Source organism: Streptomyces sp. B93, from assembly GCF_018070565.1.
Lineage (GTDB): Bacteria > Actinomycetota > Actinomycetes > Streptomycetales > Streptomycetaceae > Streptomyces.
Window position 1 is genome coordinate 1 of sequence record NZ_JAGPXL010000055.1, and the last position, 41,895, is coordinate 41,895.

The 41,895-nt window shown below is 73.0% G+C and carries 39 protein-coding genes, 1 other RNA gene, 1 pseudogene and 1 riboswitch; of the genes and pseudogenes, 19 read left to right on the forward strand and 22 right to left on the reverse strand.

From position 1 onward, the window contains the following. Positions 1-28 precede the first annotated feature (28 nt). Positions 29-700: an O-methyltransferase gene (locus KBY47_RS32010; RefSeq protein WP_210927403.1), complete on the reverse strand. Its 672-nt coding sequence runs from the start codon at positions 698-700 to the stop codon at positions 29-31. A 274-nt stretch (positions 701-974) separates the two neighbouring features. Between KBY47_RS32010 and KBY47_RS32015 the strand changes: the two genes are divergently transcribed. Beyond that, positions 975-3,038 (forward strand): bifunctional glycosyltransferase 87/phosphatase PAP2 family protein, encoded by a 2,064-nt coding sequence (locus KBY47_RS32015; RefSeq protein ID WP_210927405.1) that lies wholly within the window; start codon positions 975-977, stop codon positions 3,036-3,038. 222 nt (positions 3,039-3,260) lie between these two features. Continuing rightward, positions 3,261-3,431 carry a hypothetical protein gene (locus KBY47_RS32020; protein ID WP_247695559.1) on the forward strand — a complete coding sequence of 57 codons (171 nt, stop codon included), beginning with the start codon at positions 3,261-3,263 and terminating at the stop codon, positions 3,429-3,431. A 51-nt stretch (positions 3,432-3,482) separates the two neighbouring features. On the opposite strand, the gene KBY47_RS32025 is transcribed toward KBY47_RS32020, so the two are convergent. Further along, the gene (locus KBY47_RS32025) at positions 3,483-4,652 is read right to left on the reverse strand and encodes a steroid 3-ketoacyl-CoA thiolase (RefSeq protein ID WP_210927408.1); all 1,170 of its coding nucleotides are present in this window, start codon (positions 4,650-4,652) and stop codon (positions 3,483-3,485) included. 186 nt (positions 4,653-4,838) lie between these two features. Here KBY47_RS32025 and KBY47_RS32030 point away from each other — a divergent pair, with 186 nt between their 5' ends. After that, the gene (locus KBY47_RS32030) at positions 4,839-6,071 is read left to right on the forward strand and encodes a cytochrome P450 (protein WP_210927410.1); all 1,233 of its coding nucleotides are present in this window, start codon (positions 4,839-4,841) and stop codon (positions 6,069-6,071) included. A gap of 87 nt (positions 6,072-6,158) precedes the next feature. On the opposite strand, the gene KBY47_RS32035 is transcribed toward KBY47_RS32030, so the two are convergent. The 7 genes from KBY47_RS32035 to KBY47_RS32065 form a co-directional block, all read right to left on the reverse strand. Then, the gene (locus KBY47_RS32035; RefSeq protein ID WP_210927411.1) at positions 6,159-6,575 is read right to left on the reverse strand and encodes a transglycosylase SLT domain-containing protein; all 417 of its coding nucleotides are present in this window, start codon (positions 6,573-6,575) and stop codon (positions 6,159-6,161) included. Between the two features lie 338 nt (positions 6,576-6,913). After that, positions 6,914-7,774, reverse strand: coding sequence for an ECF transporter S component (locus tag KBY47_RS32040; RefSeq protein WP_210927412.1), 861 nt, complete (start codon positions 7,772-7,774; stop codon positions 6,914-6,916). Beyond that, on the reverse strand, positions 7,771-9,651 hold the full coding sequence (locus KBY47_RS32045; RefSeq protein WP_210927413.1) for an ABC transporter ATP-binding protein: 1,881 nt from the start codon (positions 9,649-9,651) through the stop codon (positions 7,771-7,773). Before KBY47_RS32045 ends, KBY47_RS32040 begins: the two co-directional genes overlap by 4 nt. Next, entirely contained in the window at positions 9,648-10,739 is a 1,092-nt protein-coding gene (locus KBY47_RS32050) for a CbiQ family ECF transporter T component (protein ID WP_308405368.1), read from the reverse strand. The genes KBY47_RS32045 and KBY47_RS32050 overlap by 4 nt, the downstream gene beginning before the upstream one ends. After that, complete coding sequence (locus KBY47_RS32055) at positions 10,732-11,382, reverse strand: SCO2322 family protein (RefSeq protein WP_210927416.1); 651 nt, start codon at positions 11,380-11,382, stop codon at positions 10,732-10,734. The genes KBY47_RS32050 and KBY47_RS32055 overlap by 8 nt, the downstream gene beginning before the upstream one ends. Further along, complete coding sequence (locus KBY47_RS32060; RefSeq protein ID WP_210927417.1) at positions 11,379-12,611, reverse strand: prenyltransferase/squalene oxidase repeat-containing protein; 1,233 nt, start codon at positions 12,609-12,611, stop codon at positions 11,379-11,381. The genes KBY47_RS32055 and KBY47_RS32060 overlap by 4 nt, the downstream gene beginning before the upstream one ends. A 137-nt stretch (positions 12,612-12,748) precedes the next feature. After that, positions 12,749-12,820: riboswitch (cobalamin riboswitch) on the reverse strand. A 69-nt stretch (positions 12,821-12,889) separates the two neighbouring features. Then, positions 12,890-13,918 (reverse strand): MBL fold metallo-hydrolase, encoded by a 1,029-nt coding sequence (locus KBY47_RS32065; RefSeq protein WP_210927418.1) that lies wholly within the window; start codon positions 13,916-13,918, stop codon positions 12,890-12,892. A 182-nt stretch (positions 13,919-14,100) separates the two neighbouring features. Between KBY47_RS32065 and KBY47_RS32070 the strand changes: the two genes are divergently transcribed. Both KBY47_RS32070 and KBY47_RS32075 read left to right on the forward strand, forming a co-directional pair. After that, positions 14,101-15,567 carry an aldehyde dehydrogenase gene (locus tag KBY47_RS32070; RefSeq protein ID WP_210927419.1) on the forward strand — a complete coding sequence of 489 codons (1,467 nt, stop codon included), beginning with the start codon at positions 14,101-14,103 and terminating at the stop codon, positions 15,565-15,567. Further along, positions 15,567-15,800 (forward strand): ferredoxin, encoded by a 234-nt coding sequence (locus KBY47_RS32075; protein WP_210927420.1) that lies wholly within the window; start codon positions 15,567-15,569, stop codon positions 15,798-15,800. Before KBY47_RS32070 ends, KBY47_RS32075 begins: the two co-directional genes overlap by 1 nt. Before the next feature lie 262 nt (positions 15,801-16,062). Here the strand turns inward: KBY47_RS32075 and KBY47_RS32080 are convergent, their stop codons facing one another. Continuing rightward, positions 16,063-16,680 carry a TetR family transcriptional regulator gene (locus KBY47_RS32080; RefSeq protein ID WP_308405370.1) on the reverse strand — a complete coding sequence of 206 codons (618 nt, stop codon included), beginning with the start codon at positions 16,678-16,680 and terminating at the stop codon, positions 16,063-16,065. A gap of 209 nt (positions 16,681-16,889) precedes the next feature. On the opposite strand from KBY47_RS32080, the gene KBY47_RS32085 reads away from it, so the two are divergent. The 3 genes from KBY47_RS32085 to KBY47_RS32095 are packed head-to-tail and all read left to right on the forward strand — an operon-like array spanning position 16,890 to position 20,178. Continuing rightward, positions 16,890-18,368 (forward strand): glycosyltransferase family 4 protein, encoded by a 1,479-nt coding sequence (locus KBY47_RS32085; RefSeq protein ID WP_210927427.1) that lies wholly within the window; start codon positions 16,890-16,892, stop codon positions 18,366-18,368. Next, entirely contained in the window at positions 18,362-19,105 is a 744-nt protein-coding gene (locus KBY47_RS32090) for a class I SAM-dependent methyltransferase (RefSeq protein ID WP_210927429.1), read from the forward strand. The genes KBY47_RS32085 and KBY47_RS32090 overlap by 7 nt, the downstream gene beginning before the upstream one ends. Then, positions 19,102-20,178: a prenyltransferase/squalene oxidase repeat-containing protein gene (locus tag KBY47_RS32095; protein ID WP_210927431.1), complete on the forward strand. Its 1,077-nt coding sequence runs from the start codon at positions 19,102-19,104 to the stop codon at positions 20,176-20,178. Before KBY47_RS32090 ends, KBY47_RS32095 begins: the two co-directional genes overlap by 4 nt. A 22-nt stretch (positions 20,179-20,200) precedes the next feature. Here KBY47_RS32095 and KBY47_RS32100 read toward each other — a convergent pair whose 3' ends face one another. The 8 genes from KBY47_RS32100 to KBY47_RS32135 form a co-directional block, all read right to left on the reverse strand. After that, a complete protein-coding gene (locus KBY47_RS32100) occupies positions 20,201-20,494 on the reverse strand; it encodes a hypothetical protein (protein WP_210927433.1) in 294 nt (97 codons plus the stop codon). Positions 20,495-20,638: 144 nt separating this feature from the next. After that, the gene (locus KBY47_RS32105; protein ID WP_210927435.1) at positions 20,639-21,649 is read right to left on the reverse strand and encodes an LLM class F420-dependent oxidoreductase; all 1,011 of its coding nucleotides are present in this window, start codon (positions 21,647-21,649) and stop codon (positions 20,639-20,641) included. A gap of 106 nt (positions 21,650-21,755) precedes the next feature. Next, positions 21,756-22,604, reverse strand: a complete 849-nt coding sequence (locus KBY47_RS32110; protein ID WP_210927437.1) for a DUF5336 domain-containing protein — start codon at positions 22,602-22,604, stop codon at positions 21,756-21,758. A 159-nt stretch (positions 22,605-22,763) separates the two neighbouring features. Continuing rightward, positions 22,764-23,741, reverse strand: coding sequence for an N-acetylmuramoyl-L-alanine amidase (locus KBY47_RS32115; RefSeq protein WP_210927439.1), 978 nt, complete (start codon positions 23,739-23,741; stop codon positions 22,764-22,766). A 70-nt stretch (positions 23,742-23,811) separates the two neighbouring features. After that, a complete protein-coding gene (locus KBY47_RS32120; protein WP_210927442.1) occupies positions 23,812-24,462 on the reverse strand; it encodes a class I SAM-dependent methyltransferase in 651 nt (216 codons plus the stop codon). Positions 24,463-24,582: 120 nt separating this feature from the next. Next, positions 24,583-26,076: an MFS transporter gene (locus KBY47_RS32125; RefSeq protein WP_247695561.1), complete on the reverse strand. Its 1,494-nt coding sequence runs from the start codon at positions 26,074-26,076 to the stop codon at positions 24,583-24,585. 136 nt (positions 26,077-26,212) lie between these two features. Next, positions 26,213-26,845 carry a response regulator transcription factor gene (locus KBY47_RS32130; RefSeq protein WP_210927464.1) on the reverse strand — a complete coding sequence of 211 codons (633 nt, stop codon included), beginning with the start codon at positions 26,843-26,845 and terminating at the stop codon, positions 26,213-26,215. Between the two features lie 5 nt (positions 26,846-26,850). After that, a complete protein-coding gene (locus KBY47_RS32135) occupies positions 26,851-28,131 on the reverse strand; it encodes a sensor histidine kinase (protein WP_247695562.1) in 1,281 nt (426 codons plus the stop codon). A 274-nt stretch (positions 28,132-28,405) separates the two neighbouring features. On the opposite strand from KBY47_RS32135, the gene KBY47_RS32140 reads away from it, so the two are divergent. The 3 genes from KBY47_RS32140 to KBY47_RS32150 are packed head-to-tail and all read left to right on the forward strand — an operon-like array spanning position 28,406 to position 31,335. Then, positions 28,406-29,266, forward strand: a complete 861-nt coding sequence (locus KBY47_RS32140) for a MaoC/PaaZ C-terminal domain-containing protein (protein ID WP_210927443.1) — start codon at positions 28,406-28,408, stop codon at positions 29,264-29,266. A gap of 32 nt (positions 29,267-29,298) precedes the next feature. Continuing rightward, a complete protein-coding gene (locus tag KBY47_RS32145; protein WP_210927444.1) occupies positions 29,299-30,375 on the forward strand; it encodes a Zn-dependent alcohol dehydrogenase in 1,077 nt (358 codons plus the stop codon). A 21-nt stretch (positions 30,376-30,396) separates the two neighbouring features. Continuing rightward, positions 30,397-31,335: a 3-oxoacyl-ACP reductase gene (locus tag KBY47_RS32150; protein ID WP_210927447.1), complete on the forward strand. Its 939-nt coding sequence runs from the start codon at positions 30,397-30,399 to the stop codon at positions 31,333-31,335. A gap of 168 nt (positions 31,336-31,503) precedes the next feature. Here KBY47_RS32150 and KBY47_RS32155 read toward each other — a convergent pair whose 3' ends face one another. Beyond that, positions 31,504-31,662 (reverse strand): hypothetical protein, encoded by a 159-nt coding sequence (locus KBY47_RS32155; RefSeq protein WP_210927449.1) that lies wholly within the window; start codon positions 31,660-31,662, stop codon positions 31,504-31,506. A gap of 97 nt (positions 31,663-31,759) precedes the next feature. Then, on the reverse strand, positions 31,760-32,935 hold the full coding sequence (locus KBY47_RS32160; RefSeq protein ID WP_210927450.1) for a hypothetical protein: 1,176 nt from the start codon (positions 32,933-32,935) through the stop codon (positions 31,760-31,762). A 198-nt stretch (positions 32,936-33,133) separates the two neighbouring features. Here KBY47_RS32160 and KBY47_RS32165 point away from each other — a divergent pair, with 198 nt between their 5' ends. From KBY47_RS32165 to KBY47_RS32175, 3 genes are read left to right on the forward strand one after another with little or no spacing between them, the layout of a single operon-like run. Further along, positions 33,134-33,988, forward strand: a complete 855-nt coding sequence (locus KBY47_RS32165) for a Nif3-like dinuclear metal center hexameric protein (protein ID WP_210927453.1) — start codon at positions 33,134-33,136, stop codon at positions 33,986-33,988. After that, on the forward strand, positions 33,985-34,728 hold the full coding sequence (locus tag KBY47_RS32170) for a zinc ribbon domain-containing protein (RefSeq protein WP_210927468.1): 744 nt from the start codon (positions 33,985-33,987) through the stop codon (positions 34,726-34,728). Before KBY47_RS32165 ends, KBY47_RS32170 begins: the two co-directional genes overlap by 4 nt. Before the next feature lie 12 nt (positions 34,729-34,740). Further along, complete coding sequence (locus KBY47_RS32175; RefSeq protein ID WP_210927455.1) at positions 34,741-35,901, forward strand: bifunctional RNase H/acid phosphatase; 1,161 nt, start codon at positions 34,741-34,743, stop codon at positions 35,899-35,901. On the opposite strand, the gene eda is transcribed toward KBY47_RS32175, so the two are convergent. Then, positions 35,873-36,508 carry a bifunctional 4-hydroxy-2-oxoglutarate aldolase/2-dehydro-3-deoxy-phosphogluconate aldolase gene (eda, locus tag KBY47_RS32180; protein ID WP_210927456.1) on the reverse strand — a complete coding sequence of 212 codons (636 nt, stop codon included), beginning with the start codon at positions 36,506-36,508 and terminating at the stop codon, positions 35,873-35,875. The genes KBY47_RS32175 and eda overlap by 29 nt on opposite strands. 61 nt (positions 36,509-36,569) lie before the next feature. Continuing rightward, entirely contained in the window at positions 36,570-37,355 is a 786-nt protein-coding gene (gene yaaA / locus KBY47_RS32185) for a peroxide stress protein YaaA (protein WP_210927457.1), read from the reverse strand. 168 nt (positions 37,356-37,523) lie between these two features. Here yaaA and KBY47_RS32190 point away from each other — a divergent pair, with 168 nt between their 5' ends. From KBY47_RS32190 to KBY47_RS32215, 5 genes and pseudogenes are all read left to right on the forward strand, one after another. Continuing rightward, entirely contained in the window at positions 37,524-38,084 is a 561-nt protein-coding gene (locus tag KBY47_RS32190) for a Uma2 family endonuclease (RefSeq protein WP_210927471.1), read from the forward strand. A gap of 33 nt (positions 38,085-38,117) precedes the next feature. Further along, positions 38,118-38,954 (forward strand): AraC family transcriptional regulator, encoded by an 837-nt coding sequence (locus tag KBY47_RS32195; protein ID WP_210927460.1) that lies wholly within the window; start codon positions 38,118-38,120, stop codon positions 38,952-38,954. Positions 38,955-39,006: 52 nt separating this feature from the next. Then, a pseudogene (locus KBY47_RS37440) lies at positions 39,007-39,753 on the forward strand (DMT family transporter); the annotation flags it as partial. A 115-nt stretch (positions 39,754-39,868) separates the two neighbouring features. After that, positions 39,869-40,272, forward strand: an RNA gene (gene rnpB, locus KBY47_RS32210) — RNase P RNA component class A. A 24-nt stretch (positions 40,273-40,296) separates the two neighbouring features. Next, positions 40,297-41,082 carry a DUF2637 domain-containing protein gene (locus tag KBY47_RS32215; RefSeq protein ID WP_247695564.1) on the forward strand — a complete coding sequence of 262 codons (786 nt, stop codon included), beginning with the start codon at positions 40,297-40,299 and terminating at the stop codon, positions 41,080-41,082. Positions 41,083-41,895 lie beyond the last annotated feature (813 nt).

Sequence of the window (41,895 nt, forward strand, 5' to 3'; positions counted from 1 at the left end):
CCCGCCCCCTCCGCCCCGCCCCCTCCGCTCACGCCAGCACCCGAGCCAGCGCGAACCCGTCGTACCCCTTGGCCCCCACCGTCTGGATCGCCGTACCGTCCAGCCGCGGATGCGCGCCGATGAGTTCGATGGCGGCGCGGCTGCCGCGGACGTCGGGTTCGCCGCTGTCGCCGTCGGCGACGCGGCCGCCGCGGACGACGTTGTCGATGACGATCAGGCTGCCCGCGCTGGTCAGCTTGAGGGCCCACTCCACGTAGTGCGCGTTGTTGGCCTTGTCGGCGTCGACGAACACCAGGTCGAAGGGGGGCGGGTTCTCGTCGGCGAGCTGGGGCAGCGACTCCAGCGCGGGGCCGACGCGCACCTCCACGATCCTGTCGAGGCCCGCGCGGGCGATGTTGCGGGTGGCGACCTCGGCGTGCCGGGCGCTGTACTCCAGCGAGATCAGCCGGCCGTCGGAGGGCAGGGCGCGGGCCAGCCAGATGGTGCTGTAGCCGCCGAGGGTGCCGATCTCGAGGACGGTCCGGGCGCCCTGGACGCGGGCCAGCAGGTGCAGGAGCTTGCCCTGGGTGGGGGTGACGCTGACGGGCGGCAGTCCGGCGGCCTCGCTGTCGCGCAGGGCCGCCTGGAGCGCCTCGTCGTCGGGGGAGAGGTGGCCGGTGAAGTACGCGTCGACGGCGTCCCAGGTCTGCGACTCGTTCATACGGTGTGTCTCCAGTATGCCTAATTAGAAATGCTAACTAGTCCCTCTAACGAGTGTAGGGGCAGGTGATCCGGAACGCTTCGAGTGGAAGCAACCCGGTCCCGGCCGCACTATCGTCTTCGGGACGAAGGAAGGTCGGACGTCAGGTGAAACGGGGATGGCCTGCGTCTCCCTCCGGGGGTGGTGCGAGCCTCATAGAGTTCGGGGGTTCGTGAAGGGATCGATCCCGTGCGCCGCGCGTGCGGGACGGACGGGGTGGGAGGGCCGACGAGGCGTGGCGAACGTGGAACACAGCGGGAGACCGCCGGAGCCGCTCGGAGCGACGGCTGTGGGCGCTGCCGGGGCACGGCTGCGGCTGGCCCGCGCGGGTCTGTGGCTGGTCGCCGCGGTCCTGGCCGTGCGGCAGATCGCCGTCGTCCTCAGCACGCCCCGTGGTGAGCGGCTGACCGATCTGGAGACCTGGGTCGGCCCCCATGGCGTCCTGCACGTCACCGGCTCGCTGTACGACTCCACCCGCTTCACCGGCACGCCCTTCGCGGGGCTCGTGCTCAAACCCCTCACCCGTTCGGCGGAACAGGCCCTCGGCTGGGGCTGGACCTTCGGCACGCTGCTGCTGGTCGCCGCGCTCGGCCTGGTCGCCGCCCGCGCGCTGCCGCAGCCGGTGAGCCGTCGCACCTCGCTGTTCGCGGCGCCCGTGGCGATCTGTCTGCTGATGCTGTCGCTGCCCGTGCGCAACGCGTTCTGGCTCGGCCAGACCAGCATCATCCCGGTGCTGCTCGTCCTCCTGGGCTGCTTCGCCGTGCGCGGTCAGCGGGCCAGCGGCGCGCTGATCGGGGTGGCCGCCGCGCTCCAGCCGACCGTGCTGCTCTTCGCGGCCCTGCTGTGGTTCACCGGACGGCGCCGGGCGGCCGCCTCGCTCGGTGCGACCTTCGCCGCCTGTACGGCGCTGGCGTGGGCGGTGCTCCCGCAGGACTCGTACACCTACTGGGTCCACCACCTGGCGGGTGTCGGTCTCGGCGGCCGGGCCGACGCGCTCGCCAACCAGTCCCTGCACGGGGCGCTGCTGCGGCTCGGGCTGTCGGGGCCGCTGGAGATCGCGCTCTTCCTGGTCCTCGGGGCGGGCGTCGCGGCGCTCGCGCTGCGCCGGGCCGTCCGCTACGCCCATGACGGCCAGCTCCTCCTCGCGGTCGCCGTCACCGGCTGTGCCGCGATCCTCGTCGCGCCCACGGCGTGGCAGCACCAGCTGCTGTGGGTGCTGCTCGCGGTGGTCGGCCGGGTCGGCAGACGGGCCGCCGACCGGCTCGTCTGGCCGGTCGCGGTCGTCCTGGTGATGACGCTGCCGGCGAAGATGCTGCTGCCGAACATGGCGGCGCTGTACCCGCTGCGCGACAACATCGTGCTGCTCGCCGCGCTGCTGGCCGCCACCACCGTGCCCTTCCTGCTGCGCACCTCCCCGTACTACCGCGACCCGATCCCCACCGAGTACGCCCCGCCGGTCCCCACCCGCTGGCGGCACATTCCCCTGCTGCCCTTCCTGCACCGCGTCCTGGCCCGTCCGAACCTCCTCCTGGAAGCGCTGCTCATACGGGTCACGTACGCCGCCTACTCCCAGGTCCGCCTCGCGGCCACGGGCGGCACCATCTCCGGGGGCCGGGAGCGGGCCGAGGCGCACGGTGAGCAGATCCTCGGCTGGGAACGCGCGATCGGCCTCGACATCGAGCACGCGGTCAACCACGCCGTGGTGAAGGTGGACTGGCTGCGCTCCTTCTTCGACTTCTACTACACGTCGTTCCACTTCGTGGTCCCGCTGACGGTCCTCGGCGTCCTGTACTGGCGGCGCCCCGTCGACTACCGCTGGGCCCGCTCGACGCTCGGCCTGACCACCCTGCTGGCCCTGATCGGCTTCTGGCTCTACCCGCTCGCCCCGCCCCGCCTGATGCCGAACCTCGGCATCATCGACACCGTCCACGGCGTGCAGGACTTCAGCAAGCCCGACTACGGCACCCTGACCGCCCTCACCAACCAGTACGCGGCGATGCCGTCGCTCCACTTCGGCTGGTCCCTGTGGTGCGGGGTGATCATCGCGGTCGTCGCCCCGAAGCTGTGGATGAAGGCCCTCGGCTTCCTCCATCCCTTCTTCACCTGCGCCGCGATCGTCGCCACCGGCAACCACTGGGTCCTCGACGCGGTGGGCGGCGCCCTGGCGGTCGGCGCGGGCTTCGCCCTGGCCTACGCCCTCCAGGGCCCCCGCGCCCGCCCCGCCCCCCGGGGCGGCGACGGCAGGAACGACGGCCCGGCATCGGCGTCGACGGAGGGCCGGTACGTGGCGGCGGAGTGAGGGGTGTGGGCGGAGGCGGCTCGTCCGGTTCGCTCCAGGTCGAGGTAAACGTGACCGATCGGTGACCGATCATGGCCGAGCCTGGGGTAAGCCCTTTCGTGTACGGCGCACTTTCGACGTCCGACGGGCCACCACAGGCCCTGACCTTCCTTGTCGTAAGGACGTCCCGCGACGCCCGCCCGCCGCGCGGGCCGGCTGCTGTGCTGGAGCCTGACCGCAGGCATGCTCACCGCCGCAGCCGACCTCCTGCTGACGCCGACCCCGTCCTGGTGGTCGAAGACCTGGCTTCTGCCCTGGTACGCCGCCTGCCTCGCGGCCCTCGGCTGGGCCTTGGCGCGGGCCCGTGAGAAGCGTGCGGCGCCGGGCGTGGTGGAGTGGGACCGGGCCGCCTGACCGGGAACCGCCGCGCACGCCAGTGGGCCGCGGCTCCCGTGTCGGTGAAGGCTAGAGCCGCTGGATGATCGTGCCGGTGGCCAGGCCGCCGCCCGCGCACATCGTGATCAGGGCGAACTCCTTGTCGGTGCGTTCCAGTTCGTGGAGGGCGGTGGTGACCAGGCGGGCTCCGGTGGCGCCCACCGGGTGGCCGAGGGCGATCGCGCCGCCGTTGACGTTGACCTTCTCCAGGTCCTGGTCGAAGACGCGGGCCCAGCTCAGTACGACGGAGGCGAAGGCCTCGTTGATCTCGACGAGGTCGATGTCCCGCAGGGACATGCCCGCCTTGCCGAGGACCGCGCGGGTGGCGTCGACGGGCCCGTCGAGGTGGAAGTGCGGGTCGGCGCCGACCAGGGCCTGGGCGACGATCCGTGCCCTGGGCCGCAGTTTGAGGGCGCGGGTCATGCGCTTGGAGGCCCACAGCAGCGCGGCGGAGCCGTCGGAGATCTGGGAGGAGTTGCCCGCGGTGTGGACCGCCGTCGGCATGATGGGCTTCAGGCCGGCCAGCGCCTCCGGTGAGGTGTCGCGCAGGCCCTCGTCGCGGTCGACCAGGCGCCACATGCCCTGACCCGCGTACTGCTCCTCCTCGGTGGTGGGGACCTGCACGGCGAAGGTCTCCCGTTTGAAGCGCTCCTCGGACCAGGCGTGCGCGGCGCGCCGCTGGGAGAGCAGTCCGAGGGCGTCGACGTTCTCCCGGGTGAGGCCGCGGTGCCGGGCGATGCGCTCGGCGGCCTGGAACTGGTTGGGCAGGTCGACGTTCCACTCGTCGGGGAAGGGCTTGCCGGGGCCGTGCTTGGAGCCGGAGCCCAGCGGGACCCGGGACATGGACTCCACGCCGCACGAGATGCCGACGTCGATGACGCCCGCCGCGATCATGTTGGCCACCATGTGGCCGGCCTGCTGGGAGGACCCGCACTGGCAGTCGACCGTCGTCGCGGCGGTCTCGTAGGGCAGGCCCATGGCGAGCCAGGCCGTGCGGGCGGGGTTCATGGACTGTTCGCCCGCGTGGGTCACGGTGCCGCCGACGATCTGCTCGACGCAGTCGGCGGGGATGCCGGTGCGGCCGAGGAGTTCGCGGTAGGTCTCGCCCAGGAGGTAGGCGGGGTGGAGGTTGGCGAGCGCGCCACCGCGCTTGCCGATGGGGGTGCGGACGGCTTCGACGATGACGGGTTCGGCGGCCATGGGGATGGTCCTCTCGTCAGAACCAGCGACTAGCGGTAACCGGCAGTAACTAGTACGTGTTCTAGTTCTGCCCTGCAGTCTGCTGACGCCGTGTCCGTTACCGCAAGGGTCTTGCAGTCTGCGGTGTCCCTCACTACCTTCACGGCAACTTCTGATGGACCGTCAGATGGCTGGAGTGAGCTGCCCATGCCCTGCCCGGCGCTGCCCGACGGATTCGACTTCACCGACCCCGACCTGCTCCACCACCGTGTGCCGCTGCCGGAGTTCGCGGAGCTGCGCCGGGCGGAACCGGTCCACTGGGTCCCGCAGCGCGCGGGCCTGGCCGGGTTCCAGGACGAGGGCTACTGGGCCGTCACCCGGCACGCCGACGTCCGGCACGTGTCCACCCACCCGGAGATCTTCTCCTCCACCCTCAACACCGCGATCATCCGCTTCAACGAGCACATCGAGCGCGACGCCATCGACGCCCAGCGGCTGATCCTGCTCAACATGGACCCGCCCGAGCACACCCGGGTGCGGCAGATCGTGCAACGGGTGTTCACCCCGCGCTCCATCCGGGCGCTGGAGGACCGGCTGCGCACGCGGGCGCACGCCATCGTGGAACGGGCCCGTGCCCAGGCCCGCCCGTTCGACTTCGTCACCGAGGTCGCCTGCGAACTGCCGCTCCAGGCCATCGCCGAGCTGATCGGGATACCGCAGGACGACCGGGCGAAGATCTTCGAGTGGTCGAACCGGATGATCGCCTACGACGATCCCGAGTACGCCATCACCGAGGAGGTCGGCCAGGAGTCCGCCACCGAACTGATCGCCTACGCCATGAACATGGCCGCCGACCGCAAGCGGTGCCCGGCGCGGGACATCGTGACCACGCTGGTGGCGGCGGAGGACGAGGGCAGCCTCGGCTCCGACGAGTTCGGGTTCTTCGTGCTGATGCTGGCCGTGGCGGGGAACGAGACCACCCGCAACGCCATCACCCACGGCATGCACGCCTTCCTCACCCACCCCGGACAGTGGGACCTCTACCGCAGGGAGCGCCCGGCGACCACGGCGGAGGAGATCGTGCGGTGGGCCACCCCCGTGGTCTCCTTCCAGCGCACCGCCACCCAGGACACCGAACTCGGCGGCAAGCGCATCGCCGAGGGCGACCGGGTCGGCCTCTTCTACGCCTCCGCCAACCACGACCCCGAGGTCTTCGACGACCCCGGCGCCTTCGACATCACCCGCGATCCCAACCCGCACCTCGGCTTCGGCGGCGGCGGACCGCACTACTGCCTCGGCAAGTCCCTGGCGGTGCTGGAGATCGACCTCATCTTCAACGCCCTCGCCGACGCGATGCCGGGCCTGGCCCTCGCCGGGGAGCCGCGGCGGCTGCGGTCGGCCTGGATCAACGGGGTGAAGGAGCTGCGGGTCAGTGCGTGACGCGTACGGGCAAGGGTGAAGGCGGCGGCCCGGGGATCGGGGGCCGCCGCCTTCGTATCAAGGGGTCGCGCGGTGCGCGGGTGCCGGTCAGTACCAGCCGTTGGCCTGCCAGAAGTCCCAGGCGCCGGCCGGGCTGCCGTAGCGGTCGTTCATGTAGTTCAGACCCCACTTGATCTGGGTCTTGGCGTTGGTCTTCCAGTCGGACCCGGCCGAGGCCATCTTCGAGCCCGGCAGGGCCTGGACCAGACCGTAGGCGCCGGACGACGGGTTGGTGGCGTCGACGTCCCAGCCGCTCTCGTGCTGGACGATCTTGCTGAACGCGTTGTACTGCGCGGAGTCCGGGATCATCTGCTTCGCGATCGCCTTGGCGTCGGCGGCCGAGGAGGTGGTCGCAGCGTGGGCCGGAGCCGCGGTCAGCGCCATACCGGCGGTGGCGGCGGCGACGGCGAGACCGGTGACGGCCTTCTTCGGGCTGGCGATGCGACGGATGAAGGTGGCGGGCACAGTGAACCTTTTCTTCGGGGACGTGGGAGTCGCGGGGCGTGCCGTGACCACGCGGTGCGTGGCGGGGACATGCGTCGGCGCCGGGTCCGTGTGGGCACCTCGGCGCCGTGCGACGTCATCCAGAGAAGCAGGCCGGACCGGGGTCCGCAATGACCCCTTTTACTAGTTGTGGTCGCATTCAAGCGAATCGCCCCGTGTGTGACGTGGCTCTCAAACCCCAGGTCAGCGCGAGTAATGTCGGGAGCATGCCGCTCCGGATCGGCTACTAGGGCCGATCGTTGGTGATCTGGGTCATGTGGGGTGGTTCACGCGGTGACTAACCGGCCGCGTACGAGTCCTCACCCAGCGGGTGCGTCGAATGTGACCGGGGTCTCGAAAGCGGCCCGCCGCGTCGCCCGGCGCAGCGCGCGCAGCACCGCCGGGCCGAGCGTGAGCGTCAGTACGACGGTGACGCAGGCGCGTCCCAGGTCCCAGCCCAGCGAGGTCGCCAGGCAGTAGGCGACGAAGCGGGCCAGGTTGGTGGCCACCCCGGCCTCGGCGTCGAAGGCGATGCTGGAGGCGTTGGTGTCCATGAAGGTCCAGCCCGCCAGGTTCATCACCGTGCCGTAGGCGAACGCGGCCAGGAAGCCGTAGGCCGCGAGCAGCGCCAGCTCCGCCCGGCCGCGCAGCCGGTCGGGGCCCGGCAGCAGACCCGCGCCCATCGTGAACCAGCCCATCGACAGCATCTGGAACGGCAGCCACGGCCCCACCCCGCCGGTGAGCAGCGCCGACGCGAACATCGTCACCGCGCCCAGCACGAAGCCGAAGCCGGGCCCCAGCACCCGGCCGCTCAGCACCATCAGGAAGAACATCGGCTCGATGCCCGCCGTCCCGGCGCCGATCGGCCGCAGCGCCGCCCCCGTCGCGGCCAGCACGCCGAGCATGGCGACCGCCTTGGGGCCGAGCCCCGACTCGGCGATGGTGGCCGCCACCACGGCGACCAGCAGCACCAGCAGGCCCGCGAAGAACCACGGCGCGTCCTTGGCGTGCGCCGCGACCTGGGACTCCGGCGGCACCAGGAACGGCCAGCCCACCGCCGCCACCCCGACCGCGCTGACCAGCACCAGCGCGGCCAGCGAACGCGGCCCCAGCCGCACGGCACGCGCCTGCCGCGCCGACGTGACCGGTGTGACCGGTGTGACCGGTGTCGCCCGTGTCATCGCAGCGCCTCCCTGACCTGCCCGACCGTGAGCCACCGCAGCGGCGCCAGGATCTTGGTGACCTGCGGGGCGAAGGACGGTGAGGAGACCACCACCTCCGCGGTCGGCCCGTCGGCGATCACCTCGCCCTCGGCGAGCAGCACCACCCGGTGCGCGATCTCCGCCGCCAGCTCCACGTCGTGCGTGGCCAGCACCAGCGCGTGCCCCTCGGCCGCCAGCTCGCGCACCACCTCGACCAGGCGGGCCTTCGCCGCGTAGTCCAGGCCCCGGGTCGGCTCGTCGAGGAGCAGCAGCGGCGGCCGGGCGGTGAGGACGACGGCCAGCGCGAGGGCGAGCCGCTGCCCCTCCGACAGGTCACGCGGGTGCGTGCCGTCGGTCACCCCGGGCAGCAGCCGCGTCACCAGCGCCCGGCAGGTCCCCGGCGCGGCGCCCGCGTCCTCGTCGGCCGCCCGGCACTCGGCGGCGACGGTGTCGGCGTACAGCAGATCGCGCGGCTCCTGCGGCACCAGGCCGACCCGGCGTACGAGGTCGGGGGGCGGCGTCCGGTGCGGGGTGACCCCGCCGACGCGCACCGTGCCGGAGGCCGGTTCGACCAGCCCCACCAGGGCGGACAGCAAGGTCGACTTGCCCGCGCCGTTGCGGCCCATCAGGGCGATCGTCTCCCCGGGCGCGACCTTCAGCCCGACCCCGCGCAGGGCGTCGATCCGTTCCCGGCGGACGGCGAGACCACGGACCTCCGCGATGGGCGCGCCGCCTTGGGCCGGGACGGCGCCGCCCGGGGTGCGCCTGCGCAGGGCACGGCGCAGGACGGAGGGGCGGCGGGCGGCGCGGGCGGCTACGGCGCCGCTGGGTCCGCCGCTGGGCACGCCCTCGCGGGGCGGGGTGTTTCCGCTGCGGTCCGGGCGGTCGTCGTGGCCGTGGGCGGGGCGCGCGTCCGCCGGGCGGGTGCCCTGGCCGGGACCGCCGGAGTTCCGGGGCGCGTCGTGGGTGTGGGCGGGGCGCTGCCCGGTGAGGCCGGGTGCGAAGCCTTCGGTGTTCGGGCGGTCGTAGCCCGGCTCCCTGCCCGCCAGCCGGTCGCGCAGCCCCGTCGCGCGGCGGCGGGCGTCGCGGACCGTCAGGGGGAGCGGGGACCAGCCCGCCAGGCGGCCCAGGTCCACCACCGGGGGGAAGACGGGGGAGACGGCCATCACGTCGGCCGGGGTGCCGAGGACCGGCGCGGCGCCCGGCGCGGGGAGCAGGACGACGTGGTCCGCGTACTGGACGACGCGTTCCAGCCGGTGCTCGGCCATCAGGACCGTCGTACCGAGGTCGTGGACGAGCCGCTGGAGCACGGCGAGGACCTCCTCGGCGGCGGCCGGGTCGAGGGCCGAGGTCGGCTCGTCGAGGACCAGCACCCGTGGGTGCGGGGTGAGCACCGAGCCGATGGCCACCCGCTGCCGCTGCCCCCCGGACAGCGTGGCGATCGGCCGGTCCCGCAGGTCGGCCAGGCCCAGCAGGTCGAGGGTCTCCTCCACCCGGCGCCGCATCACGTCCGGGGCGAGACCCAGCGACTCCATGCCGTAGGCGAGTTCCTCCTCCACGGTGTCCGTCACGAAGTGGGCCAGCGGATCCTGCCCGACCGTGCCGACCACGTCGGCGAGTTCGCGCGGCTTGTGGGTGCGGGTGTCGCGGCCCGCGACGGTGACCCGGCCGCGCAGGGTGCCGCCGGTGAAGTGCGGGACGAGACCGCTGACCGCGCCCAGCACGGTCGACTTGCCGACCCCGGAAGGGCCCACCAGCAGGACGAGTTCACCCTCGGGGACCGCGAAGTCGACGCCGCGGACGGTGGGTTCGGCGGCACCGTCGTAGGTGACGGTCACGTCCTCGAAGCGGATCACGACGGCTCCTTGCTGGCGGGCACCGCGTCCGGTGCGGGGGTGACGAAGGCCGGGAGCAGACCGAGCAGGACGGCCGCGGCGGGCCACAGCGGCAGTTCGGGGGTGACCAGCGGGACCACCCCGGGCCGCAGCGCCGCCGGGTCCCGGCTCACGGCCAGCGCCAGCAGCGCGGCGACGGCGGCGCCGGAACCGGCGACCAGCCACGCCCGCGCGCCCCACGGGTCCGGCCGGTACCGGGTGCGCGGGGTGCGCCTGCCGCCGAGCCACAGCCCGGCGAGCGCGGCGGCGACCCCGGCCAGCAGCACCGGCAGCCCGTAGCCGCCGCCCGCCGCGGTCAGTACGCCGTACAGTCCCGCGCACACCCCGAGCAGCCCGGTGAGCGTCAGCGCCGCCGTCGTACGGCGGACCGCGTCGGGGACGGCGGCGGTACGGCCGTATCCGCGGGCGTCCATCGCGGCGGCCAGGGCGACCGAGCGTTCCAGGGCGCCCTCCAGCACCGGCAGTCCGACCTGGAGCAGCCCCCGCACCCCGCGGTCCGGGCGGCCCCGCAGCCGCCGTGCCGCCCGCAGCCGCTGGACGTCCGCGATCAGGTTCGGCGCGAAGGTGAGGGCGACGACCACCGCGACGCCCGTCTCGTACAGCGCGCCCGGCAGTGACTTCAGCAGCCGGGTCGGGCTGGCCAGCGCGTTCGCGGCGCCGACGCAGATCAGCAGGGTGGCCAGGCTCAGCCCGTCGTACAGGGCGAACAGCACGCCCTCCGCGGTCACCCGGCCGCCCAGCCGGATGCCCTGCGCCCAGTCGGGGAGGGGGACTTCGGGGAGGGTGACCAGGACGTGCGTGCCGGGGATGGGGGAGCCGAGGACCACCGCGAACATCAGCCGGATCAGCAGCACCGCGAGCGCCAGCTTGACGAAGGCGCCGTAGGAGCGGGCCCACGGGGTGTGCGGGCGGCGGGCCGCGACGACGTACGCGGAGACGGCGACGAGCAGGGTGAGCAGCAGCGGGTTGGTGGTGCGGGTGGCCGCGGTGCCGAGGGAGAGGGACCACAGCCACCACGCGCCGGGGTGGACGGAGGTGCGGTCACGCACGGCGGCGGGCCTGCCATACGGCCGCCGCCGCGAGCACGGCCACGACACCCGCACCCGCGAGGAGGCCCAGCGACGGGCCGCCGCTCCCGCCGTCCTCGTCCCCCTCGCCGGAGTCCTGGGCCTCCGCCACCGCTACCTGCTCCCCACAGCCCCGCTCCGGATACCCCGCGATCGCGCACAGCAGCGCGTTGGTGTCGTACCGCAGCGGTTTCGCCACCACGGCGAGGGCCTCGGCGGTGCTGGCGTCCGGGGGGACGCTCGCGCAGGCGGTGCGCGCGGCGGGCGGGGTCTCGCCGGAAGGGGCGTCGGCGCGGGTGCCGAAGTCCAGCACGAGGGCGATCCGCTTGCGGCCGTCCCGCTGGGGCGTCGCGGCGCAGATCGTCGCGAAGTCCGCCGTGCCGCGCGGCCGGGTCGCGTCCGCGGAGTCCTCGCTCACGGCGAACCGGAACCCCTGGACGTCACCGTCGGACGGGCGGGCGGTGGACGGCCCCTGGGTGGCGTACGTCCACCGGTCGCCCTCGCGCTCCCAGAACGACCAGTAGCGGTAGCCCGCGGCGCCCGCCGGACCCGCCGCCGTCAGGGCGGCCAGCAGCGCGGCGAGCAGGAGCGCGGGCAGGGCGGCGGCACGGCGGCGGGACCTCACGGCTGCGACTGGCCCTTCTTGCGGCCGCTGAGCAGGAAGCCGATGCCGATACCGGCGACCAGGAAGACACCGACCGTCCACAGCACGCCGAAGCCGGAGTCGTCGTCCTTGTCGGTTTCCCCAGTCTCTTCGGCAGCCACGTCCTCCGCGTCCGACTCGGGCGCCGGACCGGTCGCGTTGAGACGCTTCACCAGGTCGTCGCCGCTGCCGTCGAAGTCCCGTACGTCGAACCCGGCCGCGTCGGCGGCGAGGATCAGCTGCGCGTAGGCGGCGGGGCCGGACTGCTTGGCCCAGCCCTGGTAGTGCTCGCCGAGCCAGCGCATCGCGTCGGCGGCCTCGGCGCCGTGCCCGGCGGTGGCGAGGGCGAGGACGGCGTCGGCGGTGTTGCCGTAGTCGGGCTGGTCCTCGGCGCCCGGCAGGGCGGACATCAGGTGGCCGTCCTTCGCGAGGGCGTCGGCGAGGTGGGCGGCGCCGTTGTGGGCGGCCTGCTCGGGGCCGGTGGCCTTCGCGCAGGCGAGGTCGGCGTCGGTGGCCTTCGGGGAGGCGCCGGTCAGGCCCTTGCCGAGGGCGCCGATGACGGCCGCGGCGGTGGCGTCGTCGTTGGCGGCGAGCTTGCCCTTCTCGTCGGGCTGGTAGGCGAAGGCACCGCCGCCGTCCTGCCCGCAGGGTATGGAGAGGTCCAGCAGGGCGTCGTACGGCGACTTGCCGCCCTTGCGCACCTCGCCGGGCTTCTCGCCCACGGCGGCGAGCGCGCCGATGACGACGGAGGTGGAGTTGGCGTCGCTGGGGCCGCCGGGGGTGTAGCCCCAGCCGCCGTCCTCGTTCTGGGCGGACTTCAGCCAGTCGACGGCCTTGGCTGTCACGGCGTCGTGCCCGCCGAGCGCCGCGAGGGCCTGGACGGCGGCGGCCGTGTTGTTGGTGTCGACGGCGGTCTTGGCGTCGCAGGCGGCGCCCGGGTCGGCGCGGAAGGGCGCGAACGCGCCGCTGTCGCACTGCTGCCCCGTCAGCCAGTCGACGGCCGCCGCGGCGGGGGTGACGCCCACGGTGTCCTGGGCGAGCAGCGCCAGCGACTGCCGCCAGACGCCGTCGTAGGCGGGGTCGTTGGTGCCGTAGAGGGCGGCGGGCAGGGAGGCGGACGGCGACGGGTCGGCGGCGTGGGCGGCCGGGGTCGCGGCGGCGCCGATCACGGCGACGGCGGCCAGGGCCGCTGCGCTGCGGCGGATGTTCATGATCGGCGGGGGCCTCTCTGTGCTGCTCGGGCAGCCGGGCAGCAGGGGGCACCCCCGGCGGCTCGGCTCCGTATGCCTCGACGGTGCCGCGCACCGGCGGGCTGCCGGTGCGCCTGAGCCGGTCACGTTGCCGTACGGGGCATTCCGGCTCACCACCGGTGCGGTGGTTCACGGTTGCGGGTCAGCGCCGGAATTGCACCGGCTTCCCCCCGTACGGTGTGATGACGACCGGCCCATGCTACCGGGCCGTAAGCCCGCCTCCGAGGGCGAGGGGCCGCCTATACGGCGACGTACGTCACCGGCTCGCTCCCCGCGACCGCCTCGGCGCGCCCCCGCTTCACCAGGTGCCGCAGATGGGCCTCGGCCTCCGCGACGGCGATCGTGCGGGAGGGGTGGGGGAGTTGGGGCCAGGGACGGTTCCAGGTCATGCGGGTGGCGAGCTGCCAGGGGGTGAGCGGGGTGGTGAGCAGCGCGAGCAGGTCGGTGAGGCGGTGCTCGTGGTGGTCGAGGAGGTCCCGGACGCGTTCCGGGGCGCCGGTGAAGGGGCGCTGGTGGGCGGGGAGGATCTCGGCGGGGGCGAGGCGGGCGACGCGTTCGAGGGAGCCGAGGTAGTCGCCGAGGGGGTCGGTGACGGTGGTGTCGTCGGGGTCCTCGTAGAGGCCGATGTGCGGGGTGATCTCCGGCAGCAGGTGGTCGCCGGAGAAGAGGCGCCCGTGGCCGGGGAGCCGTCCCGGGTGCTCCTCCTCCAGGTGCAGACAGACGTGGCCGGGGGTGTGTCCCGGCGTCCAGACGGCGCGCAGGCGGCGGCCGGGGAGGGGCAGGAGTTCGCCGGGGGTGATGTCCCGGTCGGGCAGCGCGGGGGCGAGGCCGGGGAGGGTGCGCGGGGTGCGGGCGGTGCGCAGGGGGGTGACGTGGTCGTCCGGGGCTCCGGCGGCGGTGAGCTTGGCGGCCATGTAGGAGAGCCAGCGTTCGGGGCGGGCGGCACGGGTGCGGCGTACGACGGCGGCGTCCGCCTCGTGCATGGCGAGCCACGCCCCCGACGCCTCCCGCACCCGGCCGGACAGCCCGTGGTGGTCGGGGTGGTGGTGGGTGATGACCACGCCGTGGATCTCGTCCGGCGCGGTGCCGCAGGCGGCCAGGCCTTCGGTGAGGGCGTCCCAGGAGGCGGGGTCGTCCCAGCCGGTGTCGATCAGGACGGGGCCGCGGTCGGTGTCGACGACGTGGACGAGGGTGTGGCCGAGGGGGTTGTCCGGGATGGGGACCTTCAGGGACCGTACGCCGCCGCCGTGGTCGTGCGCTTGCGCCATGGGCTCCCCAATCGCCGTGTCGCGTGGGCGTGACCGCCCCTGTCGCGTGGGCGGGTCCGTCCGGTCACTATAACTAGAACACGTTCCCGCCGGGGGTGCGCGAGCCGTGGACTGTGCCGGGCGGAGCTGCTATCAGTGCCAGTGACCGATAAATCTGATGGGCCGTCAGGGGTGGGCTGCGCATGACCCAGGTCACGGAGCACGGACAGCTGTTCATCGGCGGGGAGTTGACCGACCCCCTGGGCGAGGACGTCATCGAGGTGGTCTCCCCGCACACCGAGGAGGTCATCGGCCGGGTCCCGCACGCGTCGGCGGCGGACGTGGACCGGGCGGTCGCGGCGGCGCGCCGGGCGTTCGACGAGGGACCGTGGCCGCGGCTGCGCCTCGAGGAGCGGATCGCGGTCGTCACCCGGATCAAGGACGGCATCGCCGCCCGGCACGAGGAGATCGCCCGCGTGATCTCGTCCGAGAACGGGTCGCCGTACTCCTGGAGCGTCCTCGCGCAGGCGCTGGGCGCGATGATGGTGTGGGACGCGGCGATCACGGTCGCCCGTGACTACGTGTACGAGGAGGGACGGGACGGAGTCCTCGGCCGCATCCTCGTCCGCCGTGAACCGGTCGGGGTGGTCGCGGCGGTCGTCCCCTGGAACGTGCCGCAGTTCGTGGCGGCGGCCAAGCTCGCCCCGGCGCTGCTCACCGGCTGCACGGTCGTGCTGAAGCCGTCCCCCGAGTCACCCCTGGACGCCTACCTCCTCGGCGAGATCGCGCGGGAGGCGGGGCTGCCCGAGGGCGTGCTGTCCATCCTCCCGGCGGACCGCGAGGTCAGCGAGTACCTGGTCGGGCACCCCGGCGTCGACAAGGTCTCCTTCACCGGCTCGGTGGCGGCCGGGAAGCGGGTCATGGAGGTGGCCGCGCGGAACCTGACCCGGGTGACGCTGGAACTGGGCGGCAAGTCGGCGGCGGTGGTGCTGCCGGACGCGGACGTCGAGGCGACGGTGGCGGGCGTGGTCCCGGCGGCGTGGATGAACAACGGCCAGGCGTGCGTCGCGCAGACGCGCATCCTGCTCCCGCGCTCCCGCTACGACGAGTTCGCCGACGCCTTCGTCGCGGCGGCGGGTGCGCTGGTCGTGGGCGACCCGCTGGACCCGGCGACACAGGTGGGCCCGCTGGTCGCGCGGCGCCAGCAGCAGCGCAGCCTCGACTACATCCGCATCGGCCAGGAGGAGGGCGCCAAGATCCTCACCGGCGGCGGGCGCCCGCCGGGCCTGGAGCGGGGCTGGTACGTGGAGCCCACCCTCTTCGGCGGCGTCGACAACGCCATGCGGATCGCCCGCGAGGAGATCTTCGGCCCGGTGATCTGCCTGCTGCCCTACGGCGACGAGGCCGAGGCCGTGCGGATCGCCAACGACTCCGAGTACGGGCTGAGCGGCAGCGTGTGGACGGCCGACACCGGGCGCGGCATCGAGGTCGCCCGGCGGGTCCGCACCGGCACCTACTCCGTCAACACCTTCAGCCTCGACATGCTCGGCCCGTTCGGCGGCTACAAGAACAGCGGCCTCGGCCGGGAGTTCGGGCCCGAGGGGTACGGCGCCTACGTCGAGCACAAGATGATCCACCTGCCCGCCGGGTACACCGGGGCGGCCGGGTGATGGGCGACCGCTGGCGGGTGGCGGTCGACCGCTCCCTGTGCATCGGCTCCGCCCAGTGCGTCCACCACGCCCCGCGCGCCTTCCGCCTCGACACCGGCCGCCAGTCCCGACCCGTCGACCCGGTCGCCGACGCGGCCGAGGAGATCCTCACGGCGGCGGAGAACTGTCCGGTGGAGGCCATCACCATCGAACTGCTGGGCAGCGGGGAGGCGGTTTTCCCGCCGGAGGACTAGCGAACGGCAGGCCGACCGATTTATCCTATTTACCAGGTCTACGAGACGAGTGAGGGAGTTCGACCGGAGTAGCCGACTCTGGCGTGAGACCAAAGCAGTACGGGTTTCCGCTGGTGCCGACGTCGACGGTCGGGCTGAGAGGCCGGAAGGACGTACGACCGAGAGGTGTACGCCCGGAAGGCGACCCCCAGCAACCTGATCCGGACAATACCGGCGAAGGGAACCCGCCTCGTAGGCCGTTCACGTGTGTGCGAGGGCTCCGTCAGGTCGATGCGGGCGGCTCCGTCAGGTCGATCAGCCGGCACACCATCTCGATGTCGATCCTGACCTGCGCGATCGAGGCGCGGCCGGAGAGCCAGGTGGTCAGCGCCGAGTGCCAGGTGTGCTCGATGACGCGGACGGCGGAGAGCTGCTCGGGGGTGGGCGGGGCGGTCAGGCCCATCGCCTCCAGGATGATCGCCGTGGTCTGGCGGGAGACCTGGTCGACCTCCGGGCTCACACTGCGGTCGGCGAAGGTCAGCGCCCTGACCATCGCGTCGGCCAGGTGCGGCTCGCGCTGGAGGGCGCGGAAGGCGCGCATCAGGGTCTCCGCGACCCGCTCGGCCGCCGTCTCGCCCGCCGGGGGCTTCTTGCGCAGGGTGCCGTGCATGTGGTCGAGCTGGTCCTGCATGGTCGCGACCAGCAGGTGGATCTTGGAGGGGAAGTAGCGGTACAGCGTGCCCAGCGCCACCTGGGAGGACTCCGCGACCTCCCGCATCTGCACCGCGTCGAACCCGCCCCGGCTGGCCAGCTGCGCGCACGCGCGCAGGATGCGGCGCCGCCGGGCCGCCTGCCGCTCGGTGAGCGGCGGCCCGTCCAGGCGCGCGCCGCCCGCATCCACCTTGGCCACCTTCTCCACCTTGCCCACTCTGTCCGCCTTGCCGGGTGCGTCAGGGGTCGCGGCCGTGGCGCGAATCACCTGATCCACTGGTTACAGCACCCCTACCTGCCGGTAGATTCGGAGGCTCCGAACGATCAAGTCTGAAACTTGTTCTAGGTTAGCGTCCCGGCGTAGTCTCGCGGGACAGTGCAGGCAGAAGGGGGCCCAGAGTGACCGCTGAGGCCAGTCAGGCGGGTCCCCGTCAGGATCTCGCCGCCGACGGCTTGCGACCGCTCCGCATCGCACTCCTCACCTACAAGGGAAACCCGTTCTGCGGCGGCCAGGGCGTCTACGTCCGCCATCTCTCCCGCGAACTGGTCCGCCTCGGCCACCAGGTCGAGGTCATCGGCGCCCAGCCGTACCCCGTCCTCGACGAGGGCCACGACGGACTGAGCCTCACCGAACTCCCCAGCCTCGACCTCTACCGCCAGCCCGACCCGTTCCGCACCCCGGGCCGCGGCGAGTACCGCGACTGGATCGACGCGCTGGAAGTCGGCACGATGTGGACCGGGGGCTTCCCCGAGCCCCTCACCTTCTCGCTGCGCGCCCGCCGCCATCTGCGGGCCCGCCGCGGCGACTTCGACGTCGTCCACGACAACCAGACCCTCGGCTACGGCCTGCTGGGCGACATCGGCGCCCCGCTGGTCACCACCGTCCACCACCCCATCACCGTGGACCGGCAGTTGGAACTGGACGCCGCCACGAGCCGCAGACGGCGGTGGTCGGTGCGGCGCTGGTACGCCTTCACCCGGATGCAGAAGCGCGTCGCCCGTCGGCTGCCCTCCGTGCTCACCGTCTCCGGCACCTCCCGCACCGAGATCGTCGAACACCTCGGCGTCCGTGAGGACCGCGTCCACGTCGTCCACATCGGCGCCGACACCGACCTGTTCTCGCCCGACCCTTCGGTGCCGCAGGTGCCCGGCCGGATCGTCACCACCTCCAGCGCCGACGTACCGCTCAAGGGCCTGGTCTTCCTCGTCGAGGCGCTGGCGAAGGTCCGCACCGAGCACCCCGAAGCCCACCTCGTCGTCGTCGGCAAGAAGCCCGAGAAGGGCCCGGTCGCCAGGACCATCGAGCGCTACGGCCTCGAAGGCGCCGTCGACTTCGTCAAGGGCATCTCCGACGCCGAACTCGTCGACCTGGTGCGCTCCGCGCAGATCGCCTGCGTGCCGTCCCTGTACGAGGGCTTCTCCCTCCCCGCCGCCGAGGCCATGGCCACCGGCACACCGCTGCTCGCCACGACCGGCGGCGCCATCCCGGAGGTCGCCGGACCCGACGGCGAGACCTGCCTCGCGGCGCCCCCCGGCGACGCGGGCGCCCTGGCCGCCGGGCTGAGCCGCCTCCTCGGCGACCCCGGCCTGCGCACCCGCCTCGGTGCGGCGGGCCGTGCCCGCGTGCTGCGCCACTTCACCTGGGCCCGCGCGGCGGAGGGCACGGTCGCCCACTACCGCGAGGCCATCGCCCGGGCAACGGCCACCCCGACCGCTCCTGCCGGAGCGACGTCCACCGGGACCCTCACCTCCGCGGGCGCGACCCACGCGGAGGCGACGGCCGCCCCCGGCGAGGCCACCGCCCCCGCCGTGTCGTCCACCCCCACCGCTTCCCCCCGTGTCACCGGCGTCTATCCCGAAAGCAGGGCCTCGTGCTGACCGTCGACTTCTCCCGGTTCCCGCTTGCCCCGGGGGACCGTGTCCTGGACCTCGGCTGTGGAGCGGGGCGGCACGCGTTCGAGTGCTACCGGCGCGGCGCGCACGTCGTGGCGCTGGACCAGAACGGCGAGGAGATCCGCGAGGTCGCCAAGTGGTTCGCGGCGATGAAGGAGGCCGGTGAGGCGCCCGCCGGGGCCACCGCCACCGCCATGGAGGGCGACGCGCTCGCGCTGCCCTTCCCCGACGAGTCCTTCGACGTCGTCATCATCTCCGAGGTGATGGAGCACATCCCCGACGACAAGGGCGTCCTCGCCGAGATGGTCCGGGTGCTCAAGCCGGGCGGCCGCATCGCCGTCACCGTGCCCCGGTACGGCCCCGAGAAGGTCTGCTGGACCCTCTCCGACGCCTACCACGAGGTCGAGGGCGGGCACATCCGCATCTACCGGGCCGACGAGCTGCTGGCGAAGATGCGCGAGGCGGGCCTCAGGCCCTACGGCACCCACCACGCCCACGCCCTGCACTCCCCGTACTGGTGGCTCAAGTGCGCGTTCGGCGTCGACAACGACAAGGCGCTGCCGGTGCGGGCGTACCACAAGCTGCTGGTCTGGGACATCATGAAGAAGCCCCTGGCCACCCGGGTCGCCGAGCAGGCGCTCAACCCGCTGATCGGCAAGAGCTTCGTCGCCTACGCGACCAAGCCGCACCTGCCGCGGGTGCCCGAGGCGGACGCCAAGTGACCACCCCCCGCACCGACCACCTCGTCCTGCCCGGCGTGCTCACCGCCGACGAGGCCGCCGCGACCGTACGCGGACTGCTCGCGGTGCAGCGCGCGGACGGCGCCATACCGTGGTTCCGGGGGCACCACCTCGACCCCTGGGACCACACCGAGGCCGCCATGGCCCTGGACGCGGCCGGTGAGCACGAGGCCGCCGAGCGGGCCTACGAGTGGCTGCGCCGCCACCAGAACGCCGACGGCTCCTGGTACGCCGCCTACGCCGACGGGGACCCGGACGCCGTCACCGACCGGGGGCGCGAGACCAACTTCGTCGCCTATGTCGCCGTGGGCGTCTGGCACCACTACCTCGCCACCGGCGACGACGCCTTCCTGGACCGCATGTGGCCCACCGTCCACGCGGCCGTCGAGTTCGTGCTCGCCCTCCAGCAGCCGGACGGCCGGATCGGCTGGCGGCGCGAGGACGACGGCACCGCGACCGCCGACGCCCTGCTGACCGGCTGCTCCTCCGTCCACCACGCCCTGCGCTGCGCCCTCGCCATCGCCGAGCAGCGTGAAGAGGCCCAGCCCGACTGGGAGTTGGCGCTCGGCACGCTGCGGCACGCGATCCGGCGGCACCCGGAGCGGTTCCTCGACAAGTCCCGCTACTCCATGGACTGGTACTACCCCGTCCTCGGCGGCGCGCTGACGGGCGCCGAGGCGAAGGCGCGGCTCGAGGAGGGCTGGGACCGTTTCGTCGTGCCCGGCGCCGGGGTGCGCTGCGTGGTCCCCAACCCGTGGGTGACCGGCGGCGAGTCGGCCGAACTCGCCCTCACCCTGTGGGCGGTGGGCGAGTCCGACCGCGCGCTGGAGATCCTCCAGTCCATCCAGCACCTGCGGGACGCGGAGTCCGGCCTGTACTGGACGGGCCTCGTCTTCGACGACCGGGTGATCTGGCCCGAGGAGCTGACGTCCTGGACGGCGGGGTCGCTGCTGCTCGCCGTGGCCGCGCTCGGCGGCGACGAGGCCACCTGCGCGGTCTTCGGCGGCGACCACCTGCCGCGCGGACTGGACGACGTGGAGACGGACTGCTGCTGACCGCCGCGGGGCGGCGGCCCGGTCAGTGCCTGCGGTACATCCGGCCCGCGACCGCGTGGCCGATGAACAGGTAGACCACCGCTGCCAGGCCGTAGCCGCACACCACCCGCGCCCACTCCTCGTCGAAGGTGAACAGGTCGTGCGACCAGCCCGCGAGCCAGCGGGCGGCGTCGTGGACGAACTGCACGAAGCCGTTCGCGCGGTTGGCGTCCAGCAGGTACATCAGGATCCACAGGCCGAGAATCAGGGCCATGACATCGGCCACGATCGCGATGACCCGGCCTGCCTGCGGTGAACCGGTGCGATAAGGGGACATGCCCTCCGGGTAGCCCACGGCCGCCCGACGAAACCCGGCGGCCCGGCCGTCCGCCGTTCTCCCGCGCTCCGAACGGGGCCAACTCCTCCGTCAGTTGGCGTTCGGCGTGGTCGCCGCTGATCCTGCCCTGCGCCGGGTCCCGGCTCAGAGGGCGAGTTCGGCGAGCACCCGCAGGGAGTGCGGGTCGGGCGACACGGCCAGCAGGTCCGTCACCGGTCCCGCCCGCCACTCCGCCAGCCGCTCCGCGACACGCTCGCGCGGCCCGACGAGGGAGATCTCGTCCGCGAAGGCGTCCGGCACGGCACGCACCGCGTCCTCCCGCCGTCCCGCGAGGAACAGCTCCCGCACCCGCCCGGCCTCCTCCTCGTACCCCATCCGGGCCATGAGGTCGGCGTGGAAGTTCCGCCTGGCGTGCCCCATGCCGCCGATGTAGAAGCCGAGCATCGCCTTCACCGGCCACAGCCCCTCGGCGACGTCGGCGCACACCTTCACCCGGGCCATGGGCGCGACGAGGAACCCCTCGGGCGCCTCCGCGAGCGCCTTCGCGTACATCCCGGACCGCCGCGGCGACCAGTACAGCGGCAGCCACCCGTCGGCGATCCGGGCGGTCTGCGCGATGTTCTTCGGCCCCTCGGCGCCGAGCAGCACGGGCAGTTCGGACCGGAGGGGATGGGTGATGGGCTTCAGCGCCTTCCCGAGCCCGGAGGCGTCGTCGTTCCGGTACGGCAGTGCGTGGTACCGCCCGTCGAGCGTGACCGGCGCCGCACGCCGCAGCACCTGCCGTACGACGTCGACGTACTCCCGGGTCGCGGTCAGCGGCGACTTGGGGAACGGCCGCCCGTACCAGCCCTCCACCACCTGCGGCCCCGACAGTCCGAGGCCGAGCAGCATCCGCCCGCCGGAGAGGTGGTCGAGGGTGAGGGCGTGCATGGCGGTGGTGGTCGGTGACCGGGCCGCCATCTGCGCCACCGCAGTCCCCAGTCTGATCGTGGAGGTGTGGGCGGCGATCCAGGTGAGCGGTGTGAACGCGTCGGAGCCCCAGGACTCGGCCGTCCACACGGAGTCGTAGCCGAGCCGCTCGGCCTCCCGCGCCAGCGCGAGGTGACCGGGATCGGGGCCACGGCCCCAGTAACCGAGCGCGAGCCCCAGCCGCATGGCGCCTCCTGACGGTCCGTCAATCATGGTGGGCCGGGCGACTGTACGCCAACGGCCCCCCACCCGGAAGGGCGAGGGGCCGTACGTCCGTCGGCGACCGCTGGGGTCAGCCGCGCTGGATACCGCTGGTGTCCTGGAGGACACCCCGGCGGCCGTCCTGCGTCTGGGCGACCAGGGCCGGACCGCGCTGCTCGACGGCCAGGTACCAGGTGCCCGGCGCCAGTTCGGCGATGGTGGTCTGGGAACCGTCCTCCGCGAACAGCGGACGCGGCACCGGCACGGCGAACCAGAACGGCGAGAAGTCGCTCGCGGGCGCCTGCGGCGCGGGAGCCCCCGGCTGGCCGCCGAACGGCTGCCCGGGCTGACCCGGCTGACCCGGACCCGGCTGGCCGGGGCCCGGCTGGCCGCCGTACGGCTGCTGCGGCTGCTGGGCGCCCGGGTAGCCGTAACCACCGGACGGCTGACCGCCGTAGGGCTGCGGGGTGGCCGGACGCGGGGCGCCGAGGAGGGCGGCCTTCAGCGCCGGGACCAGCGGGGTGGCGACCGCCACCACGGCCATGACCAGGGTGGCGATCAGCGCCAGGATCAGGCCGGTGCCCGCGTCGGGGCCGTCCCCGCCGCCCTCGAAGTTGTCGGCGCCACCCGCCGGGTCGAAGATGTTGCCGAGCGCGCTCCACGCGGCGAACACCGTGAGGGCGATGCCGAACTGCGCCATGTCGAGCCCCGCGACCTTCGGCGCCTGCGGCAGTCCCCGGGCGACGACGATGAGCGCGGCGCCGATGATCCCCGCGAGCACGACCCCGAGCAGGACCGGCCCGCTGCTCCAGAGGCTGGGAACGTCCAGGCTGTCGGGGGCCCCGTCGATCGAGTAGAGATCGAGGAACGACGCGATGAACAGCAATACCGCTGCTCCGATCACCACGCCGTCGCCTCTAGTGAGGGAGCGGATATTCACTTCAGGTCCTTCGTCAGTCGTCTCGTCGTCAGGTGGAGGCGTCGCTGACACCATGTCGCCGTGCGGCCGTGGTGTGAAGCGCGGGGGTGGCCCCACATCGTAGGGCCGACACTATCGTCCGCCCCTGGAGCCTGTCCGCCGGGATCAGCGCGCTGATCATCACCCGCGCAGGAAACTCACGATTCCCTCAGAGATCCCTTGCGCCGCCTTCTGCCGCCAGGCCCCGCTGGTCAGCAGCGCCGCGTCCTTGGTATCGCGCATGTTGCCGCACTCGATGAACACCTTGGGAACCGTTGACAGATTGAGACCGCCGAGATCGCCGCGCGTGACCAGACCGGTGCCGTTCCCGACGTAGTTGGAGGGCGCGCTGCCGGTGACGCGCACGAAGCTGCCCGCGATGCGCTCACCCAGCTCCCGGGACGGCGCGACGATGTCCCGGGTGTCCGCGGCGCCCTGGCTCACCGCCGCCGGGAGGATCACATGGAACCCGCGGTTCCCGGCCCCCGACCCGTCCGCGTGCACCGACACCACCGCGTCCGCCTTCGCCGCGTTCCCGATCCGCGCCCGCTCGTCGATGCACGGCCCGAACGCCCGGTCCTCGTCCTGCGTCAACTCGACGGTGGCGCCCTGCGCCTGGAGCAGCTCCCGCAACCGCCGGGAGACGTCCAGCGTGAACCGTGCCTCGATGTAACCGTCGTTGGTGGACGTCCCGGTGGTGTCGCACTCCTTGCGCCCGGTGCCGATGTCCACCGTGCGGTTGATCTCGGAGGTGTGCTGGAAGTTGCCGGGGTTGTGGCCCGGGTCGATGACGACGACCTTGCCGCTGAGGGGACCGGAGGCGGGAGAGGTGGCGGACGCCTCGGGGCCCGGGACCTTCCGGTCGTCGGAGGGCGAGGGAGCGGAGGGCGAGGGAGCGGCGGGGGAGGAGGCGGCACGCGAGGTCGCCTCCGCGGGCGTCCGCACGGCCGACGACGACACCGCCGCACCGCCCGCACCCCCGGACCCGCCCACCGCCTCGTACACCACCCACCCGAGCAGCGCCCCCGGCACCAGCGCCGCGACCGCCACGGTCAGCGGTCGGCGCAGCCGGGAGCGGCGGGTGTGGGGCGGTTCGAAGCCGGGGCCGGTGTAGGACACGGCGAACACCTTACGGGCCCGCAGGGCCGGGAGGGCTCAGCGGGCAGGTGAGCGCGCACCCGCCCCCCGTTCAGATCCCGGCCCCCGTCCGCTGCAGCACCCGCAGGGACCCCGTCGCCGAGACCTCGGTGAAGGCGCCGGAGGCCAGGGCGCGGAGGTAGACGCGGTACGGGGCCTGGCCGGTGAACTCGTCGGCGGGGTGGGGGAAGACGTCGTGGATGACGAGGAGGCCGCCGTCGGCGATGTGCGGGGCCCAGCCCTCGTAGTCGGCGGTGGCGTGTTCGTCGGTGTGGCCGCCGTCGATGAAGACGAGGGCGAGGGGGCTGCCCCAGATCCGCGCCACCTGGGGGGAGCGGCCGACCAGGGCGACGACGTGCTCCTCCAGGCCCGCCCGGTGCAGGGTGCGGCGGAAGGTGGGCAGGGTGTCCATCAGGCCGGTCTCGGGGTCAACGGTGGAGGGGTCGTGGTACTCCCAGCCGGGCTGCTGCTCCTCGCTGCCGCGGTGGTGGTCGACCGTGAGCGCGGTCACGTCGGCGGCGCGGGCCGCGTCCGCGAGCAGGACGGTGGAGCGGCCGCAGTAGGTGCCGACCTCCAGCAGCGGCAGCCCGAGCCGTGCCGCCTCCCCGGCCGCCGCGTACAGCGCGAGTCCCTCGTCCACGGGCATGAAGCCCTTCGCCGCCTCGAACGCGGCGAGGATCTCGGGCTTGGGTGCCGCGGTCATGGGGCCCCTTTCGGTCGTACGGGTGCTCGTGCGTGTGCGCCGGTCGACGTGCCCGGGCGCCCCACATGCTGCCGTACCCCCTGCCGGGCGGGCGACAGGGGGTACGGGCGGGCGGGGACGTCAGCGCACCGGTGCCGTGGCCCCGGCCTCGGTGGCGCGGGCCAGGTTGGCGTCCTCCTCGCTGCTCGCGCGGAGCTGGAGGCCGGTGGCCGGGCGGGTGCGGGGCAGGAACAGGGCGAGCACGATGCCGACGACGACCGCGGCGGTGGCGATCAGGAAGGAGACACGGAAGCCGTGCATGGTCGGGACGGCGACACCGCCGACGTCGTTGGCGGTGCTGGCCAGCACCATGCCGATGACGGCGCTGGACACCGACGTACCGATGGACCGCATGAGGGCGTTGAGGCCGTTGGCCGCGCCGGTCTCGGAGGGCGGTACGGCGGACATGATCAGGGCGGGGAGGGAGGAGTAGGCGAGGCCGATGCCCGCGCCGACGACGACCGAGGTGACGACGGTCTGCCAGGCGGCGCTCATCAGGCCGAGGCCGCCCGCGTAGCCGAGGCCGATGACCAGCAGGCCGGTGATGAGGGTGGCGCGGGGGCCGTAGCGGGCGGACATCCGGGCGTAGACCGGCGCGGTGAACATCATGGTCAGGCCCAGCGGGGCCACGCTCAGGCCCGCGACGACCATCGACTGGCCGAGGCCGTAGCCGGTGGCGGTGGGCAGCTGGAGGAGCTGCGGCAGGACCAGGGAGATGACGTAGAAGGAGACCCCGACCATGATCGACGCGAGGTTGGTGAGGAGGACCTCGCGGCGGGCGGTGGTGCGCAGGTCGACCAGGGGGGCCTTGCGGCGCAGTTCCATCAGGCCCCACAGGACGAGGACGACCACGGCCGCGCCGAACATGCCGAGCGTGACGGGGGACGACCAGCCCCAGTCGCTGCCCTTGGTGACGGGGAGCAGCAGCAGGACCAGGCCCGCGGAGAGGCCGAGGGCGCCGGGGAGGTCGAAGCCGCCCGGTGCGCGGACCGGGGACTCCGGTACGACGAGGAGGGTGAGGGCGATGGAGAGGACGCCGAGGCCGGCGGCGCCGTAGAAGAGGGCGTGCCAGTCGGCGTGCTGGGCGACGAGCGCGGCGCCGGGGAGGGCGAGTCCGCCGCCGACGCCGATGGAGGAACTCATCAGGCCCATCGCGGAGCCGAGGCGTTCGGCGGGCAGCGTGTCGCGCATCAGGCCGATGCCGAGCGGGATGGCGCCCATGGCGAAGCCCTGGAGGGTACGCCCGACGATCATGGTCAGCAGGTCGCTGGTGACCGCGCTGACCAGGGCGCCCACCACCATCACCGCGAGGCTGGCGACGAGCATGCGCCGCTTGCCGTAGAGGTCGCCGAGGCGGCCCATGATCGGGGTGGCGACGGCGCCGGACAGGAGAGTGGACGTCAGCACCCAGGTGGCGTTGCTGGGGGCGGTGTCGAGAAGCTGCGGCAGGTCCTTGATGACCGGCACGAGCAGGGTCTGCATCACCGCGACGGCGATGCCCGCGAACGCGAGCACCGGGACGACGGCCGGGTTCGCTCTCGGGGCGGGCCGGTCGTCTTTCGTCGTACGGGGCATTGAGGATGACCTTCCACGTCGGATACGTGGAATCTGAACTCCGTGTGCCGGGGCAACTATTCCGTTCCGGGGTAAAGCGGAGGTAAGAACCTCCCCCGGGCACCGCCGTACTCAGCCCCCTCGGCGGCACCCTCCGTTACAGCCACCCCTGGCTGCGGGCCTCCCTCAGCGCCTCCGCCCGGTTGCGGGTGCCCGTCTTGCCGATCGCGGCGGAGAGGTAGTTGCGGACCGTGGACTCCGACAGGTGGAGGCGGGTCGCGATGTCGGCGACGGTCGCGCCGTCGGCGGACGCCGTCAGGACGTCGCGCTCGCGTGCCGTGAGCGGGCTGGGCCCGGCGCTGAGCGCGGCCGCGGCGAGCGCCGGGTCGACCACCGTCTCGCCGGTCAGCACCCGGCGGATCGCGGCGGCCAGTTCCTCCACCGGACCGTCCTTGACGAGGAAGCCCGCGGCTCCGGCCTCCATGGCCCGGCGCAGATAGCCCGGGCGGCCGAAGGTGGTGAGGATCAGCACCCGGCAGTCCGGTACCTGCTCGCCCAGTTCTGCGGCGGCGTCCAGGCCGCTGCCGCCCGGCAGTTCGATGTCGAGGAGGGCGACGTCGGGGCGGTGCAGCAGGGCGGCGTCCACGATCGTGTCCCCGGCCGCCACCTGCGCCACCACCTCGATGTCCGGTTCCATCCCGAGCAGCAGGGCCAGCGCCCCGCGCAGCATCTGCTGGTCCTCGGCGAGCAGCACCCGGATGGATCTGGCGGGGCGGTGGTCGCGGGGCATCTCGTTCACGGCCCAAGCGTAGGCGTGGCGCACCCCGACGGCAGGCCGGAGACGGTGGGCGCCGTGCAGGGGGCCGGTGCGTCGGTGGGCGCCGTGCGGGAGTCCGGTGCGTCGGTGGGCGCCGCGCAGGGGTCCCGTACGCCCGTGTGCGCCGTGCGGGCGCCCAGTACGTCGGTGGGCGTCGGCAGTTCCGCGGTCACGGTGAAGCCGCCGTGGGCGCCGGGGCGGGCGGTGAGGCTTCCGCCCGCCGCCGTGAGGCGTTCCGTCAGGCCGGTCAGGCCGTTGCCCGTGCGGCCGCCGCCCGGCGGGGAGGTCCCGGGGCCGTCGTCGGTGACCGTCAGCCGTGCTCGCTCCGGCCCGCCGTGCACCGCGATCTCGCAGCGCGTCGCGCCACCGCCGTGCCGTACGACATTGGTGACCGCCTCGCGCACCACCCAGCCGAGCAGGGCCTCCGTCGGGGGCGGCAGGGGCTGGCCCGAGCGGTGGACGACGGGTTCGACGTCCGCCGCGGTCAGGGCGGAGCGGGCGCGGGTCAGCTCGGTGTCGAGGCTGCCCCGCCGGTAGCCGGTGACGGCCTCGCGGATCTCGGTCAGGGCCTGGCGGCCGACGGACTCGATGTCGTTGATCTGGCCGAGGGCCGCCTCGGGGGCCGAGGGCGCGAGCCGCCGGGCGGCCTCCGCCTTCACGACGATCACGGAGAGGGTGTGGCCGAGGAGGTCGTGCAGATCGCGGGAGAAGCGCAGGCGCTCCTTCTCCACCGCGCGCCGGGCGAGTTCCTCGCGGGCGGCGCGGAGTTCGCCGACCGTCTCGGCGAGGGAGAGGATCGCCGCCGTCACCATGGTGGACAGGAAGGTGCCGTAGGCGATTCCTATGGCGTCCCAGCCGCTCCGGAACGCGGCGACGGTCGCGGCGACGGCGGTCAGGCCGAGGCCCGCGGGTGCGAGTCCCGGGCCCCGCAGGACGGCGCCGACGGCGAGCCCGAGCAGCGGGAAGAAGGTCAGCCAGCTGCCGCCGTAGCCGAGCGCCAGCCCACAGGTGACCAGGCCCATCACCGCCAGCGCCAGCCGGGTCGGCAGCGACTGGCGCAGCTCCTTCACGAACGCCCGCCACACGACGTAGATGTAGAGGGAGTTGAAGATCAGCAGGCCGGTGATGCCGACCCAGGGGTTGGGTGTCCGCCCCTGCACGAGGTTGGCGACGGCCCCCATGCCCATCAGCAGCCACGGGAGGAGGGAGAAGGCGGTGGGCGGCGGGACCGTGGTGCCCGCGGGCGGTGTCCTGGTCATGGATCGACGGTACGGAGCGGGGGCGGGGGTCCGGCAGAGGCGGTTGTACGGAGCTGGGCGGGACAAATGTCCCGGTCCCGTCGGGTAACGGCGGCGCACCTGACATACCGTCAGGAGACTTCCCAAGTCCCGCTGGCTGGGCTATACAGAGGATCGCTGGACTGGAACGCGTTCTAGAACCGGGCGGGTTCCGCGGTCCCGAAGACGACCTCGGCGCGGCCGACGGTGCGGACGGCCGCGCCGGGGTCTTCGCCACCGTCATGTCAGGAGCCCCATGCCCATCGACGCAGCCAAGGCCCTCGCCGCCGGGCCCCGGACCGGCGAGATCTCCTGGACCCCCAAGGACGTCCTGCTCTACCACCTCGGCATCGGCGCGGGCCTGCCCGCCACCGACCCCGACGAGCTGCGCTACACCCTGGAGTCCCGGCTGCACGTCCTGCCGAGCTTCGCCACCGTCGCGGGCTCCGGCGCCCCCGGCGTGATCAGCGGACTGTCCATGCCCGGCATCGAGGTCGACCTCGCCCGCGTCCTGCACGGCGGCCAGGTCCTGACCCTGCACCGCCCGATCCCGGCCACCGGCACGGCCACCGCCACCTCGCGCGTCGCCGCCGTGTACGACAAGGTCAAGGCCGCCGTGCTGGTGCTGCGCACCGAGGCCGCCGACGCCGACGGGCCGCTGTGGACCAACGACGCCGAGATCTTCCTCCGGGGCGAGGGCGGCTTCGGCGGCGACCGCGGACCGTCCGCCCGCGCCGAGGCCCCGGCCGGACCCCCGGAGCGCACCGTCGAACGGACCGTCCGCGAGGACCAGGCCCTCCTCTACCGCCTCTCCGGCGACTGGAACCCGCTGCACGCCGACCCGGAGTTCGCCAAGGTCGCCGGGTTCGAACGGCCCATTCTGCACGGACTGTGCACGTACGGCATGACCCTGAAGACGGTCGTCGACACCCTGCTCGGCGGCGATGTGACCCGGGTGACGGCGTACCGGACACGGTTCGCCGGGGTGGTGTACCCGGGCGAGACCCTGCGCCTCCGGATGTGGCGGCCGTCCGGCGGCACGGTCCGGGTCGCCGTGAGTGCCGTCGACCGGGACGACGCGCCCGTCCTCGCCGACACCGTCGTGGAGCACGTCTGATCACCCGTCCGACCCTTGAGGGGAGCCGCACCATGCGCGCAGCCGTACTGCACGAGACCGGTCAGGAGAAGCTGGAGGTCCTCGACGACGTCGAGGCGGCGGGCTTCGGCCCCGGACGGGTGCGGATCCGGGTGCGGGCGACCGGCCTGTGCCACTCGGACCTGTCGGCGATGAGCGGCGTACTGCCGCAGCCCGCGCCGTTCGTACCCGGCCACGAGGGCGCCGGTGACGTCGTAGAGGTCGGGGAGGGGGTCGGGAACCTGAAGCCCGGCGACCGGGTCGTGGTGTGCTGGCTCCCCGCCTGCGGCGCCTGCCCCGCCTGCAAGCGCGGCCAGACCCAGCTCTGCCTCGCCGGGTTCATGAACGCGGGCACCCCCAACTTCCGGCGCCCCACCGGCGACGTGTTCGGCTTCGCCGGGACCGGCACCTTCGCCGAGGAGGTCGTCGTGGACGCCGGATGCGCGGTGCCCGTACCCGACGACGTGCCCTACGACATCGCCGCGCTGATCGGCTGTGGGGTGACGACCGGGCTCGGCGCCGCCCTCAACACCGCCGACGTGGAGGCCGGTTCGTCCGTCGCCGTCATCGGCTGCGGGGGCGTCGGCATCTCCGTCGTCCAGGGGGCGCGGCTCAAGGGCGCCGCCGAGATCGTCGCCGTGGACCCGGTCGCCTCCCGCCGCGAGGCCGCCCTCCGCTTCGGCGCGACACGGGCCGTGGCCCCCGACGAACTGCCCGACACCAGGCAGCGGCTCACCGCGGGCGAGGGCTTCGACTACGTCTTCGAGGTCGTCGGCCGCTCCACCACCGCCCGCACCGCCTACGAGAACACCCGGCGCGGCGGCACCCTGGTCGTCGTCGGCGCGGGCGCCATGGACGACTTCCTCCAGCTGAACATGTTCGAGCTGTTCTTCGACGAGAAGCGCATCCTGCCGTCCCTGTACGGCGGCGGCGACGTCCTGCGCTCCTACGAGCGGACCATCGCGCTGTGGCGCGCCGGACGCGTCGACCTCGCCGGACTGATCACCCACCGGGTGCCGCTCGCCGACGTCAACGAGGCCCTCGACCAGATGCGCACGGGGACCGCGCTGCGCACGTCGATCGAGATCTGAGGAGACGGGGACACGGTTGTCATGACGCTGCCACTTCAAGGGCGCACCGCGATCGTCACCGGCGCCGGGCGCGGGCTCGGCCGGGCCGAGGCCCTCGAACTCGCCCGGCTCGGCGCCGCCGTCGTCGTCAACGACCTCGGGCAGCCCGGCCGCGACGGCACCGGCACGTCCTCCGCCCGCCCGGCCGAGGAGGTCGCCGCCGAGATCCGCGCCACGGGCGGCACGGCGCTCGCCCACAGCGGCGACGTCGCCGACTTCCGGCAGGCCGCCGAACTCGTCGGCCTCGCGGTACGGGAGTTCGGCGGGCTCGACGTCCTCGTCAACAGCGCGGGCATCCTGCGCGACCGCATGGTCTTCTCCATGACCGAGGACGAGTGGGACGCGGTGATACGGGTCCACCTCAAGGGACATTTCAACACCACCCGTTTCGCCGCCGCGCACTGGCGGGAGCGCGCCAAGGCGGGTGGGGGAGCGACGTACGGGAGGATCGTGAACACCTCCTCGGAGGCGTTCCTCGCCGGTTCGGCCGGGCAGCCCAACTACGCCGCCGCCAAGGGCGGGATCATCGGGCTGACCACCTCCACCGCGCACGCCCTCGCCAAGTACGGGGTCACGGCCAACGCCATCTGCCCGCGCGCCCGGACGCGGATGACGGCGGACGTCTTCCCGGGCGCCGCCGACCCGGGCGACGGCCTCGATCCGCTCGCCCCCGAGCATGTCGCCCCGCTGGTCGGCTATCTGGCCTCGCCCGCCGCCGGACGCGTCAACGGGCAGGTGCTGGTGGTGCACGGCGGCATGGTCGCCGTCGTCGAACGGCCCCGGGTGCGGGCCCGGTTCGACAGCAAGCAGGACACCTTCACCTACGGGGAACTGGACGCCGTACTCACTCCGCACTTCGCGGAACGGGCGGACGGGGAGGGCTTCGCGGCGGTGGAGGTGCTGGGGCTGCGGAGGGAGTGAAGGGGGTGAAGGGGAGGGACGGGGGGCGACAGGGGCGCCAAGTGCTCCATGGGGCGCCAGGGAGCGCCAGGAGGCACCAGGGAGCGACACGAACGAGGCGGCCCCGCTCACCCACGAGGGGCGAGCGGGGCCGCGACTCCGTTCCGGGAAGGCGTACCTGACGTGCCGTCAGGCAGCCGCCGACTCGGTCTGCTGCTCCACCGGCTTGCGGTGCCGACCGCGCGGAGCCGCCTCGGCGTCGTGCGTCGAAAGCGGGCCCCGGTGCTTGCCGTGGCCGTTGGGCTCCTGGCTGTCGGGCAGCGGCTGGGACGTGCTGGCGTCGCTCATCGGAAGAAATTCACCCCGTCAACATGATCTTTCCTACAGCCGGGCGAGTTTAACCGGCGCACCACGGGCCATATCCAGGCGGCCACGCCAACCGCCACTACTTCGTTACAAGACGGGCGAGGGGCGCTTCGCCGAGGGGGACGGGGCGGGCCGCGACCGGTTCCGGAGAGTCCGGTTCCGACGGCTGCGCGTCCCCGCCCGACCCCTCCGGGACGGGTGCGGAAACAGGCGGGGACACCGGCGGACAGACGCTCGCCGTCACCACCCCGCACGGCACCTCGTCCGTGGCGTACGGCAGCCGCAGCACCCCGTCCGCCGTCCACAGTCCGGCCCCCGCAAGCCACCCTTCGGGCGCGCCCACATGCCGCATCCGCCGGTCGGCGGGCCGCCACACCACCACCCAGCTGCCCTCCGGACCGTCCACCCGCAGCGCCACCGCACAGCTCTCCGGCGTCAGCACCTGCCCCGGCTGGATCGCGAACGGCGTCACCGCGCGGTCCGGCAGCCGCAGACACTCCGGGAACCGCACCGGCAGCGTGCTCCCCAGCACCCCCCAGCCCAGCCGGGCATGCCCGGGGGAGGGCGCGTCGGAGCGGATCAGCAGCAGTCCGCTGTCGGCGTCGGCGAGCAGCAGCCGGTCGTCGCTGTCGTCGGCGATCTGGAGCAGCGGTGACATCTCGCCCCCGCGCTCCAGGTCCACCACGACCGTCTTGGTCCGCCCGTCCGCCTCCCGGTCCAGGGCCAGCATCCGCCCCGTACGGTCCAGCCACACCCCGCCCGAACAGCGCCCCGGCACCTCGGCGACGTGCTCCGGCCCGAACGTGCCCCCCGCCACCAGCCACACCGCGCTGGAGTGCGGCCCCACCGCGAGGGCGTACGCCCGTTCGCCGCCCGGCGCCGGGGGCAGCAGCCGCAGCCGGGTGCCGGGGTCCGGGCACTCGATGGCGCCGAGCGGCAGCTCACCGGTGCCGGGGCCGGTCGGGTACAGCAGGGAGAAATGATTCCGTCCGTCCGCGAAGCGCCGGATGAGCACCCGTCCGTCGCCCATCGGCTGCACCTCGGTACCGGGCTCCTCCGGCTGGTTGCCGGGCAGCGGTACGGCGTACGGCTCGGGCCCGTCCAGCGTCCAGCGCTCCGGGAACCAGGAGTCGCCGCTGCGGGCGAGACGGGCGGCGTAGCAGCCGTCCACCGTGAGCACCCACCCGGCGCGCGGAACCGACGCGTCCGCGTCCTCGTCCCCCGCCTCGGTGGCTTCGATCGCACAGGCCGTCATCGTTCGGTCACCTCCGGCCACGAAGCTAGTTTTCGTACGCACAGGCGGGGAACCAGCAGGCACCGGCTTCACACATAAGGGTGGCCGCGCAACGATTCGCCTGAGGGAACAGGGGCGAATGTGCTGAGTGGGGACGGGCGGCCGGTGCGCGTCCCGTCGGCGGTTCAGCCCCCGGGAGCGGGCAGGTAGCCTTTCCCCGTGCCCCGTCTGTCAGAAGTCATCGCCGCGCTGGAGAGCCTGTGGCCCGCCGAGCGGGCCGAGTCCTGGGACGCGGTCGGCACCGTCGTGGGCGACCCCGACCAGGAGGTCGGCCGGGTCCTGTTCGCCGTCGACCCGGTCCAGGAGATCGTCGACGAGGCGGTGAAGCTGGACGCCGGCCTGCTGGTCACCCACCACCCCCTCTACCTCCGCGGTACGACGACGGTGGCGGCCTCGCACTTCAAGGGCCGGGTCGTGCACACCCTGATCAAGAACGACATCGCCCTGCACGTCGCCCACACCAACGCCGACACCGCCGACCCCGGAGTCAGCGACGCGCTCGCCGGAGCCCTCGACCTGAGGGTCGTACGGCCCCTGGTGCCGGACGCCACGGACCCCGAGGGCCGCCGCGGCCTCGGCCGGATCTGCGAACTCGACCACCCGATGACCGTCCGCGAGTTCGCCGCCCGCGCCGCCGAACGGCTGCCCGCCACCGCGCAGGGCATCCGCGTCGCGGGCGACGCCGAGGCGCTCGTCCGCACGGTCGCCGTGAGCGGCGGCTCCGGCGACAGCCTCTTCGACGCCGTACGCGCCGCCGGGGTCGACGCCTTCCTCACCGCGGACCTGCGCCACCACCCGGTGTCGGAGTTCATCGCGGACCGCGCCCACAGCCCCCTCGCGCTGCTCGACGCGGCGCACTGGGCCACCGAATGGCCCTGGTGCGAGCAGGCCGCCGCCCAGCTCGACGAGATCTCCGACCGCCACGGCTGGGACCTGCGCGTCCATGTCTCCAAGACGGTGACCGACCCCTGGACCAGCCACTCCCCTTCACTTTCACCTGGAGCCCCCAACTGAACGCCGCGCCCGCCGACCAGATCCGACTCCTCGACGTCCAGGCCCTCGACGTCCGCCTCCAGCAGCTGGCGCACAAGCGGAAGTCCCTGCCCGAGCACGCCGAGATCGAGTCGCTGACCAAGGACCAGACCCAGCTGCGCGACCTGCTCGTGGCCGCGCAGACCGAGGAGAGCGACTGCGCCCGCGAGCAGACCAAGGCCGAGCAGGACGTCGACCAGGTCCGCCAGCGCGCCGCCCGCGACCAGCAGCGCCTCGACTCCGGAGCCGTCTCCTCACCGAAGGACCTGGAGAACCTCCAGCGCGAGATCGCCTCGCTCGCCAAGCGCCAGGGCGACCTGGAGGACGTGGTCCTGGAGGTCATGGAGCGCCGGGAGTCCGCGCAGGAGCGGGTGGAGGAACTGACCGAGCGGGTCTCCTCCGTCCAGTCGAAGATCGACGACGCGACCGCGCGCCGCGACGCCGCGGTCGAGGAGATCGACGGTGAGGTGGCGACGGTGACGAAGGAGCGCGAGGTCATCGCGGGCGCCGTCCCGGCCGATCTGCTCAAGCTCTACGACAAGCTGCGCGAGCAGCAGGGCGGCATCGGCGCGGCCCGCCTCTACCAGCGCACCTGCCAGGGCTGCCGCCAGGAGCTGGCCATCACCGACATCAACGAGATCCGCGCCGCGGCCCCCGACAAGGTGGTTCGCTGCGAGAACTGCCGCCGGATCCTGGTGCGTACGGCGGATTCGGGTCTGTAGGGAGCTTCGGAGGTGCGGGAGTTCATCGTCGAGGCGGACGGCGGGTCACGGGGCAACCCCGGACCCGCGGGCTACGGCGCGCTGGTGATCGACGCGGCGACGGGTGAGACCCTGGCGGAGGCCGCCGAGTACCTCGGCACGGTCACCAACAACGTCGCGGAGTACCGCGGTCTGCTGGCGGGCCTGCTCGCGGCGCGGGAAGCGGACCCGGCCGCGAGCGTCCACGTCCGGATGGACTCCAAGCTGGTCGTCGAGCAGATGTCGGGCCGCTGGAAGATCAAACACGCCGACCTGAAGCCGCTGGCGGCTCAGGCGGCGCGGGTGTTCCCGCCGGGGCGGGTGACGTACGAGTGGATCCCGCGGGAGCAGAACAAGCGGGCGGACCGGCTGGCGAACGGGGCGATGGACGCGGGGGCCGGCGGCAAGGCCGCGGCCGATACGCGGGCGGCGCGGGCGGTGGCGGGAGCCGAGACGGCGACCGATGAGACGACTGCCGCTCGGACGGTTACGGCCGCCACCGTCGGCTGGGGAGCGGCCGCCGACATGGGCGCCCCGGCCACCTTCGTCCTCCTCCGCCACGGCGAGACCCCCCTCACCCCCCAGAAGCGGTTCTCCGGAAGCGGCGGCACGGACCCGTCCCTGTCGGACGTGGGCCGTGACCAGGCCGAACGGGCGGCGGCCCTGCTGGCCCGGCGCGGCACGATCCAGGCGGTCGTCTCCTCCCCGCTGGCCCGCACCCGCGAGACGGCCGCGATCGTCGCCGCCCGCCTGAACCTGGACGTCACGGTGGAGGACGGCCTGCGCGAGACCGACTTCGGCGCCTGGGAGGGCCTGACCTTCGCCGAGGTCCGCGACCGCCACCCGGACGACCTGAACGCGTGGCTGGCCTCACCGGACGTGGCCCCCACGGGCGGCGGCGAGAGCTTCACCGCCACGGCCGCCCGTATCGCGGCCACCCGCGACAAGCTGATCGCGGCGTACGCGGGCCGCACGGCCTTGCTGGTCACCCATGTGACCCCGATCAAGACCCTGATCCGCCTGGCCCTGAACGCCCCGCCCGAATCCCTCTTCCGCATGGAACTGTCAGCGGCATCCCTGTCGGCGGTGGCGTACTACGCGGACGGCAACGCGAGCGTCCGCCTCCTCAACGACACCTCGCACCTACGGCCCTGAGCCCGGCCGCCGCACGGGCCAACGCCTCGACCCGCCCCCAGTCCCGCGCCGCCACGGCATCGGCCGGAAGCATCCAGCTGCCGCCGACGCAGGCGACATTGGGCAGCGCGAGATACGCGGACGCGGAGTCGGCGCCGATCCCCCCGGTGGGACAGAAACGAACCTGCGGCAAGGGCCCGTAGAGCGACCGCAGATAAGCGGTCCCACCCGCCGCCTCCGCCGGAAAGAACTTCATCTCCCGCACCCCGCGCTCCAGCAGCCCGACGACCTCCGACGCGGTGGAAACCCCGGGCAGGAACGGCACCCCGGCCCCCCGCATGGCATCGACCAGCACATCCGTCCACCCCGGACTGACGAGAAACCGCGCCCCGGCACCGACGGCGAGGTCGACCTGCCCGGGGGTGAGCAGGGTCCCTGCCCCCACGACGGCACCCGGCACGCCGTCGGCGATGGCCCGTATCGCCTCCGGCGCGGCCGGTGTCCGCAGGGTCACCTCGATCGCGGGCAGCCCCCCGGCGACCAGCGCCCGCGCCAGGGGCACGGCATCGGCGGGATCGTCCAGGACGACGACGGGGAGGACGGGGGCGAGGTCAAGGACGGAGGCCATGGGGTCATGCTGTCGAGGGGTGGCAGCAAGCGCAACGAGCGTTGCGGAGGATGCAACGACCTCAGTGAACCTCGTCCACGAGCACGTCCACCCGCCAGGCGGTCCCACCCTTCGCGGGCTCGGCGACCTCGACCTGATACCCGAGATCACGCAACGCGTCGACAAGCTCGGCGGGCCCACCCGGCTCAGCCCCCGCCGCCACCAGACTCCGCACGATCCGCCCCTTGGTCGCCTTGTTGAAGTGGCTGACGACCTTCCGGGTCGGCGCGTGCAGCACCCGCACGGTCGCCGTCCGCGCGGCGACCTCACCCTTCGGCTTCCAGGCGGCGGCGTAGGCGGCGGACCGCAGATCGAGCACGAGCCCGTCCCCCGCGGCGTCCGGCAGAACGTCGGCCATGGCCGCCCGCCAGTGCGAGGCGAGCGCCCCCAGCCCCGGCAGTTTGACCCCCATGGAACACCGGTACGACGGAATCCGGTCCCCGACCCGCACGGCACCCCAGAGCCCGGAGAAGATCAACAGCTCCCGCGCGGCCCGCTGCGCGGCAGCGGCATCGAGCGTGCCGAGGTCGAGGGCGTCGTAGAGGACGCCGGTGTAGATCTCACCGGCGGGCCGGGCGGGGGCGTCGTACAGCCGGCCGTTCTTGGCGACTTCCGCCCGCAGCCCCACGCTCAGCCCGAGCACGTCACGGGCCTTCTCCTCATCCCCCCGGCACAGCTCCACCAACTCCCCGAGCACCGCCTCCCGAGCCGCCCCCAGCTCCGGCAACGACAGCGACTCCAACTTCAGCGGCGCGCCGGGCCCACCAGCGGGAGCCTTGCCTTCGGACGGGGGGAGCAGGACGAGCACGGGGTCTCCTTGTCCAGGGGTTTCGGATGTCGGGGGACCCGGCCAGGGTACGGCGTGGCACTCCCACGTCCCACGATCGAGGGAACGGTTGCCGAACGGGCCGGGGGTGATCCACTGGACGGCCAGTCTGGCGAGCATCCGAGGAGAGAGGGCGCCGTGGCGAGGACGATGGACGGGTACTCACAGAAGTTGCTGCGGGACTGGTTCGTGGAACTGGAGACCCCGCCGGGCTTCCGGGCGGAACTCATTGAGGGGGAACTTCTCCTGAACCCGCTGCCGATCGGAAAGCACGAGCACTGCATCAGCGGGACCCTGAGCCAGATCTACCGGAACTCCCGCGCCGACATGATGTTCTCCGGCAGCAAGGGCCTGACCCTGGGGAACGCGGACGGCCTCCCGCAGGACCACGTCATCCCGGACGGCACGTTCGTCACCAGGGCTGACCGGCTCTTCCGGGGAGCGCCCCCCTGGATGCCCTGCGAGGGCGTCCACATGGTGATGGAGGTGACGGGGTTCAGACCCTCGGCCGACCGCGAGATCAAACGCCGCTGCTATGCCCGCGGCGGCATCCCCCTCTACCTCCTGATCGACCGGGAGACGAGGCAGAGCACCCTCTTCCGCGATCCGCAGAACGACGACTACCGCGACCACGACACCCGCCCCTTCGGCACACCGCTCCCGCTCCCCACCCCCTTCGAATTCGAACTGGACACATCGGACTTCCTCTGATGCCCTGATCCCTGTGACCAGGGGGTGGGCGCGGTGAGCGGGCGAGAGAAGGCACTGTGGACGAGGGCCCGCCTGGGCCACGACGGCCCACCCCTGGACCTTCTGACCGCCCGCTTCGACCGCCACGTCTACGCCCCGCACGCGCACGACGAGTTCACGGTCGGCGTGACGGTCGGCGGCCTGGAGGTCATCGCCTACCGGGGCGGACGCATCCAGTCGGGCCCGGGCTCCATCGTCGTACTGGAACCGGGAGAGACCCACACGGGCGGCCCCGCGGCCCCCGAGGGCTACTCCTACCGAGCCCTGTACGCGGCCCCGGCCCTCCTCACGGAAGGCACCCTGGACGGCGACACCCTCCCGCACTTCCGCGACCCGGTCCTGACCGACCCGGAACTGGCCACGGCACTCCGTCTCACGCACACCGAACTCAGCGCCTGCCCCGACCCCCTGGAAGCGGAATCCCGCCTCCCCTGGCTGCTCACGGCACTGGCCCGCCGCCACTCCACGGCCCGCGCGACGGACGACAGGATCCCCGGCGCGAAGGCCATAGCCCACGCGGTACGCGACCGCCTGGCGGACGACGTCACGTCCCCACCCTCCCTGTCAGCCCTGGCGGCAGACCTCGGCCTCTCCTCCCGCTACCAACTGCTCCGCGCCTTCCGTACGACGATGGGGCTGCCGCCGTACGCCTGGCTGGCCCAGCACCGGGTGCACCGGGCACGCGCCCTGCTGGAGGGCGGCCTGCGCCCGGCTGAAGCGGCGACCCTGGTGGGCTTCGCGGACCAGGCGCACCTCACACGCTGGTTCCGGAGGGTGCTGGGGGTCACCCCGGCGGCGTACCGCAACAGCGTTCAAGACAGCGGGGGCTGAGGCGGCCGACACTCACCGCATGACTGCACGCGGCTGGTTCCTCTTCTCCCTGATGGGAGTGATCTGGGGCATCCCCTATCTGTTGATCAAGGTGGCGGTGGACGAGGTGTCCCCGTCGACGGTGGTGTTCACGCGCTGCGCGCTGGGCGCGGCACTGCTCCTCCCCTTCGCGCTGAGGCAGGGGGGACTGGGCGGCACCGTCCGCTCCCACTGGAAACCGATGCTGGCCTTCGCGGTGATCGAGATCATCGGCCCTTGGTGGACCCTGACGGACGCGGAACGCCACCTCTCCAGCTCGACGGCCGGACTGCTGATCGCGGGCGTCCCGATCGTCGGCGTGGTCCTGGCCCGCTTCTTCGGCGAGACGGAACGCCTGGGCCCCCGCCGCGTGACCGGCCTTGCCCTGGGCCTGTCGGGCGTCGCGTTCCTCACGGTCCCGCACCTCACCGGCGGCGACGCCCGCTCCCTCGCGGAGGTCCTGCTGACGGTGGTGGGCTACGCCACGGCACCCTTGATCGCGGCCCGCCACCTCCGAGACGTCCCGTCCCTCCACCTGACGGCCCCCTGCCTGGCACTGGCGGCGCTGGTGTACGCCCCGGCGGCGGCGCTGACGGCCCCGTCCACCCTCCCCTCCACGGAGGTCCTGCTGTCGCTGCTCGCCCTGGGGGTGGTCTGCACGGCGGTGGCGTTCGTCGCCTTCCTGGAGCTGATCAAGGAGGCGGGCCCGACGCGGGCGACGGTCATCACGTACGTGAACCCGGCGGTGGCGGTGGCGGCGGGGGCCGTCTTCCTGGACGAGCACCTCACGACCACGATCGCCGTGGCCTTCGCCCTGATTCTTGCGGGCTCGGTCCTCGCCACGGCCGCGGCGCCGCGCCGCCCCACCCGCCCGGTACCATGGTCGACACGGCAGACGAGCCGGGCGGACGGCCGCGTGGAATCCCCCTGACGGGGACTCCCCGAGGAACGTCCGGGCTCCACAGGGCAGGGTGGTGGCTAACGGCCACCCGGGGTGACCCGCGGGACAGTGCCACAGAAAGCAAACCGCCGGGGACCTCGGTCCTCGGTAAGGGTGAAACGGTGGTGTAAGAGACCACCAGTGCCCAGGGCGACCTGGGCAGCTAGGTAAACCCCACCCGGAGCAAGGTCAAGAGGAAACACTCCGGTGTTTCTGCGCGGACGCTCGAGGGCTGCCCGCCCGAGTCCGCGGGTAGACCGCACGAGGCCGGTGGCAACACCGGCCCTAGATGGATGGCCGTCACCCCGACGACCGCGAGGTCCCGGGGCACAGAACCCGGCGTACAGCCCGACTCGTCTGCCAGCAAGGCTCTGACCTGGTCTTATGGCCTGGTCGGGGCCTTTTGCCGTGCCTCGGCACATCCCGCTCCTACCTGCGAGTTCCCTGGAGTTCCCGCGCAAGTGTGCACGCGTTGTGCACTGGGGCCGGGTGTCGGGCGGTGGGTTCGATGAGCGAGTTCACCGAGTCGCCGGAGGGAGCTGGCGGCAGCCGGGCCTCGACCTTGATGCGTGGATCCGGCCCCTGTGCGCCCTGGTTGTTGCCGGGGTCGCCGCGTATGCCTCATACGTTCACCAGCGGGAGTTCGCGCTGCAGGGCGGAGCGGATGAAGTGAGTGCCTCACTGTGGCCGCTGTCCGTGGATGGCCTCTTGCTCCTGGCCACGGTCGGCCTGCTGAAGCCCTCGGCGGGCCGCACCCGCCGGGCCCGAGGCGCGATGTGGTCGGCCTTCCTGCTGGGGATCGCAGTCTCGCTCGCTGCGAATATCGCGGCGGCACCGGCATTGGCGTGGCAGCCGGTACTGGTCGCCGGGTGGCCTCCGGTGGCGTTGCTGCTGTCGGTGGAACTTCTGATGCACCGGCCGGTTGATCGGACGGATGACCCGGTGGGCCAGGAGGGAGAGGTCCGCAGACGGGTGAAGGGCAAGCGACGGCAGCGGGGCGAGGACCCGTTGCTAGTCCGAGCCCAGATGATTGACGCCCGGCATCGGGAACTGCACCAGCGGCCGGTCTCTGCTGAGTCGATACGCAAGGAACTGCGGATTGGCGCCAAACGATCGAGACAGCTGGTGACGGCCGTGCGCGCCAGGCACAAGGGCAATGCTGGAGGTTGAGTGCCCGCCTGTGGCGGGCCTGCCGCTCGTCGGCCTGGCATGCCCGTGGACAGAGGCTTCTGCGGAGCCGGCGCTCTTCCAGCCTGGGGCAGTCGTGGGGCGGAGCTTCTCGTGCCTGGCCGGTACGGGCCGCCAGGTAGGTCTCGCTTCCCAGGCGCGACCCTTGGCCCCTCACGGGACCACCACTCAGTGCAATTGATCACCGCTCAGGCAAAAAGTTGCCCAAGTCGACGTTTGCCCCTTGGAGTTGGAGCGTCTCGAGCGGCGTCTGCTCCTTGCAGTAGGAACGGGACGAAGAGGTAGAGGTGGTCATGGCTTGGGTGACTAGTCACCTGTAGTTGCTCGTGTGGTGCTTGAGGACCGCCCTCTCGAGCAACGCCAGGTAGCCGGGAACGGTCGCCTCCATTAACCGACCCATTCCTCATTCTGAGAGTAGGTGGACACGTAGTGAGGACCCGTGCAATGGCATCAGTTGAGGTGCGTCTGGCTTCACTGTTGATCACGGCAGCGCTGACTCTGGTAACCGTGTCGTGCACGAGCGATGACTCTGGCGGCGGCTCGGTTCCGATTGGATCTCAGACGAGTGGGCCTGCTGAGCATCAGCGGCAGGGAGGAGTGGCCGCACCACTGGCTGTTCTCACTGGACAGGCGGGTCTGACTCTGGCCATCACTTCGGCCGAGAGAGAGGGCCTTGACCCTTGATCCTGGACACACGAGACACTGGATCCTGAGGATCTGAGAACGGACATCTCGTGGTCATGAAGAACTATCCGCCACAGTTCAAAGCGGACGCGGTCGCGCTGTACCAGTCGC

Coding starts and splice junctions, on each gene's coding strand:
- KBY47_RS32130 (WP_210927464.1), bottom strand. CDS start 26,845: ATGCCCCGCGACCACCGCCCCGCCAGATCCATCCGGGTGCTGCTCGCC.
- KBY47_RS32150 (WP_210927447.1), top strand. CDS start 30,397: ATGACGCTGCCACTTCAAGGGCGCACCGCGATCGTCACCGGCGCCGGG.
- KBY47_RS32125 (WP_247695561.1), bottom strand. CDS start 26,076: ATGCCCCGTACGACGAAAGACGACCGGCCCGCCCCGAGAGCGAACCCG.
- KBY47_RS32010 (WP_210927403.1), bottom strand. CDS start 700: ATGAACGAGTCGCAGACCTGGGACGCCGTCGACGCGTACTTCACCGGC.
- KBY47_RS32030 (WP_210927410.1), top strand. CDS start 4,839: ATGCCCTGCCCGGCGCTGCCCGACGGATTCGACTTCACCGACCCCGAC.
- KBY47_RS32105 (WP_210927435.1), bottom strand. CDS start 21,649: ATGCGGCTGGGGCTCGCGCTCGGTTACTGGGGCCGTGGCCCCGATCCC.
- KBY47_RS32160 (WP_210927450.1), bottom strand. CDS start 32,935: ATGACGGCCTGTGCGATCGAAGCCACCGAGGCGGGGGACGAGGACGCG.
- KBY47_RS32155 (WP_210927449.1), bottom strand. CDS start 31,662: ATGAGCGACGCCAGCACGTCCCAGCCGCTGCCCGACAGCCAGGAGCCC.
- KBY47_RS32140 (WP_210927443.1), top strand. CDS start 28,406: ATGCCCATCGACGCAGCCAAGGCCCTCGCCGCCGGGCCCCGGACCGGC.
- KBY47_RS32020 (WP_247695559.1), top strand. CDS start 3,261: ATGCTCACCGCCGCAGCCGACCTCCTGCTGACGCCGACCCCGTCCTGG.
- KBY47_RS32215 (WP_247695564.1), top strand. CDS start 40,297: ATGGCCTGGTCGGGGCCTTTTGCCGTGCCTCGGCACATCCCGCTCCTA.
- KBY47_RS32025 (WP_210927408.1), bottom strand. CDS start 4,652: ATGGCCGCCGAACCCGTCATCGTCGAAGCCGTCCGCACCCCCATCGGC.
- KBY47_RS32040 (WP_210927412.1), bottom strand. CDS start 7,774: ATGACACGGGCGACACCGGTCACACCGGTCACACCGGTCACGTCGGCG.
- eda (WP_210927456.1), bottom strand. CDS start 36,508: ATGGCCTCCGTCCTTGACCTCGCCCCCGTCCTCCCCGTCGTCGTCCTG.
- KBY47_RS32120 (WP_210927442.1), bottom strand. CDS start 24,462: ATGACCGCGGCACCCAAGCCCGAGATCCTCGCCGCGTTCGAGGCGGCG.
- KBY47_RS32060 (WP_210927417.1), bottom strand. CDS start 12,611: ATGAACATCCGCCGCAGCGCAGCGGCCCTGGCCGCCGTCGCCGTGATC.
- KBY47_RS32100 (WP_210927433.1), bottom strand. CDS start 20,494: ATGTCCCCTTATCGCACCGGTTCACCGCAGGCAGGCCGGGTCATCGCG.
- KBY47_RS32065 (WP_210927418.1), bottom strand. CDS start 13,918: ATGGCGCAAGCGCACGACCACGGCGGCGGCGTACGGTCCCTGAAGGTC.
- KBY47_RS32145 (WP_210927444.1), top strand. CDS start 29,299: ATGCGCGCAGCCGTACTGCACGAGACCGGTCAGGAGAAGCTGGAGGTC.
- KBY47_RS32190 (WP_210927471.1), top strand. CDS start 37,524: ATGGACGGGTACTCACAGAAGTTGCTGCGGGACTGGTTCGTGGAACTG.
- KBY47_RS32075 (WP_210927420.1), top strand. CDS start 15,567: ATGGGCGACCGCTGGCGGGTGGCGGTCGACCGCTCCCTGTGCATCGGC.
- KBY47_RS32135 (WP_247695562.1), bottom strand. CDS start 28,131: ATGACCAGGACACCGCCCGCGGGCACCACGGTCCCGCCGCCCACCGCC.
- KBY47_RS32070 (WP_210927419.1), top strand. CDS start 14,101: ATGACCCAGGTCACGGAGCACGGACAGCTGTTCATCGGCGGGGAGTTG.